At 39.2% G+C, this 57,671-nt stretch carries 54 protein-coding genes (2 of these 54 cut by a window edge); 33 read left to right on the top strand and 21 right to left on the bottom strand.

Features of this window, described 5'->3' with window-relative positions:
• Positions 1 to 168, bottom strand: partial view of a molybdenum cofactor guanylyltransferase MobA gene (gene mobA / locus LG402_RS19185; protein ID WP_227336137.1) — the beginning only. Its footprint begins 417 nt before the window's first position; the window shows 168 of its 585 coding nt (coding positions 1-168); the start codon lies at positions 166 to 168; the stop codon falls past the left edge of the window.
• A 220-nt stretch (positions 169 to 388) separates the two neighbouring features.
• Between mobA and LG402_RS19180 the strand changes: the two genes are divergently transcribed.
• From LG402_RS19180 to polA, 4 genes are all read left to right on the top strand, one after another.
• Positions 389 to 658 (top strand): YihD family protein, encoded by a 270-nt coding sequence (locus LG402_RS19180; protein WP_109408934.1) that lies wholly within the window; start codon positions 389 to 391, stop codon positions 656 to 658.
• Positions 659 to 672: 14 nt separating this feature from the next.
• Positions 673 to 1,668: a serine/threonine protein kinase gene (locus LG402_RS19175; RefSeq protein WP_109408933.1), complete on the top strand. Its 996-nt coding sequence runs from the start codon at positions 673 to 675 to the stop codon at positions 1,666 to 1,668.
• A gap of 20 nt (positions 1,669 to 1,688) precedes the next feature.
• Positions 1,689 to 2,312, top strand: a complete 624-nt coding sequence (gene dsbA / locus LG402_RS19170) for a thiol:disulfide interchange protein DsbA (RefSeq protein WP_109408932.1) — start codon at positions 1,689 to 1,691, stop codon at positions 2,310 to 2,312.
• A gap of 640 nt (positions 2,313 to 2,952) precedes the next feature.
• Positions 2,953 to 5,751 (top strand): DNA polymerase I, encoded by a 2,799-nt coding sequence (gene polA, locus LG402_RS19165; RefSeq protein ID WP_227336136.1) that lies wholly within the window; start codon positions 2,953 to 2,955, stop codon positions 5,749 to 5,751.
• A gap of 53 nt (positions 5,752 to 5,804) precedes the next feature.
• Here polA and LG402_RS19160 read toward each other — a convergent pair whose 3' ends face one another.
• From LG402_RS19160 to yihA, 3 genes are all read right to left on the bottom strand, one after another.
• Complete coding sequence (locus tag LG402_RS19160) at positions 5,805 to 6,263, bottom strand: hypothetical protein (RefSeq protein WP_166539091.1); 459 nt, start codon at positions 6,261 to 6,263, stop codon at positions 5,805 to 5,807.
• A gap of 167 nt (positions 6,264 to 6,430) precedes the next feature.
• Positions 6,431 to 6,949, bottom strand: coding sequence for a peptide deformylase (def, locus tag LG402_RS19155; protein WP_109408930.1), 519 nt, complete (start codon positions 6,947 to 6,949; stop codon positions 6,431 to 6,433).
• A gap of 484 nt (positions 6,950 to 7,433) precedes the next feature.
• Positions 7,434 to 8,066, bottom strand: a complete 633-nt coding sequence (yihA, locus tag LG402_RS19150; RefSeq protein ID WP_109408929.1) for a ribosome biogenesis GTP-binding protein YihA/YsxC — start codon at positions 8,064 to 8,066, stop codon at positions 7,434 to 7,436.
• 270 nt (positions 8,067 to 8,336) lie between these two features.
• On the opposite strand from yihA, the gene ppiA reads away from it, so the two are divergent.
• The 3 genes from ppiA to argD all read left to right on the top strand — a co-directional run bounded on the left by ppiA (position 8,337) and on the right by argD (position 11,188).
• Positions 8,337 to 8,906 carry a peptidylprolyl isomerase A gene (gene ppiA, locus LG402_RS19145; RefSeq protein ID WP_072068777.1) on the top strand — a complete coding sequence of 190 codons (570 nt, stop codon included), beginning with the start codon at positions 8,337 to 8,339 and terminating at the stop codon, positions 8,904 to 8,906.
• A gap of 374 nt (positions 8,907 to 9,280) precedes the next feature.
• Positions 9,281 to 9,856 (top strand): aminodeoxychorismate synthase component II, encoded by a 576-nt coding sequence (locus LG402_RS19140; protein WP_036933913.1) that lies wholly within the window; start codon positions 9,281 to 9,283, stop codon positions 9,854 to 9,856.
• A 117-nt stretch (positions 9,857 to 9,973) separates the two neighbouring features.
• Complete coding sequence (argD, locus tag LG402_RS19135) at positions 9,974 to 11,188, top strand: bifunctional acetylornithine/succinyldiaminopimelate transaminase (RefSeq protein ID WP_227336135.1); 1,215 nt, start codon at positions 9,974 to 9,976, stop codon at positions 11,186 to 11,188.
• Positions 11,189 to 11,283: 95 nt separating this feature from the next.
• Here argD and crp read toward each other — a convergent pair whose 3' ends face one another.
• Positions 11,284 to 11,916, bottom strand: coding sequence for a cAMP-activated global transcriptional regulator CRP (gene crp, locus LG402_RS19130; RefSeq protein ID WP_004246872.1), 633 nt, complete (start codon positions 11,914 to 11,916; stop codon positions 11,284 to 11,286).
• A 313-nt stretch (positions 11,917 to 12,229) separates the two neighbouring features.
• Between crp and LG402_RS19125 the strand changes: the two genes are divergently transcribed.
• On the top strand, positions 12,230 to 12,637 hold the full coding sequence (locus LG402_RS19125) for an OsmC family protein (protein WP_036933917.1): 408 nt from the start codon (positions 12,230 to 12,232) through the stop codon (positions 12,635 to 12,637).
• An 88-nt stretch (positions 12,638 to 12,725) separates the two neighbouring features.
• Here the strand turns inward: LG402_RS19125 and LG402_RS19120 are convergent, their stop codons facing one another.
• From LG402_RS19120 to LG402_RS19110, 3 genes are all read right to left on the bottom strand, one after another.
• Positions 12,726 to 13,595, bottom strand: coding sequence for a phosphoribulokinase (locus LG402_RS19120; RefSeq protein ID WP_072068774.1), 870 nt, complete (start codon positions 13,593 to 13,595; stop codon positions 12,726 to 12,728).
• A gap of 62 nt (positions 13,596 to 13,657) precedes the next feature.
• Entirely contained in the window at positions 13,658 to 13,879 is a 222-nt protein-coding gene (locus LG402_RS19115) for a YheU family protein (protein ID WP_109408926.1), read from the bottom strand.
• Positions 13,876 to 14,856 (bottom strand): hydrolase, encoded by a 981-nt coding sequence (locus LG402_RS19110; RefSeq protein ID WP_072068773.1) that lies wholly within the window; start codon positions 14,854 to 14,856, stop codon positions 13,876 to 13,878. Before LG402_RS19110 ends, LG402_RS19115 begins: the two co-directional genes overlap by 4 nt.
• Positions 14,857 to 14,955: 99 nt before the next feature.
• Between LG402_RS19110 and LG402_RS19105 the strand changes: the two genes are divergently transcribed.
• From LG402_RS19105 to LG402_RS19095, 3 genes are all read left to right on the top strand, one after another.
• Positions 14,956 to 15,561, top strand: a complete 606-nt coding sequence (locus tag LG402_RS19105) for a LysE family translocator (RefSeq protein WP_072068772.1) — start codon at positions 14,956 to 14,958, stop codon at positions 15,559 to 15,561.
• Positions 15,562 to 16,261: 700 nt separating this feature from the next.
• On the top strand, positions 16,262 to 17,122 hold the full coding sequence (locus LG402_RS19100; protein ID WP_109408924.1) for an SIS domain-containing protein: 861 nt from the start codon (positions 16,262 to 16,264) through the stop codon (positions 17,120 to 17,122).
• Between the two features lie 149 nt (positions 17,123 to 17,271).
• Positions 17,272 to 18,816, top strand: a complete 1,545-nt coding sequence (locus LG402_RS19095; protein ID WP_166539088.1) for a methyl-accepting chemotaxis protein — start codon at positions 17,272 to 17,274, stop codon at positions 18,814 to 18,816.
• Positions 18,817 to 18,913: 97 nt separating this feature from the next.
• Here the strand turns inward: LG402_RS19095 and LG402_RS19090 are convergent, their stop codons facing one another.
• From LG402_RS19090 to LG402_RS19080, 3 genes are all read right to left on the bottom strand, one after another.
• Positions 18,914 to 20,656: a methyl-accepting chemotaxis protein gene (locus LG402_RS19090; RefSeq protein ID WP_166539087.1), complete on the bottom strand. Its 1,743-nt coding sequence runs from the start codon at positions 20,654 to 20,656 to the stop codon at positions 18,914 to 18,916.
• 538 nt (positions 20,657 to 21,194) lie between these two features.
• Entirely contained in the window at positions 21,195 to 22,877 is a 1,683-nt protein-coding gene (locus LG402_RS19085; RefSeq protein ID WP_166539086.1) for a methyl-accepting chemotaxis protein, read from the bottom strand.
• Positions 22,878 to 23,208: 331 nt separating this feature from the next.
• A complete protein-coding gene (locus LG402_RS19080; RefSeq protein ID WP_166539085.1) occupies positions 23,209 to 25,140 on the bottom strand; it encodes an ABC transporter ATP-binding protein in 1,932 nt (643 codons plus the stop codon).
• 121 nt (positions 25,141 to 25,261) lie between these two features.
• Between LG402_RS19080 and kefG the strand changes: the two genes are divergently transcribed.
• The 4 genes from kefG to slyD all read left to right on the top strand — a co-directional run bounded on the left by kefG (position 25,262) and on the right by slyD (position 28,611).
• A complete protein-coding gene (gene kefG, locus LG402_RS19075) occupies positions 25,262 to 25,813 on the top strand; it encodes a glutathione-regulated potassium-efflux system ancillary protein KefG (RefSeq protein WP_210813579.1) in 552 nt (183 codons plus the stop codon).
• Positions 25,813 to 27,675, top strand: a complete 1,863-nt coding sequence (gene kefB / locus LG402_RS19070; protein ID WP_227336134.1) for a glutathione-regulated potassium-efflux system protein KefB — start codon at positions 25,813 to 25,815, stop codon at positions 27,673 to 27,675. Before kefG ends, kefB begins: the two co-directional genes overlap by 1 nt.
• Positions 27,676 to 27,679: 4 nt before the next feature.
• Positions 27,680 to 27,883, top strand: coding sequence for a YheV family putative zinc ribbon protein (locus tag LG402_RS19065; protein ID WP_109408917.1), 204 nt, complete (start codon positions 27,680 to 27,682; stop codon positions 27,881 to 27,883).
• 89 nt (positions 27,884 to 27,972) lie between these two features.
• Positions 27,973 to 28,611: a peptidylprolyl isomerase gene (gene slyD / locus LG402_RS19060; RefSeq protein ID WP_072068764.1), complete on the top strand. Its 639-nt coding sequence runs from the start codon at positions 27,973 to 27,975 to the stop codon at positions 28,609 to 28,611.
• 82 nt (positions 28,612 to 28,693) lie between these two features.
• On the opposite strand, the gene LG402_RS19055 is transcribed toward slyD, so the two are convergent.
• Entirely contained in the window at positions 28,694 to 28,912 is a 219-nt protein-coding gene (locus LG402_RS19055; RefSeq protein WP_166539082.1) for a SlyX family protein, read from the bottom strand.
• Positions 28,913 to 29,327: 415 nt separating this feature from the next.
• Between LG402_RS19055 and fkpA the strand changes: the two genes are divergently transcribed.
• On the top strand, positions 29,328 to 30,077 hold the full coding sequence (gene fkpA, locus LG402_RS19050) for an FKBP-type peptidyl-prolyl cis-trans isomerase (protein WP_109408915.1): 750 nt from the start codon (positions 29,328 to 29,330) through the stop codon (positions 30,075 to 30,077).
• A 97-nt stretch (positions 30,078 to 30,174) separates the two neighbouring features.
• On the opposite strand, the gene LG402_RS19045 is transcribed toward fkpA, so the two are convergent.
• Together LG402_RS19045 and LG402_RS19040 are read right to left on the bottom strand one after the other, a co-directional pair.
• Complete coding sequence (locus tag LG402_RS19045; RefSeq protein ID WP_166539081.1) at positions 30,175 to 31,056, bottom strand: DMT family transporter; 882 nt, start codon at positions 31,054 to 31,056, stop codon at positions 30,175 to 30,177.
• A gap of 144 nt (positions 31,057 to 31,200) precedes the next feature.
• Positions 31,201 to 31,359, bottom strand: a complete 159-nt coding sequence (locus LG402_RS19040; RefSeq protein WP_166539080.1) for a hypothetical protein — start codon at positions 31,357 to 31,359, stop codon at positions 31,201 to 31,203.
• Between the two features lie 347 nt (positions 31,360 to 31,706).
• Between LG402_RS19040 and LG402_RS19035 the strand changes: the two genes are divergently transcribed.
• The 17 genes from LG402_RS19035 to LG402_RS18955 all read left to right on the top strand — a co-directional run bounded on the left by LG402_RS19035 (position 31,707) and on the right by LG402_RS18955 (position 51,933).
• Positions 31,707 to 32,411 (top strand): transcriptional regulator, encoded by a 705-nt coding sequence (locus tag LG402_RS19035; protein ID WP_023583301.1) that lies wholly within the window; start codon positions 31,707 to 31,709, stop codon positions 32,409 to 32,411.
• A 9-nt stretch (positions 32,412 to 32,420) separates the two neighbouring features.
• The gene (tusD, locus tag LG402_RS19030) at positions 32,421 to 32,816 is read left to right on the top strand and encodes a sulfurtransferase complex subunit TusD (RefSeq protein ID WP_227336133.1); all 396 of its coding nucleotides are present in this window, start codon (positions 32,421 to 32,423) and stop codon (positions 32,814 to 32,816) included.
• On the top strand, positions 32,816 to 33,184 hold the full coding sequence (gene tusC, locus LG402_RS19025; RefSeq protein WP_109408912.1) for a sulfurtransferase complex subunit TusC: 369 nt from the start codon (positions 32,816 to 32,818) through the stop codon (positions 33,182 to 33,184). The genes tusD and tusC overlap by 1 nt, the downstream gene beginning before the upstream one ends.
• Before the next feature lie 31 nt (positions 33,185 to 33,215).
• Positions 33,216 to 33,509: a sulfurtransferase complex subunit TusB gene (tusB, locus tag LG402_RS19020; protein WP_100159732.1), complete on the top strand. Its 294-nt coding sequence runs from the start codon at positions 33,216 to 33,218 to the stop codon at positions 33,507 to 33,509.
• 127 nt (positions 33,510 to 33,636) lie between these two features.
• Positions 33,637 to 34,011: a 30S ribosomal protein S12 gene (gene rpsL, locus LG402_RS19015; RefSeq protein ID WP_004236497.1), complete on the top strand. Its 375-nt coding sequence runs from the start codon at positions 33,637 to 33,639 to the stop codon at positions 34,009 to 34,011.
• A 98-nt stretch (positions 34,012 to 34,109) separates the two neighbouring features.
• A complete protein-coding gene (gene rpsG, locus LG402_RS19010) occupies positions 34,110 to 34,580 on the top strand; it encodes a 30S ribosomal protein S7 (protein WP_004246897.1) in 471 nt (156 codons plus the stop codon).
• An 82-nt stretch (positions 34,581 to 34,662) separates the two neighbouring features.
• The gene (gene fusA / locus LG402_RS19005) at positions 34,663 to 36,777 is read left to right on the top strand and encodes an elongation factor G (protein WP_166539078.1); all 2,115 of its coding nucleotides are present in this window, start codon (positions 34,663 to 34,665) and stop codon (positions 36,775 to 36,777) included.
• A 68-nt stretch (positions 36,778 to 36,845) separates the two neighbouring features.
• Positions 36,846 to 38,030: an elongation factor Tu gene (gene tuf, locus LG402_RS19000; RefSeq protein WP_088494064.1), complete on the top strand. Its 1,185-nt coding sequence runs from the start codon at positions 36,846 to 36,848 to the stop codon at positions 38,028 to 38,030.
• Positions 38,031 to 38,303: 273 nt separating this feature from the next.
• On the top strand, positions 38,304 to 38,681 hold the full coding sequence (secE, locus tag LG402_RS18995; protein WP_023583091.1) for a preprotein translocase subunit SecE: 378 nt from the start codon (positions 38,304 to 38,306) through the stop codon (positions 38,679 to 38,681).
• 7 nt (positions 38,682 to 38,688) lie between these two features.
• Positions 38,689 to 39,234: a transcription termination/antitermination protein NusG gene (gene nusG, locus LG402_RS18990; protein WP_004246900.1), complete on the top strand. Its 546-nt coding sequence runs from the start codon at positions 38,689 to 38,691 to the stop codon at positions 39,232 to 39,234.
• Between the two features lie 146 nt (positions 39,235 to 39,380).
• Entirely contained in the window at positions 39,381 to 39,809 is a 429-nt protein-coding gene (gene rplK, locus LG402_RS18985) for a 50S ribosomal protein L11 (RefSeq protein WP_088494387.1), read from the top strand.
• Between the two features lie 4 nt (positions 39,810 to 39,813).
• Entirely contained in the window at positions 39,814 to 40,515 is a 702-nt protein-coding gene (gene rplA / locus LG402_RS18980) for a 50S ribosomal protein L1 (RefSeq protein WP_072064767.1), read from the top strand.
• A 326-nt stretch (positions 40,516 to 40,841) separates the two neighbouring features.
• A complete protein-coding gene (gene rplJ, locus LG402_RS18975; protein ID WP_088494388.1) occupies positions 40,842 to 41,339 on the top strand; it encodes a 50S ribosomal protein L10 in 498 nt (165 codons plus the stop codon).
• 63 nt (positions 41,340 to 41,402) lie between these two features.
• A complete protein-coding gene (rplL, locus tag LG402_RS18970; RefSeq protein ID WP_023583093.1) occupies positions 41,403 to 41,768 on the top strand; it encodes a 50S ribosomal protein L7/L12 in 366 nt (121 codons plus the stop codon).
• A gap of 351 nt (positions 41,769 to 42,119) precedes the next feature.
• Complete coding sequence (rpoB, locus tag LG402_RS18965; protein WP_072071066.1) at positions 42,120 to 46,148, top strand: DNA-directed RNA polymerase subunit beta; 4,029 nt, start codon at positions 42,120 to 42,122, stop codon at positions 46,146 to 46,148.
• A 122-nt stretch (positions 46,149 to 46,270) separates the two neighbouring features.
• Entirely contained in the window at positions 46,271 to 50,497 is a 4,227-nt protein-coding gene (gene rpoC, locus LG402_RS18960; RefSeq protein WP_166539415.1) for a DNA-directed RNA polymerase subunit beta', read from the top strand.
• Positions 50,498 to 50,577: 80 nt separating this feature from the next.
• Complete coding sequence (locus LG402_RS18955) at positions 50,578 to 51,933, top strand: polysaccharide deacetylase family protein (RefSeq protein WP_227336132.1); 1,356 nt, start codon at positions 50,578 to 50,580, stop codon at positions 51,931 to 51,933.
• Between the two features lie 446 nt (positions 51,934 to 52,379).
• On the opposite strand, the gene LG402_RS18950 is transcribed toward LG402_RS18955, so the two are convergent.
• The 7 genes from LG402_RS18950 to thiE form a co-directional block, all read right to left on the bottom strand.
• Positions 52,380 to 52,634, bottom strand: a complete 255-nt coding sequence (locus LG402_RS18950) for a colicin E3-like toxin immunity protein (protein ID WP_227336131.1) — start codon at positions 52,632 to 52,634, stop codon at positions 52,380 to 52,382.
• A 20-nt stretch (positions 52,635 to 52,654) separates the two neighbouring features.
• A complete protein-coding gene (locus tag LG402_RS18945) occupies positions 52,655 to 53,986 on the bottom strand; it encodes a colicin E3/pyocin S6 family cytotoxin (protein ID WP_227336130.1) in 1,332 nt (443 codons plus the stop codon).
• A gap of 217 nt (positions 53,987 to 54,203) precedes the next feature.
• The gene (thiH, locus tag LG402_RS18940) at positions 54,204 to 55,322 is read right to left on the bottom strand and encodes a 2-iminoacetate synthase ThiH (RefSeq protein ID WP_109410153.1); all 1,119 of its coding nucleotides are present in this window, start codon (positions 55,320 to 55,322) and stop codon (positions 54,204 to 54,206) included.
• A complete protein-coding gene (locus tag LG402_RS18935) occupies positions 55,322 to 56,101 on the bottom strand; it encodes a thiazole synthase (protein ID WP_227336129.1) in 780 nt (259 codons plus the stop codon). Before LG402_RS18935 ends, thiH begins: the two co-directional genes overlap by 1 nt.
• A 1-nt stretch (position 56,102) precedes the next feature.
• Positions 56,103 to 56,303: a sulfur carrier protein ThiS gene (gene thiS / locus LG402_RS18930; RefSeq protein ID WP_098941733.1), complete on the bottom strand. Its 201-nt coding sequence runs from the start codon at positions 56,301 to 56,303 to the stop codon at positions 56,103 to 56,105.
• Positions 56,300 to 57,049 carry a HesA/MoeB/ThiF family protein gene (locus LG402_RS18925; protein WP_227336128.1) on the bottom strand — a complete coding sequence of 250 codons (750 nt, stop codon included), beginning with the start codon at positions 57,047 to 57,049 and terminating at the stop codon, positions 56,300 to 56,302. Before LG402_RS18925 ends, thiS begins: the two co-directional genes overlap by 4 nt.
• Positions 57,043 to 57,671 carry the 3' portion of a thiamine phosphate synthase gene (gene thiE, locus LG402_RS18920; RefSeq protein WP_227336127.1) on the bottom strand. 19 nt of this gene lie beyond the right edge of the window, so the window shows 629 of its 648 coding nt (coding positions 20-648); its start codon lies beyond the right edge, outside the window; the stop codon is at positions 57,043 to 57,045. Before thiE ends, LG402_RS18925 begins: the two co-directional genes overlap by 7 nt.

Genomic DNA, 57,671 nt, shown 5'->3' with positions numbered 1-57,671 from the left:
ATTTCGATTAGCACTAATCAATATGCTATCAACTTGAGGTGCTAGTTTTTGGGCAATATGGAGGTATAAAGGTTCTCCATGTAGAATTTGTAGCCCTTTATCCGCACCACCCATTCTAGTTGCTTGGCCTCCAGCGAGTATACCACCTGTAATATTCTTCTTTTTCATATTCAATATTTGTGAATAAATTGGCTAAAATTTACGAACGATTTTTATCAAGCAAAGACGATATACTAATAAAAAGTCTCGGCTTAGTGAGATTTCATGTAAAGCAACAGCAATTTTTATCAAAAAAGCGTAATCTTTACGCATATTGACAGAGGTTTCCTTTTTCTATCAGATAATAATTGGTACTTTGTTGTTGTCATTAATAATAAGGATTTTTTGTATGAAATGTCACCGTCTTAATGAAGTTATGGAATTACTGCATCCAGTTTGGGAAGAGAATTCTGATTTAAACTTAATTCAATTATTGCAGAAACTGGCTAATGAAGCGGGTTTTAAAGGTCAATTATCTGATCTGACTGATGATATTTTGATTTACCATCTGAAAATGCGAGGTTCAGCACCGACAGATGTTATACCTGGGCTAAAAAAAGATTACGAAGAAGATTTTAAAACCGCTATTTTACGCGCCCGTGGTGTAATTAAAGATTAAGTTCAGGATAGAAAATGGAAATATCTGCCTCATTTAATTTTCAGGGACTTTCACCTGATAACATTTGGGATGCACTAGTTAAAATTGGTTTTTATCCTGAATCAGGGTTAACTGAATTAAATAGTTATGAAAATCGTGTTTTTCAATTTATGGATGAACATAGACAGCGTTATGTGGTGAAATTTTATCGCCCTCAGCGTTGGTCATATGAGCAAATAAAAGAAGAACATGAATTTGTTTTAGCATTAAAGGAAGCTCAAGTATCAGTTGCAGCCCCTTTAATCATACATAATGAGACAGTCCATCTTTCTGATGACGGGTTTTATTTTGCATTATTTCCTAGTATTGGTGGAAGGGCATATGAAACGGATAACTTATTTCAACTAGAAGAAGTAGGACGCACATTAGGGCGCATTCATCAAATAGGTAGAAAAAAGAGTTATCAGTATCGCCCGACCCTTTCTATTGCAGAATATCTGATGGCACCAAAATTAGAATTTGAAAATAGTGCATTAATTCCTAATAGCCTCAGGCCTCAGTTTATTGAGGTGATTGATAAACTTATTCATGAAGTGAGTCCTCGAATAGAAGACTCCACATGGCAAATATTACGACTACATGGGGATTGCCATCCCGGTAATATATTGTGGCGTGATGAAGTTGTAATGGTTGATTTTGATGACTCTCGAATGGGAGCCGCAATACAAGACTTCTGGATGTTATTAAATGGTTCAAAGCAAGAGCAAATTATACAATTAGATACAATCCTTGAGTCTTATTATGAATACCAAGATTTTGATTTACGAGAATTGTCATTAATTGAACCACTAAGAGCGATGAGAATGGTGCATTATCTCGCATGGGTATTAAAGCGCTGGAATGATCCGGCCTTTCCAAGAGCTTTTATTTGGTTTCAAGAACAAGATTTTTGGTTTAAACAATTAGCCTTATTCAAGGGACAAGTGGAGCAGTTAAATGAGCCTCCTTTACAACTTAGCCCAATGTATTAATTCTTAGGAGACGATGAAACATGAAAAAGATTTGGTTGGCGTTAGCAAGTATGGTGTTAGCATTCAGCGTGTCTGCTGCAGATATTTCTGAAGGCAAACAATATACTAATCTTTCCAAAACTGTCAATGCAGCGCCGGATGTTGTTGAGTTTTTCTCTTTTTATTGCCCACATTGTTACCAGTTTTCTGAAGTCTATAAAGTCAATAGCACTGTTGAAAAGAACGCACCAGAAAATACCAATATTGTTCGTTATCATGTTGATTTTTTAGGGCCTTTAGGTAAAGATTTGACCCGTTCTTGGGCTGTAGCAATGGCATTAGGTGTTGAAGATCAAGTTTCTCCTGCTTTATTTAAAGGTATTCAAGAAACTCAATCTATTCGTTCTGTTGATGATATCCGCAATACTTTTATTAATGCAGGCGTTAAAGGTGAAGACTACGATGCGGCAATGAATAGCTTCGTCGTCAATTCCTTAGTGAGCCAACAACAAAATGCTGTCGCTGATTTCCAAATTAATGGTGTGCCAGCCATGATCGTTGGTGGTAAATACAAGATGAAAAATGATGGCATTAGCGCTAAATCACCAGAAGAATATGCGAAAACATATTCTGATATTGTGAATCAGTTATTGTTAAAAAAATAATATAGGCTTAATTCTTTCTTATATGGATTAAGTAAAAATATATAGTTTTTATATGAAAAATAGCACTCAGTAAATAAGAGTGCTATTTTTTTTGCTTTCATAAAATTGTCATAATATAACTATCCACATTAATGAAAAATGTTTTTATTAATTTATAATATCTTAATGAATTCGCTAAGTGATTGATTTTTTAATTGTGTTAATAAAGTGAAAAGAAAGGTAACTTATTAATATAGAGAGAATTAAAAAACGACTCACAGAGTTATCCACAGGTTATTGTGAGGTTCGTTGGATAGTTGAAATCTTAATGGGAAAAAAGTGACACTAATATGAACGTTAATATTAATGATGAATCAATGACACTATCCTAAATCGTTTTTAAACAAAGTTGTAAATGTGATTTTTAGCCTTTATTTTTAATTAAGAATAGATTAACAGAAAAGGCTTTTGCTTAAAGTTTGTTTTAATTAATATTAAGTTATCATTATCACTTATTCTTTTCGGTTAAGTTCTGCTAACAATAAATAATTGACTCTTTACGCCGAATTTCCACATTAAAGAACAGGTAATATTCGTCTATTGGGCTGTGATGTGGCATTCTAGTCATATCAACGAACCTCAGAACAATGATGAACAGATTATGGTCCAGATAGCAGAAAACCCCTTTATCCTTGTAGATGGCTCCTCATATCTTTATCGTGCCTATCATGCTTTTCCACCGCTAACTAATAGCCAAGGTGAACCAACTGGTGCAATGTATGGTGTGTTGAACATGTTACGTAGTCTGATAATACAGTATAAGCCAAGCCATGTTGCGGTTGTGTTTGACGCTAAAGGTAAAACATTCCGTGATGAATTGTATGAGGAATATAAATCTAACCGTCCTCCAATGCCGGATGATTTACGTGAGCAAATAGCACCTTTACATGAAATGGTACAGGCAATGGGTTTACCCTTGCTATCTATTTCAGGTGTGGAAGCAGACGATGTCATTGGAACACTGGCACTAAAAGCAGCTGCTGGCGGACGTGATGTCCTAATAAGTACAGGTGATAAAGATATGGCGCAGTTAGTGACGCCAAAGATCACGCTTATTAACACTATGACTAACGTTATTTTAGGCCCTGATGAAGTCAAAGAAAAATATGGCGTTCCTCCTGAACTGATTATTGATTTCCTCGCATTAATGGGAGATTCATCAGATAACATTCCAGGTGTTCCTGGTGTCGGTGAGAAAACAGCATTAGGGCTTTTACAAGGAATTGGGAGTTTAGACGATATTTATCAACAGCTTGATAATATTGCAACGTTAAGTTTCCGTGGTGCTAAAACACTTGGCGCTAAAATGGCAGAGCATGAGAAAGTGGCAAAACTTTCTTATAAACTGGCAACGATTAAAACGGATGTTGAACTCGATAAAACGTTTGATGATTTAGTGGTTAATGAGCCAAATTTAGATCAATTATTAGAGATGTTCACGCGTTATGAATTTAAACGCTGGATAAGTGATCTTCAAAATGGTGGCTGGTTAGCACAGCGTAGCACTCATAAAGTTGCGGTGCCTTATACCTCTGAAGTCGCAAAACCCAAAGAAGCATCTATATCGGCTAATTTCCCTGTGATCACACAAGAAAATTATGAGGCGATATTAACGCATGAAAGCTTAGCACACTGGGTTGAGCTTCTTAAAAAAGCCCCCGCATTTGCATTCGATACAGAAACTGACAGCTTAAATAATATTGATGCACGTTTAATTGGCATGTCGTTTGCGATTGAGCCAGGCAAAGCAGCTTATATTCCGTTACGTCATGAGTATTTAGATGCGCCAGACCAACTTCCTCTGGATGATGTTCTGACAGCATTAAAGCCTATTTTAGAAGATAAAAATATCTTAAAGATTGGGCAAAACTTGAAATTTGACCGTGGCATTATGGAAAATGAAGGTATCGAATTAAATGGTATCCATTTTGATACGATGTTGGAATCTTATGTATTAAATAGTGTCAGTAATCGACATGATATGGATACGTTGGCTGAAAAACATTTAAACCATAAAACTACCACATTTGAAGAAATTGCGGGTAAAGGTAAAGGGCAACTGACTTTCAATCAAATTGAAGTTGAACAAGCAACGCTATATGCAGCTGAAGATGCCGATATCACTTTATTACTTCATCAAGCTCTGTATCCTCAAATAGAAGCTATTGAACCACTTAAACATGTTTACCGCGATATTGAAATGCCATTAGTCCCTGTACTTTCTAGAATGGAACGCAAAGGAGTATTAATTGATGCTCAAGTTTTAGCAGTTCAATCTCAAGAAATTACACAACGTTTAGCTGAAATTGAAAAAGAGACGTTTGCGTTAGCTGGGCAAGAATTTAATCTCTCTTCACCTAAACAGTTACAAGAAATCTTATTTGATAAACTGCAATTACCTGTTATCAAGAAAACCCCGAAAGGGGCGCCATCGACTAATGAAGAAGTATTAGAAGAGTTAGCGCATAGTCATGAATTACCACGTTTAATTTTAGAACATCGCGGACTTGCGAAACTAAAATCTACCTATACTGATAAATTACCATTAATGGTGAATAGTAAGACAAAGCGTGTACATACTTCTTATCATCAAGCAGTGACCGCAACAGGTCGTTTATCATCACGGGATCCTAATCTTCAAAATATTCCAGTGAGAAATGAAGAAGGACGCCGTATTCGCCAAGCCTTTATTGCGCGTGAAGGATTTAAAATTGTTGCAGCCGACTATTCACAGATTGAATTGCGGATTATGGCACATTTATCGCAAGACAAAGGTTTGTTAGATGCTTTTGCTCAAGGTAAAGATATTCACCGTGCAACCGCATCTGAAGTGTTTGGCATACCTTTAGAGGAAGTAACCTCTGAACAGCGCCGTAGTGCGAAAGCGATCAACTTTGGTCTTATTTATGGCATGAGCGCATTTGGCTTATCTCAACAAATTGGTGTTGAGAGAAGAGAAGCTCAACGCTATATGGATCTCTATTTTGAGCGTTATCCAGGCGTATTGGATTATATGGAGCGCACACGTAAACAAGCTTCTGAGCAAGGCTATGTTGAAACGTTAGATGGTCGTCGCCTCTATTTACCAGAAATTAATTCGAAGAATGCAATTCGTCGTAAAGCTTCAGAACGTGAGGCTATTAATGCACCAATGCAAGGTACTGCTGCTGATATCATCAAAAAAGCGATGATTGCAGTAGATCATTGGATTTGTAATGAATGCTCTGATGATGTGCATATGATCATGCAAGTACACGATGAATTAGTGTTTGAAGTGCGAGAGTCTTATTTAGAGAAAGCAAACACCATGATCCACAAATTGATGGAAGGTAGTATGGAATTAGCTATCCCATTAAAAGTCGAAGTGGGTGTGGGTAATAACTGGGATGAAGCACATTAATTTTTAAATATTATTCTTTAATAGAAAGGGCACAGGATTGTGCCCTTTCTTGTTTAAGCTTTAGTGTCAGAAGTTAGCTCTGACTCTTCAAATTCAATAAAATCTTCGTGCAAACCTTGGATCAGCCTGTCTGTTGTTGTGCCTTTGTCATCAAGTTCCATCAAAGACCAACCTACGTTGTCATTAACATCATAAAGATAGCCTTCATCAAGCATATCAATTACCTTGCCAATAATTGATTTACCATAGGAATGGAGTAATTCCTTAAGTTCTTGTTTATCAAGTTGGGGGGCTAGTTTTTGATATACATCGTTGGCTTTATCAGAGTAAATATCCATTTCATTGATATTTCCCTCAACATCACGATAGATATCGGTGAGTCCTTTTAACACAAGGAAGCGTGCAAACTGTGGAATATTTTCTTGTAATTCACTATTTGCCCATGATTTGGGATTTGTTGCACCAGCTGCTTTGAGTTGTTCACATAAATCCATAAATTGACTATTTTCCATTTTTACCTCAATTGATGTGCTAATAAGCTTTATATTTATTGTATAAGTGATGGTGAGAAAACAGCGATAATTTATCTGTATTAGGTAGAAAAAAGAAAAGCTCGGTTAATTACCGAGCTTTTTTATGTCAAAACTTATCAAAATGTGAAAAAGAGATAAGTGAATAATTAAGCAACTTGTGAATCGATCAGTTTGCTTAATTTCTTCTGTTTTTTCTCAATACGTTGACGTTTTAACGGAGACAAATGGTCAATAAAGAGTTTGCCATCAAGATGGTCTAACTCATGTTGAATACAGCCTGCAAATAAATCAGAGGCTTCAAGTTCAATTTCATCACCATTTCTATCTAATGCTTTCACCTTTAAGAAGCGGTAACGCTCTGTTGGGGCAAAAGAATCTGGAATAGATAGACACCCATCCATCATATCCATCACTTCATCTTCAGTGCTGATAATTTCAGGATTGATTAGGGCAATCGGTTGATCTCGGTTTTCAGAAACATCAATAACAACAATGCGTTTAGATACATTAACCTGAGGTGCCGCTAAGCCAATACCTCGTTCTGCGTACATGGTTTCAATCATGTCGTCGATTAATGTGCGTATTTCGTTATCTACTTTTTCCACTGGTGCTGCAACTCTGCGCAGACGCTCATCAGGAAAACGCAGCAGCGTTAATACAGCCATGGATACCTCATTTTATCGCTAATTACATATTTACTACGGTCTCGCGGTAAGCGTATCACAAAATCATTAAGGATAAACCGCACCTTTTGTGTGATTTGTTCTATTTTTAATCATATTCATGTAAGTGATTAAAGTCTCATAATTATGTAATTAAACTACATTTATTTATGATTTGAATACATAAACACATAGCTGAATCGTGTCTGCATGTGAAAAAAAATTACAAAAGGGCTTTTATTAACCAATAAAATAGAGTACATTATCTCTCGTAGGGTACAGAGGTAAGATGTTCTATCTTTCAGACCTTTTACTTCACGTAATCGGATTTAGCTGAATATTAGCTGCCCCAGTCGACTTTATTTCGACTGGGGCATTTTTTTGTCTAAAATTTGCTGAAGTGGTTTGTGCTAGAAGTGAAAGGGGAAAGGTGATTTTCCCCTAATCAATAAAAGATCAGTCAGTTTTGGGTGGGAAAAAGAAGAGATTAAACGTTATTGTCGTTTACAGGCGCTTCTTCTTTGCCTGAATACCATTCATTAAGTGTGTTACGTAGCTTATCAATACCAATTTTTTTCAATGATGAAAAATATTCGATACGAATATCACCAACTTTACTTGCTAGTGCATCACGTACACTCATCAATTGTTGTTTACGGGCACCAGATGCCAGCTTATCGGCTTTAGTCAGTAAGACGAGTGTAGGGAGTTCAGACTCAACTGCCCAGTCAATCATTTGCATATCGAGATCTTTTAATGGATGACGAATATCCATTAAAATAACTACGCCTTTTAAGCACTCTCTTTTTTGTAAGTACTCACCTAAAGAACGTTGCCATTTGCGCTTCATTTCTTCAGGAACTTGAGCATAACCGTAGCCAGGTAAATCGACTAAGCGTAAACCCTCTTCAATTTGAAAGAGGTTGATTAATTGAGTACGGCCTGGGGTTTTACTGGTTCTTGCTAACCCATTTTGTTGGGTTAAGGCATTTAAAGCACTGGATTTACCGGCATTAGAGCGACCCGCAAAGGCAATTTCAATCCCTGTATCTGGTGGTAAATGGCGGATATCAGGCGCACTGATGATGAAATGTGCTTTTTGGTAATTAAATTGGGCCATTATGGTATAAACCTCTCTGAAATAATGCGGCTTCTCATGCATACTCATTTCAATTCTGCATGAGAAAGAATATCTAAAATATCTATTTGCTCTATTTTGGCGCAATTTAATGACTTATAACAGAGCTTAAAAATTAAAATTTACTCTGTTATGACGTAATTAGACTTATTGAGCGTAAATAAAGGTAAATGATTGGCACTATTTACCTCAGCGAATTAGAATCGCTGCATATTAAGTAAGTTGTAGACTATTAAAGTAAAGGATCCCTGCATGTTAAAACGTTTTCTTGTCACCTTCGTTACCGCTTGCACTTTAACAACAGCGACTTTTGCAATGGCAACGGGAGAAACCTTCGTTAAATTAGTCACCTCTGAAGGCAATATTGAAATATCACTGGATAATAAAAAAGCCCCAATAACAACGAAAAATTTTATTCAGTATGTCGAAGATGGATACTATAACGGCACAACTTTTCATCGTGTTATCCCCGGTTTTATGGTTCAAGGCGGTGGTTTCACTGCTGATTTGCAACAAAAGCAGACCAGAGCGCCAATTAAAAATGAAGCAGATAATGGGTTACGTAATGTAAAAGGCTCTATTGCTATGGCACGTACGTCGGATAAAGACAGTGCAACCAGTCAATTCTTTATTAATGTGGCTGATAATGCCTTTTTAGATCACGGTCAACGTGATTTTGGTTATGCCGTATTTGGTAAAGTGGTAAAGGGTATGGATGTGGTTGATAAAATTTCACAAGCTCAAACCCGCAATATTGGTCCTTACCAAAATGTGCCGGTAAAAACGGTTACTATTTTATCTGCTGAAGTCGTAAAAGAATAAACGCATTATTGGGATAGGGTATTTACGTATTCTGATAAGATAAAATACATATAAACCGGAGTGAAAGTATTCATTCCGGGGTTTTTAGTACGAAAAAAATATTTTTTATCGTCTGTTTTTTCGTGTGATCTCCTGCAATAAGTATTCATTACACTATTAATCACTGTATTCATCATCAATTACCGTCATTATTGTTATTGCGCAATAAATCAGCAGATTTTCTTGCTTACTATTCATATTTTATACCTGTGCTATGATAATCGGCTTTGTTGTACCCAAGTCGGTTAAACAACGAGCTATTTTGGCAAATATACACTCGCTTTAAAATAGTAATAAAATAGATAATGATAAGAAAATCAGTCGGATAGGCTAATATGCTGTTACTTATTGATAATTACGACTCGTTTACCTACAACCTCTATCAGTATTTCTGTGAATTGGGTGCTGAGGTTGTTGTTAAGCGTAACGATGAGATTGGACTTAAAGAGATAGAAAAGATGATGCCAGCACATCTTGTTATCTCGCCAGGACCTTGTACTCCTGATGAAGCCGGGATCTCTCTTGAGGCTATACAGCGGTTTGCAGGTGAAATTCCTATTCTTGGCGTTTGTCTTGGACATCAAGCAATAGGGCAAGCTTTTGGTGCATCTGTTATTAGAGCACGAGAAGTTATGCATGGTAAAAATTCATTGATACATCATAACCAACAAGGCGTTTTTAAAGGACTTAATCGTCCTTTAAGTGTAACGCGCTATCACTCTTTAGTGATAGATGCTACGACGTTACCTGTGCCTTTTGAAGTAACGGCATGGAGCCAACATGATGGAAATGTTGATGAAATTATGGGAATTCGCCATCGTACACTTCCAATTGAAGGGGTTCAATTTCACCCAGAAAGTATTTTAAGTGAACAAGGGCATGAGTTATTAAATAATTTTCTTAAATATTAATAAGATAGTATTTAAATAGCGAAATAACGCCTTTTTATACAAAACCACATTTGATTTTTTATTCATATTTAGTGATTATATTTTCACATTGAAGATGAATAACGATCAGGTGGGGTAATGACAAAGCAAAGCATCAACCGGGCAACTTACGATCAAGTAATGTTGCCAATTTATTCACCCGCAGAATTTATTCCTGTTAAAGGGGTGGGAAGTCGAGTTTGGGATCAGCAAGGAAAATCTTATATTGATTTTGCTGGTGGTATTGCTGTATTGGCATTAGGACATGCTCATCCTGCACTGAATCAAGCATTGAAAGAACAAAGTGAGCAACTCTGGCATGTGAGTAATATTTTTACAAATGAGCCTGCACTGCGTTTAGCACAAAAATTAATTGATAATACATTTGCAGAGCGTGTCTTTTTTGCTAATTCAGGCGCTGAAGCGAATGAAGCTGCATTTAAATTAGCTCGCCATTATGCGATCACTCGTCATAGTCCTTATAAAACCAAAATTATTGCTTTTCACCATGCCTTCCATGGTCGAACTCTGTTCACTGTATCTGTAGGAGGACAGCCTAAATATGCAGATGGGTTTGGCCCAAAACCTGCCGATATCGTACACGTTCCTTTTAATGATTTAGATGCCGTGAAAGCGGTTATTGATGATCATACATGTGCCGTTGTACTAGAACCAGTACAAGGTGAAGGCGGTGTAACAGCTGCTACTCCTGAATTTATGAGGGGGCTACGTGAGTTGTGCGATAAACATCAAGCATTACTTGTTCTTGATGAGGTACAAACGGGTATGGGGCGTACAGGTAAGCTTTTTGCTTATATGAATTACGATGTAACTCCCGATATTATTACTACGGCAAAGGCGCTAGGAAGTGGTTTTCCACTCAGTGCGATGTTAACGACACAAGAGATAGCGTCGGTAATGGGAGTAGGAACTCATGGTACAACTTATGGTGGTAATCCATTAGCGTGTGCAGTGGGTAATGTTGCATTTGATTTAATCAATACACCAGAGGTACTTGAGGGTGTAGAAAAGCGCTATCAGTGGATTGTAGACGAGCTCACGGCAATAAACCAAACCTACAACGTCTTTTCGCAAATCCGTGGGCAAGGATTATTGATTGGTGCACAACTTGCATCACAATATGAAGGCAAAGCGAAAATACTATTAGGGTTAGCTGCAAAACATGGGTTAATGATGTTAAATGCAGGGGCTGATGTTATGCGTTTTACGCCATCATTAATTATTACCCAAGAAGAATTACAAGAAGGAATGGCGGCATTAAAAGCAGCTATTGCGGAGTTTGTAAAAGAGTAGTCCTTATTATAAACCCCATCACAAGAATGGGGTTTATACAGATTTTTTATCAATAGCCCTTTGTATCGGGCTATTGTTTGTTCGGGCAGGGAAACTTAGCGAGTCCCGTAAACGACGATTGTTTTACCGTGTGCAGAGATCAGGTTTTGATCTTCTAGCATTTTAAGAATACGGCCTACAGTTTCGCGTGAACAACCAACAATTTGACCGATTTCCTGACGTGTAATTTTAATTTGCATGCCATCAGGATGCGTCATAGCATCGGGTTGTTTTGCTAAGTTTAGTAAGGTTTGTGCAATACGACCTGTTACATCAAGGAAAGCAAGGTTACCTACTTTTTCTGATGTGGTTTGTAATCTGTTCGCCATTTGAGCTGACAGGCGCATCAGAATATCAGGGTTGACCTGAATTAATTGGCGGAATTTTTTATAGGAAATTTCTGCTACTTCACAGGCTGTTTTTGCTCTAACCCATGCACTACGTTCTTGATCTTCTTCAAATAATCCAAGTTCACCGATGAAATCCCCCTGATTCAGGTAGGAGAGGATCATTTCTTTCCCTTCTTCATCTTTAATAAGAACAGCCACGGAACCTTTAACAATATAATAAAGTGTTTCCGCTTTCTCACCTTGGTGGATCAGCGTGCTCTTGGATGGATATTTGTGAATATGGCAGTGTGACAAAAACCATTCAAGAGTCGGGTCTGTTTGCGGCTTGCCGAGAACCATTCGCGTTATCCTCTGTACGTTAAATGCAGCCATTCAAAACGGATAGACTCCCTTTTGAGACAGCGTGCTTAAAAATCCTATCTTGACCTATTAACTTCCTGAGAACACGGTAAGTTAATATGGAGTAGATTATAATAAATGAGAAAATAATGCATTGATCTTAACCACTATCATCAAGCAGATATTGTTTTTAACACAATTAGTGCATTAAGTCTCGTTTTACGCAGTCAGCATAATAAACCTATTTGCTAATTGCTAGTTGAATTATGAGAATGTACTCTTTTAGTTTCTGTCATGTTTAGGGGGAAAATAAATGGAAGCACGAGTTAAGTGGGTTGAAGATTTATCTTTTGTTGGTGAGTCTTCATCAGGTCATCAAATAATGATGGATGGGAACTCTGGCGATAAAGCACCAAGCCCAATGGAAATGGTCTTAATTGCTGCGGGTGGATGCAGTGCGATTGATGTCGTTAGTATTTTACGCAAAGGGCGACATCAAGTCACTGATTGTGAAGTGAAATTAACATCAGAGCGTCGTGAAGAAGCTCCACGTTTATTTACTGATATCAATTTACATTTTATTGTTTCAGGTAAAGAACTCACAGATAAAATTGTTGAACGAGCAGTTCAATTATCTGCAGAAAAATATTGTTCCGTCTCTTTAATGTTAGGAAAAGCAGCTAATATTACACATTCATTCGAAATAAAAGACGCTGAATAAATTTGATATTTTAAAATAAAGTTTAATTTAGAAATAATATCCCTTAATAAAGGGGATATTATTTTTATAAAAATAGATTTTATTTTTGTTAACTGATCTTTTCGCCATTTAATAATTTTTTGACTAATGGCGCCATAATTAACTCCATCGCTAATCCTAATTTTCCACCAGGCACCACAATTGTATTTATTGTTGACATAAATGAGCCATGCAACATTGCCAGTAAATAAGGAAAATCAATATCCGTTAAGCCTCTAAAGCGAATAACAATAAAACTTTCATCAAGAGTTGGGATAGCTTTAGCTGAGAATGGGTTTGATGTATCGACAGTAGGGACTCGTTGAAAGTTGATGTGAGTACGCGAAAATTGCGGAATGATATAGTTAATATAATCATCCATAGAACGCACCACTGAATCTCTTACGGCTTCTTGTGAGTGGCCCCGTTCGGTTGTGTCTCGGATAAGTTTTTGTATCCACTCAAGGTTAACGATAGGAACTACACCCACTAGTAAATCAACATGCTGTGCGACATCGTGTTCATCAGTGACAACACCTCCGTGTAATCCTTCATAAAAGAGTACATCGGTATTATTGGGTAATGATTCCCATGGTGTAAAAGTCCCTGGTAATTGGTTGTAGGGCGTTGCTTCATCATAAGAGTGCAAATATTTACGTGATTGGCCTTGTCCTGTTTCACTATAATGGCTGAATGTGGAACTCAGTAGGCTAAAATCATTTGCTTCAGGGCCAAAATAGCTAATATGTCGCCCTTGTTCTTTGGCTTTTCTTATCGCCATGTCCATTTCAGGGCGAGTATAACGATGAAAACTATCCCCATCAATTAAAGCAGAATGTGCATTAAGTTGCTGGAATATCTTACGAAAAGCTTGGCTCGTGGTAGTCGTTCCTGCTCCACTTGAGCCAGTAACCGCGATGATAGGATGTTTGACTGACATAGGTTATCCTTTTGCAAAATAAGGTTAGCCCTTATTGGTGGCGATATTTCGCTCTGGAGTGATTAATCAGAGCGAAATTGCGATGCAGGCATAATATTGACGCTTTCATGAAGTTCTGACCAAACTAATACGGCTTCACCGGATTTAAGTTGTTTTTTTACGTCGGCGACTTTTTGTTCAAGCGTTTTCTCTTGGATACCATAATCGGTGCCTTCTCGTAAAACGAAACTTTCAATAAGATTGTCTAGAGTCTCTGAGGAAAGTTCGTTCCAAGGTATTATCATTTGGTTTTCTCCAAATAAGCGGATAACCAGTCAGGTATCCGATTTTCAAGCCACATCACGGGTTTAGAAAGCTTGCCACTGACAAAACCTACATGCCCGCCAAATTCAGTAAGTTGATACTCAATATTATTGGGTAGTGTTGTGATATCAGGAATAACATCCGCAGACATAAAAGGATCATCTTTAGCGTGAATGATCAGTGTCGTTTTCTTTATTTTATTTAATAAAGGCAAAGCACTACATTGACGATAGTAATCTAGGGCATCTTTGAATCCATGAATTTTAGAGGTAATTAGATCGTCAAATTGGCGTAGCTTTTTGATGGACTTTATCGTCAACAAACTAATTGGCAATGATTCAGGATAGCGGATCAACTTGCGTGTCGCGTTATTTTTTAGTCCTTTTAATAGATACCATTGATAAAAACGGGAAAAGCCATGCTCAATTTTAGCTGAACAAGGCTCTAACATTAATGGTGCTGATACAATAACAGCGGCATCTACAACGGCATTTTCACCACTTTCAGCAAGGTAATAAGCGAGCATGTTACCTCCAAGAGAGTAGCCGACGGCAGCTGTTGGCTGTTCACCAAATTCCTTTTTTAGCCAATTTAAAAAGTAGCGAGCATCTTCGGTTTCACCTGAGTGATAGATGCGTTTTTGTCTATTGGGCTCACCACTGCATCCTCTAAAATGCATTACAACACTTAACCAGCCTCTCTCTTTTGCTGCTGATAACATGCCATGAACATAAGGACTGCTAAAGCTTCCTTCTAAACCATGAAAGATCACTAATCTTGGCTTATCGAGCGCCATTTTGGGATCTTCACTCCATGCCAAATCGACAAAATCATTATCAGGAAGGTTTAGTCGTTGCCAGTAAGGCGTTAATAGTGGTGTTCTACGCACTATTCTTGGTAAAAGCGTTTGTAAATGTGGATTTTTAGCCCAACGCATTGGATTAAAGTATTGAGACATATTTTCCGTCTATCAAAATGAATTAACACTTGTTTGCTAAATAACATACTGCTATTTTCGGTGAAAATAAAACATCTGTCACATCTTTGAGCACTCGCCATGACAATTAGCCTTATTTTTTCTTTAACTATTTTCCTGTTTATTGCCGCTATCACACCAGGACCCAACAACTTATTACTTACTTCATCAGGTGCTAATGTCGGTTTTAAAGGCTCATTAAAGCTTATGGCGGGTATTATGCTGGGAATGCAATGTGTTTTACTTAGCTCGGCATTTGGTGTGGCTGCATTACTGATTATTTATCCTGCATTGCATATAGGATTAAAGATAATCGGAAGTGCATACTTACTTTGGCTTGCTTGGAAAACAGCGACATCATCTTATCAGCGTTTAGATATCCCAGCAAAAACGCCACAAGCAGTAAGTTGGTTTCAAGGTGGATTATTACAATTTCTCAATCCTAAAGCGTGGATGATGGGATTAGGGGCAGTTGGAAGTTTTAGTTTATCTGGTGATGCCTATTTTAGTTCAATTATTGCGATGAGCATTGTGATGGTGATAGTGAATTTTGTCGCAGGGATTGTTTGGATTTTAGGGGGAACCTTAATCAGCTTATTTTTACAAAGCAGAAGATCCTGGTTTATTTTTAATATTTCAATGGGATTATTAACAGCGCTCTGTGTTCCTTTGATTTGGATTGAATAAATAACTATAAATCAATAAGTAACTTAATTATTTTGATTTAAATAATGCTTTTTTAAGTTTGGTTGATATGATTGTTCTAAATTTTCATCCAAAAAAGAGTATTAATCTAGTGAAAGAGAGATCTATGATCGCCTGTTATCATAGGTATTTATGTTAAAGTGCTCTTTTATATAAGGTGAGAATAAGAATTCCTCATTTCATATAAACGTGATTATTTAACGTTTTCATTTATCTGAATTTATACTTTAAAATGAAAAATAATTCTCGCGGCTAGGAATTATTTATTCCTGTTTACTGTTTGTAATTAAAGAGAATTTTATTGTACATATGTTTTTAGTGTGTTCTTTAATTGTTATAACTTAATTAGAGCGTTTAAAAACGCAATATTATTGAATATATATAGATTGAATTTATATTCTCTTATTGACCAAAAAGAATAAATTATTATTAAAGATTGGAAAAAAATAAATTAATTATTATAGAATATCGTGGTTAATGAACAAATGCAGATAGAAAAGATAATTATAAAACTATTATAAGAGTAAGTATTTTAATAATAACATTATTTTTTATAATTTATTGTTTATGTTCTTTTTTTATTGATTTTAATCTGAAAACCTAAATAATTTTAGGTATCAAACTCTTTATCAAGAATGATCCCAAATATAACGATATAGTACTCGAAGTGGATATTGTCATTATGCCAACATTAACAAAAATTGCTTGGATCAAGCCAGGTATGGCTACAAATCAGCGTAAAATAGCAGATTATATTTTAGATAACCCTGAAAAAACGGTGACACTTTCATCACAGCAATTAGCTGTAATTACGGGCGTCAGTCAGTCTGCGATTGTTAAGTTTAGTCAAAAAATAGGATTCAAAGGTTTTCCATCTTTGAAACTTGCAATAAGTGAAGAGCTAGGCCGAAAAAATGCAGGTACAGGGCAAAACGCTAGTATATTACATAATCAAATAGGTTCTGATGATAGTTTAGTTGTTATTGCACAAAAACTGGCGCAAGAAAAAAATAATTCTATAAGTGATACAACTCGCCAAATTAATTATTTTCATTTTGAAAAGGTGATCCAGCTTATTGATGAAGCTCAACGCGTTCAAATTATAGGTATTGGCGGTTCTGGGTTGGTGGCTAGAGATTTAAGTTATAAATTACAAAAAATCGGTATCACTACACTTATTGAAACGGATCATCATGTCCAAATATCTGTTGCCCAAATGTTAAGTCCAAAAGACTTACAAATAGTTATTTCTTATAGTGGAAAAAGAAAAGACATGTTAGTGGCAGCCTCTGTTGCTAAAAAACAGGGGGCAAAAATTATTGCTATTACAGGAGAAAAACACTCTCCATTAGGAAAGATCTCTGATTATATATTAGAAACAATTGCGGATGAGGGGGAGTGGAGGAGTGCTTCAATCTCATCTCGTACTGCACAAAATACAATAACAGATCTTATTTTCATGGCGTTATTAAAGAAACGTGATGAATGTGCGAAGACATTAGTGTTAAGTTCTCAGGCATTAATTAACAGTCTAGATAATTAAAAATTTTGAACTGATTCAAAAAATTAATATTTAAAGGTAGGTATTTACACTTATTACTAAAGTTATTCTCCCAACGGCCGAAACGATAGTTATTTAGGCAGTGTTTTTTTGTTGAGATGTTTTAATTTCAATATCGAGGAGAGTAACTAATGCGTAACAATCAACCGGTGACACAGCGAGAATACCCGGTATCTGAAAACGCAACACTGATGTCGACGACAGATCTTGATGGCAATATTATTTATGCCAACGAGGACTTCGTCGAGGCCAGTGGGTTTTCAGTAGAGGAACTAGTGGGAAAACCCCATAACATTGTCAGGCATCCCGATATCCCTTCAGACGTTTTTAAGGATATGTGGAAAACCTTAAAACAAGGCGAAGTTTGGACAGGGATTGTTAAAAATAGACGTAAAAATGGCGATCACTATTGGGTAAGGGCCAATATCACGCCTATTATTCGTCAAGGCAAAATTCAAAGTTTTATGTCGGTCAGAACCTGTGCACAAAAAGAGGAAATAGCACAAGCCTCAACACTTTATGATGCATTTAATCAAGGTAAATATCCTTCTCACACCTTTTTAAAAGGTGCTTTTGTTTATAAAGGATGGCAACGTTGGCGCTCATGGAATCAAACTATTTCGTTAAAAAAACGCCTTCGCCTTTTTATTCTATTCCCTCTACCGTTTATGTTGTTAAGTGCATGGTTTTCTGGCTTATCCGGCTATGCTCTTTTGATGCATGTTGTCGTTTTACTATTATTACTCATGGCAAATGAACGTATTTTGTATTTTCAAATTGTTAAACCCATCATTCAATTAAATAAACATGCTAATCGAGTTGCAACAGGAGATGAACATAACGTTGCTTACCTTAATCGTATTGATGAAATTGGGATGACTCAGCGTTCAGTTAATCAGTTAGGCCGAATGTTCCGTTGGTTAGTGAATGATGTAAGTCATCAAATTCATCAAGTCGATATTTCTTGTGATCAACTAGCTGCGGGTAATCGTGATTTATATGTAAGAACGGAACAGACAGCCAGTAATGTTGAAGCAACAGCATCTACGATGAATGAGCTGACTACGGCGGTAAGTAGTAATAGTGAAACTGCGGGGCAGGCAAATAACCTTTCTAATATCACCTGTGATGCAGCGATAAAGGGAGGCAATGCAATGGATAATATTGCCAATACTATGAATGATATTGCGAAAAGTTCAGAGCGGATCAGCAATATCATTGGTGTAATTGATAGTATTGCTTTTCAAACCAATATCCTTGCATTGAATGCATCAGTAGAAGCTGCTAGAGCTGGTGAGCAAGGGCGTGGTTTTTCTGTGGTGGCGACTGAAGTGAGAGAATTGGCACAACGCAGTGCGGAAGCGGCAAAAGAGATCAAAAAATTGATTAGTGCTTCAAGTAGTAATATCAAAGTCGGTTCAAAACAAGTCAATGAGACGGTCAGTACGATGGAGGATATTGTCGTACATGTCAAAAATGTGACCGATTTAATTGGTGAAATTAGCCTTGCCTCATCAGAACAAAGTGCGGGATTAAAGGAGCTAGGTCGTGCAGTTGAAAAACTGGAATCAATTACGCATGAAAATGCTAATTATGTTTCTAAGGCTTCAATGATTTCAGGTGAAATGAAAGTACAAACTAATTACTTAGTCAGTGCAATTAATGTATTTCATTAAGTTGTAATTATTAGAAAATAAAAGAAAAAGACACCTACTAAAAATAGGTGTCTTTGCGTTTATCTAAGTTCTATTTTAATCATGATAAAACGATGATTTAAAAGCTTGTCCAATCATCGTCTTCATCATTTTTGACAGATGTTCCTTTCACGAAACTCTTCTCTTTTATGTCATCCTTGGTGGTGTTTTTTATTTTTTCTTCTTTGGGGGGCAGTGACTTTTCAGAAGAGAATGATTTTTCGATTATGTTATGTTGTGATTTTTTATTGTATTGCTCACTTTCAGCGGTTTTAAATTGCTCAACGATCTGTTCAAGATTGCCTGCTTCTTCGGTTAGTAAACTGGCAACAGAGGAGGATTGTTCAACCATAGCAGCATTTTGTTGGGTGGCTTTATCCATTTCAGTAACCGCAAGAGAGACTTGGGTTATACCGCGAGTTTGTTCTTCAGATGCCGATAAAATTTCTGTCATTGAGTCTTCAACATGTTTTACAGATGTCAGTATTTCACCCATAGAAATGCTAACTTGTTCAACAAGATCATTACCATGACGAACTCGACTTATTGAGGCATCAATTAATTCTTTAATTTCCTTCGCTGCTTCAGCACTACGCTGTGCCAATTCTCTCACTTCAGTTGCCACCACAGAAAAACCACGCCCTTGCTCACCGGCTCTAGCAGCCTCAACGGCCGCATTTAAGGAGAGAATATTGGTTTGAAAGGCAATACTGTTGATAACGGCGGTGATCTCGCCAATCTTTTGTGAGCTGTCGGCAATATCCGTCATGGTTTTCACCATTCGATTAGTGACATCGCCCCCTTTACTGGCAATATTTGATGTTTGATTGATGAGATGTGAAACTTCACGAGCGCTTTCTGTATTGTTTCTCACTGTTGCTGTGAGTTGTTCCATACTAGATGCAGTTTCTTCTAATGCGCTAGCTTGTTCTTCAGTACGGCAAGAAAGATCGGTATTTCCTGCCGATAATTCTTGAACACCTGTATAAATATGATGACTTGTTCCTCGAATAGCATTCACAATTAATGAGAGTTCAGTGCGCATATACTGAATACCCGTAATTAATTGGTCAATTTCATTATTTCCTTTTGCTGTGATGTCTTTATTTTCTAATAAATTTCCTTGTGAAATTTCTGACATATAATCCACGATTTGATTGATACGTAAAACAATATTTCGACGTATCCAAAGTACAACAAGAACCGTAAAAAGAATAAAAATAAACATAAAAACAAACGCTAAAATTAACGTACGTTCGTAATTACCTTGCGCAGCTTGTGTTGCATGAGTCACCACGTTATCACTGAGGTAATCTGTTGCTTCATAGAGGGATTGAGTAAAACGCTCATTGGTATTATGAGCATAAAGAGATTGAAAGCCGTAGTAATCTCGAATTTCTAAGCATGAGACAAGCTGATCAAGATCGTAAATAACACGATTAAAAAGCTTTTTCATACTTTCTATTTTTTCAGGATCAAAGTTGGCATTGGTTGCAGAAGTAAAATACGAGGTAATAATACGTGTAATTTCTTGTTTTCGTTGTGGGTAAGTGGAAAGAAAGTGGGTAATTTTATCTTCTGCAATGTCAGGAGTGAGATGAGCTTCAAACATAACATTAAGCATATCTTCACGTAATTTATTTAACTCCGCATAACCATAATCCATCGTTTTTATCTGTTCAAAGCCATTTGCTAATTGTGAGATCCGCTTATTTGTTAAACTCGCATCACGGATACTCATTGCACCAGAGAAAAGTTGAATAGTGCAAAACAGTATTAAAATAAACATTAAGCCATTAGATATTTTTATTCGTTTCAGCATAGCCTTACCTATTTAATTGATTTGTAGGACACACAGCAAGGAGCGATAACTATTTATCAATTAAACTTATTCGGCTTAATATTTAAAAACTTTATTGTTTCTACTCTATTTAATAGTAAAGACGACTTATATTTCTTTTTTTAGCTTTGTTTATCAGCTAATAGCTAAAATATTCTAATGATATATATAAAATACTGTAAGTATATTATCTTACTTATTTTTTATGTTAATTAGTAGAATAATAAGACTTTATAATGATTTTGCTGAATAAGAGAGCAATAATGAGCAATGTTTTTCTTTATTTATCGATTTGTCTTATGATAAGTGAAATAAACGTATTGATTTCGAAAATGCTCTTATTATTTCTTAAAAATCGCTCTTTTTTCGTATGAAAAATGATCGTTTTTTATGTTTATGTGTGGGGGGAATTGAAATACTCCCAGAAATTAACTGGGAGTATGGTAGGTAGAGGTTTTGTTATATGTAATTGACTACTTATTATACCGAGCGATTACTTTCTTTTGTATAAGAGGCCAACTTAAAAACTTTCCCAATTATCATCGGTGCCATGGTGGTTTGCCTTTATTGTCGGTGTTTTAATCGCTTCTTTTTCTGGCGATTTTGCTGAGAATGTAGGCAGTTTCGTTGGGGATGGTTTTTCATGTTCAACTTTAAATGTATTGACGATGATATCTAACATGCTGGCTTGTTCACTTAATGTGGCAGAAGCCGCAGTTGATTGTTCAACCATAGCCGCATTTTGTTGAGTTGCTTTATCCATCTCATTAACAGCAAGGCTAATTTGTGCAATACCACGAGTTTGTTCTTCTGATGCAGATAGAATTTCTTTCATTGAACCTGAAACGTGATTAACGGATGTTACAATTTCACCCATTGATAAACTGACTTGTTCAACAAGATCATTACCTTGTCTTACTCGTAAAATTGTGGATTCAATAAGCTCTTTGATTTCTTTAGCAGCTTCTGCACTTCGTTGTGCCAAGTTGCGCACTTCACTTGCTACCACAGAAAATCCTCGACCTTGCTCGCCAGCTCTTGCTGCTTCAACGGCTGCGTTAAGGGCTAAGATATTTGTTTGGAATGCAATATCATCAATAACAGCCGTAATTTCACCAATCTTTTGTGAGCGATCGGCAATATCTGTCATTGTCATAACCATCTTATTACTGTGTTCGCCACCTTGAACGGCAATATCTGCAGTACTCATCACCAACTCTGTGACTTCACGAGCGCTCTCTGTGTTATTGCGAATGGTTGCGGTCATTTGCTCCATACTGGATGCTGTTTCTTCTAGTGCGCTAGCTTGTTCTTCAGTTCGGCTTGATAAGTCATTATTGCCTGCAGCAATCTCTTGTACACCTGTATAAATAGCTGCACTACTATTTCGGATAGAGCTTACCATCTCTTTTAATTGTGCGCGCATTTGCTGTAATCCCAGCATTAGCTGGTCTATTTCAGTATTACCTGAAATGTCACTGTCTACACGACTGACTAAATCACCTTTAGCAATTGTTTCTTGATAGGTGATCATTTGATTAATACGAGCAATGATGTATTTACGTATCCAAATAAGCACTAGCGTGGTGAAAATAAGGAAAATACCCATAAAGGTAGACGCTATCCACAGCATACTGTAGTAGTTCTTTTCCGCTTCGGTCACTGAGGGATTAACCACTTCATCTGTAATAAAGTCTGTGGCTTCATACAGTGAGTTAGTAAAGTTAGTATTCGCTGGGCTTTTTAAGATCAATCGAACAGCATTAGTATTTCGCTCACTTAAATATTGTGCCAATAAATCAAGATCAGCTCGGCTTTTTTGATAAAGCTGTTTGATCTGAGCCATACGTTGCTGATCGAAACCTGTTTGAGCAGATAGCTCAACATACTCATTCATCAAAGCATCAACTTGTGCTTTACGTGCTGGCATAGTTTGCATAAATGCGGTGATGTTTGCATCTTCTGCTTGAGGGTTTGATATATAGCTAAATGCTTGCGCAATAATATCTGTACGTAATGTATTCAACTCCGCATAAGTATTATCCATTGTACGTAGTTGGTCGAAACTGTATGAGATTTGCTTGAGTTTATTTTGAGTCTGGTAGGCATCGTGAATGCTTTGTACTCCAGAAATGATCTGAATAATACAAAACAGAGTCAGGACACACATTAAACCTTGAGAGATTTTAATTCGTTTTAACATAACCCTACCTATTAGCTTTGCCTTTTCGTCGATAAGTGGGAGGTCCACTTAGCAGAATGATTAATTCGGCTGGAATGTTAGAAACTTTAGTGCGAAAGGATTTATTTCTCTTACTTTATATGAATAGTCAGAAAATAAACGTTAGACTGTTATTTTTACTGGGATATTGTCAGATAGGGAGAGATTATATTTTGTGTAAATAGTGCTACTGTAAAATGATATAAATCCTCTAAGTAAAATGAATTGTATAAATTTTAAGAATGAATGATGGGATAAAAATAAAGGAACTATTTCACTTAAAACAGTTCCTTTTTTAATGAATGATAGGTTATTACTGAGAGTCAAATGTATTTGTCATCTCTTCCAATGTTTCTTGTAATTCCATCCATTCCATTTCAACTTCTTCAAGTGCTGACTTTGCGATACCTTGTCGGCTTAAACAATCTGAAAGCTCATTTTTACGGCTGATATCGTAAATGCCACTGTCAGAGAGTGCTGTTTCAATGAGAGTAAGCTCTTGGCTGAGTTTATCCATTTTACTTTCTAAGGTAGTCAGTTTTTTACGTAGCGGTTGAGTTTGCTGTCTAAACTCTGCTTCTTTACGTTTTTGTTCTTTTTTGTCTTGCGCACTTAAATTTGTTGTCGTGGTATTATCTTTGTCTTGCTGATTTTTATTGGCCTGTGTTTCTTGGCGGTTTTGATCAACTAACCATTGTTGATAATCATCCAGATCGCCATCAAAAGGCTCAACTTGACCATCGTGAACAAGATAGAGGTCGTCAGTGGTTGAACGCAGTAAATGCCTATCATGCGATACCACAACAATTGCACCTTCAAAACTAATTAACGCTTGAGTCAACGCTTGACGCATATCTAAATCGAGGTGGTTAGTTGGTTCATCCATTAACAGCAAATTAGGGCGTTGCCAGACTAAAAGAGATAACACTAAACGAGCTTTTTCACCGCCAGAAAATTGACCACACGCATCAGTCACCTTATCGCCATGAAAGCCAAAACCTCCAAGATAGTCACGTAATTTTTGTTCAGTCTCTTTAGGAGCCAAGCGCGTTAGATGTTGTAGTGCAGACTCATCGGAGCGTAGAAACTCTAATTGATGCTGTGCAAAGTAACCCAATTTAATGCCTTTTGAGAGAGACATTTTTCCTTGTAATGGCTCAAGCTCTCCTGCAAGTAATTTGATTAGAGTTGATTTACCTGCACCATTTCGTCCTAATAACCCAATACGTGATCCAGGGATTAAATTTAGCTTAATATCATTAAGAATAATTTTTTCGCCATAACCAGCACTGACTTTTTCCATCGATAGCAGTGGATTAGGCAAACTCTCTGGTTGGCGGAAACTAAATTGGAATGGGTTATCAGAATGAGCTGGAGCAACGCGCTCCATTCGCTCAAGCATTTTCACGCGGCTTTGTGCTTGTTTTGCTTTAGTGGCTTTCGCTTTAAATCTATCGATAAAACTTTGTAAGTGTGCAATTTTTGATTGTTGGTTTTCAAACAAGGCTTGTTGCTGAGCGAGTTTTGTTGCTCGTTGCATTTCAAACGAAGAGTAGTTACCTGAATATTCGAAGATTTTTTCTTGTTCGATATGCAAGATTTTATCCACGATCGGATCAAGGAAATCACGGTCATGGGAAATCAAAATTAAGGTGCCAGTATAGCTTTTTAGCCATTTTTCAAGCCAAATAACAGCATCTAAATCTAAGTGGTTGGTAGGCTCATCGAGTAATAGTAAATCAGAGCGACAAATTAGCGCTTGTGCCAAGTTTAAACGCATTCTCCAACCACCTGAGAATGATTTTACAGGCTCGTTTAGTTGTTGTTGGCTAAAACCAAGGCCATTTAGTAAGGTTGCCGCACGAGATTGAATTGTCCATGCATTAATTGCATCTAATTGCCCGTGAATAAGTGCAATTGCGTGACCATCATTTATCTCGTTGGCTTTTTGTAATCGTTGTTCTAACTGGCGATATTCTCTATCACCATCAATAACATAATCAATTGCTGGTACATCAAGTGCAGGTGTTTCTTGGTTAACCCACGCCATAGCCCAAGTACTGGGAAAGGTGACATTCCCCGCTTCCGCTTGAAGCTCACCTTTTAATAAAGAAAGCAATGTGGTTTTACCACAACCATTTTTGCCGACTAGACCAATTTTTTGCCCTGGATTAATGGTTGCACTGGCATTATCCAGTAACACTCTGACGCCACGGCGAATTTGCAAAGAAGAAAAAACAATCATAAATATCGTCTATTAAGAGTATGTAAATTAATATATAGAGTAAGTTGTTCGTAACAGTTGGTCACAATGCGTGCATGGTAACGGAAAAAATGGTTTCTGACACGTTTTGTAAGGAGGAATGATGTCAAACGCATCAAATGTATTACTGGTGTATGTTCATCCCGAGCCGCGCCAATCCATTGCTAATAAAGCATTAATCAAGGCGGTGAGGGATCTAGAGAATATAACTATTCATGATTTATATGCTACTTATCCTGATTTTTTTATTGATATACACCATGAGCAATCTTTGTTGTGCAAACATCAAGTGATCATTTTTCAATTTCCATTACAAACATATAGTTGCCCAGCGTTATTAAAAGAGTGGCAAGACAGGGTACTAACACGTCCTTTTGCAAATGAAAGTGGACGGTCACATTTAAAAGGGAAAGCATTCCGCTGTGTTGTGACCACAGGTGAACCTGAATATGCTTACCAACATAATGGAAAAAATCACTACACACTCACAGAATTATTACGTCCTTTTGAATTAATGGCAGAAATGTGTGGTATGCGTTGGTTATCACCCATGATTGTGTATTCAGCAAGGCAACAGTCTAAAACGACATTGACACATATTGGAGAAGCTTATCGACATTGGTTAAGTGCACCACTTGAAGGGGAGCATGTCTAATGGAAGATAACTGGATGATTAAAGCGGTTCTCTTTTTCCTTTGTGCTGCGGTGATCATGGTGCCGATTGCACAACGCCTTAAAATTGGTGCCGTACTGGGTTACTTAATTGCGGGTATTGCCATTGGGCCTTGGGGGTTAGGGCTGTTTAAAGATGTCGATAACATCTTACATTTTGCTGAACTTGGTGTGGTCTTTTTGATGTTTATTATTGGATTGGAGCTAAATCCAGCCAAGTTGTGGGAATTAAGACGCGCTATTTTTGGTGTCGGTTCAATGCAGGTGGTTTTTACTGCTTCTATTTTCTCAGGACTTATTCTCGTTTTAACCTCTTTTTCATGGCAGGCCGCCGTTATTGGCGGATTAGGTATTGCGATGTCTTCAACGGCTATGGCATTACAGCTTATGAGTGAAAAAGGGATGAATCATAATGAAGGCGGGCAGTTAGGTTTTGCAGTTCTGTTATTCCAAGATATGGCAGTGATCCCTATTCTCGCCGTTATTCCGCTACTTGCAGGGGAAACGGCTAGCAGTGATTGGTATCGTATTGGATTAAAAGTTGCCTCTTTTGCTGCGTTATTGGTTTGTGGGCGTTATTTATTACGTCCTCTGTTTCGTTTAGTTGTCAAATCAGGTGTAAGAGAAGTCTTTACTGCTGCCGCGTTATTAGTGGTGCTAGGTGCGGCTATTTTTATGGAAACACTCGGTTTTTCAATGGCAATGGGAACCTTTATTGCGGGCGTATTATTAGCTGATACAGAATATCGGCATGAATTAGAAATTTCCATTGAGCCTTTTAAGGGCTTGTTACTGGGCCTCTTTTTTATTTCTGTCGGCATGTCTTTAGATATAGGCATCTTATGGCGCTATTTACCTGAGGTTTTACTGGGTGTGCTTATTCTAGTCATTGTTAAAGCACTGATACTTTATGGTATTGCATGGTTAGCTGGATTACGCTTTTCTACACGTTTACAGTTTTCATCAGTATTAAGTCAAGGTGGTGAGTTTGCGTTTGTTGTTTTTTCAACATCAATGGCAATGGGCGTATTAGATAGTCAGCAAATGGCATTATTGCTGGTGGTTGTCACGCTTTCTATGATGACAACGCCACTTGTGATGCAAATGACAGACGCTGTATTATCTCGCCGTTATAATGAGCCTAAAACAGATGAACAGCCTTTTGTTGAAAACAATCATCCAGAAGTCATTCTTGTTGGTTTTGGTCGAATGGGACAGGTTGTAGGGCGCTTATTGATGGCTAACAAGATTAACGTCACTGTCTTAGAGCATGATGTGGGAAGTTTAAACACCATGCGTAAATATGGTTATAAAGTTTATTATGGTGATGCTACTGATCTCAATTTATTACGAGCGGCGGGTGCGGAACACGCAAAAACGATTGTAATCACTAGTAATGAACCTGAAGCGACGATGGAAATTGTTCACCTCTGTCAGCGACACTTCCCTAATTTGCATATTATTTCCAGAGCAAGAGGGCGTGTTGAGGCTCATGAATTACTTAAAGCAGGTGTAACAGATTTTAGCAGAGAAACATTTTCTAGTGCTTTAGAACTAGGGCGTAAGACATTAATTGAATTAGGTATGCATCCTCATCAAGCTTATCGAGCACAACAGCATTTTCGTCGTTTGGATATGCAATTGCTTAGAAAGCTGATGGATGAATCACCTGAAGAAGTTTCCAATGTTTCTCGTGTAAAAGAAGCAAGGCGAGAGCTTGAAGAACTTTTTAGTGAAGAAATTCGTCAAGAACATCACCAACCGGATATTTGGGATGAATCTTTAACAGAGGATATTCCTCAAATAAGTAAAGAAAAAAGATCTATTGATAAACAGGAGAACTGACCCCATGTCTGCAACCCGTAAACGCTTTATCGCTGGTGCTGTGTGTCCACACTGTCAAGCTCAAGACACACTCAAAATGTGGCGCGAAGATAAAGTTGATATTGTGGAATGTGCTCAATGTGGCCATCAGCAACGGCAAACAGAGGATGAAGTTAATTCACTTGTTCGTGAAAATGAACAGGTCATCGGGATCTTTACACCACAATAATTGTAGGTTTTTTTGATATAACCCGATACAGAAGATTTATTTTTCGTTACAATCGGGAAAATTTTGCCCACGGGTATGTAGGAGATGTCATGAAAGTAGCAAACGACTTGGTAGTTAGTCTGGCTTATCAAGTAAGATCAGAAGACGGTGTTTTAGTTGATGAGTCCACGGTGAGCGCGCCGTTAGACTATCTGCATGGCCGTGGTTCTTTAATCAGTGGTTTAGAAAATGCATTAACAGGTCGCGAAGTCGGTGAGAAATTCGACGTAGAAGTGGCTTCTGATGATGCTTATGGCCAATACGATGAAAACTTAGTTCAACGCGTACCAAAAGATGTTTTTGTTGGTGTTGATGAGTTAGAAGTTGGCATGCGTTTTCTTGCTGATACCGATCAAGGTCCAGTACCAGTAGAAATTACAGGTATTGAAGGTGACGAAGTTATCGTTGATGGTAACCACATGTTAGCAGGCCAAAACCTGAAATTTCATGTTGAAATCGTTGCAATTCGTGAAGCGACTGAAGAAGAATTAGCTCACGGTCACGTACACGGTGAAGAAGAAGAGCACGAATGTTGTGGTGGCCACGGTCACGGTGAAGAAGGCGGATGCTGTGGCGGTGGTCATGGTCATGGCCATTCTCACGGTGAAGAAGGTGGATGCTGTGGTGGCGAAGGTCATGGTCACGGTGGTCACGGCCACGGTCATGGCGGTTGCGGTTGCCAACACTAATCTTTCTTTAGAAAGATCAAAAGGAGCGTTTAAGCGCTCCTTTTTTTGTTTTTTCTGATTACGCTAAAAAGAAAATTATCACTTAATAGTGTGGGGGCGGTGTTTCATCTTCAGGTCTTGCAAGTATTGAGGATTGAGATGTTTTTAAGCGTTCAGTGACAATTTTTAATGCTTCTTTAAAACGACTAATTTCAATTTGTTGCTGTGTGACCACCTGATTTAACTCTTCAATAGTCGCATCTTGGAAAGCAACTTTGCTTTCTAATTGTATGAGCAATTGCTCTACTTCCTTAATATCCATTGTGTTTTTCCTCCTTTAAAATGTCGAATTACGACGAATGAGACTAACGAAATCGTGAAATTTAATCTTATTTACTGATATATACACAGGAAGACATAAATCTGGTTTGAGATAAAAGACTATTTTGTTAATGTGATAACACTCTGTGCTGACAAAAATCCTAACATTAACTGTTAAGAGTGTCGGCAAATTTTTTAAATTCATATAAAATTGCTACCTGCGGATAGATCTTACTCTAAATATTTCGAGGTGCAGCTAAGCGACAAGTGAATGGGTCATTAGACGCATATATAACTTGAAGTATGGCGAGTTCATACCGCAATGACAGCAAGATGTGATGCAAAACGTTTCAGTGAAGATCTATGATCTTCGTTTGTAAAACGTAGCGACTCACTAACATATACTGGAGAATGGGATGAAATCTTTATTAAAAACGACGTTGCTGGCAACAAGTTTAGCTTTCGCATTCAGCGCACCTCAAGCATTCGCTGAAGAAACTGCTAAAGTGCCAACATTAAATAGCGCATTTAAAACTCAAAATGAGCAAAATGCCTATGCGTTAGGCGCGTCGATGGGTCGCTACATGGAAGCTGCATTACAAGAGCAAAAAAATATTGGTATTACTTTAGATTCTAAACAACTGCTGGCAGGTGTTCAGGATGCATTTAACAGTAAATCAAAATTATCAGATGCTGAGATTGAATTAACCTTAGCGGCTTTTGAAGATCAAGTTCGTACAGCTGCTACAGCGAAAATGGAAAAAGAAGCAACAGAAAATAAAACAGCAGGTGATAAATTCCGTACAGAATTTGCTGCTGAAAAAGGTGTAGTTAAAACAAAATCAGGTTTACTGTATTTAGTTGAAAACCCTGGTAAAGGTAAAACACCAACAGATGCTGATCGCGTTACTGTACACTACAAAGGTATGTTAATTGATGGCAAACAATTTGATAGCTCTTATGATCGTAATGAGCCTCTGACAATTAGCCTAAAAAGTGTTATTCCAGGCTGGACTGAAGGCATGAAATACATCAAAGAAGGCGGTAAAATCAAGTTAGTTATTCCACCAGAATTAGGCTATGGCCAACGCGCAACAAGTGGTATTCCAGCGAACTCAACATTAGTATTTGAAGTTGAATTACTGAGTGTTGAAAGCGATAAGTAATTCACTTATCACGAAAGAAAAAATGCTGACATTGATGTCAGCATTTTTATTTCTATTAAGAAGTTCATTAATATACATAGCTTACGAATGGATAATATTAATCTACCTGTTCTTCAACAAGAATAGCTTTTGGTTTTTTAAAGACAAATAGCAAGCCCACAATGATTGCGCCCATCCCAGCTAAGCTGAGTAAAGACATTTTATTACCCAAGAAGATGTAATCCATTAATGCTGTCACTCCCGGTACTAAATAAAATAAGCTAGTCACGTTAACTAAATTACCCGTTGTGAGTAAGCGATATAACAGTAACTGAGCGACAACAGAAATGATAATAGCCAACCAAAGAACAGGAATGATAAAGCCAATATCGAATGAAGCATCAAAAGGTTGAAATGGCACAAATAACAAACACAGTACCAGACTAACAACATATTGCAGAGGCAAAGCATCCATTGGTGCTAATTGTAATTTTTTTTGTGAAATCGCACCAAAGCTCATACAAAGCAGTGCAACTAACGCATAAATCATCCCTGTCAATGAGAGGGCTGTATTAAATAAACTTTGGGCAACCACTAACACTAATCCAGCCAAAGCGATTAAAAGCCCTAATAGTCGTGTTGCTGTAAAATTACGTTCTATTATCCATAATGTGATAATCGGCTGAACACCCATAATTGTGGCCAACATTCCTGGTGTAATGCTATTAGCGAGTGCTAAAAGATAACAAATAGAATAACCACCAATAATTAATAAACCCACCCACGCTGTTTTTAAGCGACTTCCTTTCGGTGGCAAAAAGCGATGGCGCTGAATACACAAAAAAGAAAGAAATGCCAAAGCGATAATAAAACGCCAAGTCAAAATAGCAAATGAGCTACCATTATCTAATCCCCAGCGAGAAAAGATAGCACCGCTACTCCATAATAAAACAAATAATGTCGTTGGGCCGAATTTCGCCCAATATTGACGTAAATACATGATGATACACCTGTAAAATGAGCAGTAAGATAGCTTGATTATTTTTAGTCATGGTTGGCGATTGATAAAACATCAATAAATAAACGTAAATAACACATCAGGCTAGTCTGTTGGTTAAATACGCGATTAAGCCGATTAAATAGATCAAGCGATGTAAGTTGCAACAATAACCGTTGTATTGACTACAACCACTTTCACAGGTGGAGGTGGTGGAGAGAGAGTTTCAATAGGCATAGAAGCAACAGAAATTAGCCCCATTATTGATGAAGTTTGCTGACATTGGCATATCATCAGTGTATTCATGGGATTAATCACTCGTTAAAATAACAATAACTTGGAATATAGGTAATCTATCCAATAGTGTCAATCTTTATCCAGACCCCTGTTTAAAAATGGAATTTTCAAAAATATAGAGGGCGTTGATACAAAAAGATAAAGAAAAACGAAAAAAGCTGTGACCTATGACAAAGCTCTTATTCTAAGGCACTTGACGTAGATCTTTTGACGATCTAACGTCAGAATTGTGCCCTAATTCAGTTTTTATATTTAAAATTTTTTAATATTAAATTGATTCGCAGTGACGAATCGTTATAAAAAATAGAACCTCAAGTCATTATCATAATTAAAGCCTTTAAGGATTATATAATCAAATGTCTAGCCCGTTATTTAATGGTGACAGCAGCGAGTTTGAAAAACTAGATAGCCGACCTTTTACTCAAACTGATCACGAAATATTGAAGTCCTATGAAGCAGCCGTGGATGGTTTGGCTATGCTCATCGGCAACCATTGCGAAATCGTATTGCACTCTCTGGAAGATTTGAAATGTTCAGCGGTTAAAATCGCGAATGGAGAACATACTGGTCGTAAGATTGGTTCTCCAATTACCGATTTGGCATTACAAATGTTACATGATATCACAGATGAAGATTCAAGTTTTTCAAAGGCTTATTTTACTAGAGCGAAAAGTGGTGCATTGATGAAATCGATTACGATTGCGATTCGTAATCGTGAACGTCGAGTCATCGGTTTATTGTGTATTAATATGAACCTTGATGTTCCATTCTCTGAAATAATCAAAACCTTTATTCCTGAAGAAACGCATGAAGTTGCATCCGATGTTAACTTTGCCTCATCTGTTGATGATTTAGTGGCTCAAACATTAGAGTTCACCATTGAAGAAGTGAATAATGATCGTGAAGTAGCCAACAACGCAAAAAATAAACAAGTGGTGTTAAGTCTTTATGAAAAAGGTATTTTTGATATCAAAGACGCTATTAACCAAGTTGCTGATCGACTGAATATCTCAAAACATACTGTTTATCTCTATATTCGCCAGTTTAAAAATGGCGAGTAAGGCAACATTATGAGCTCTTTGACATATTGTTTAGTGGTAACAGGGCCTCATTATGGCACTGAACAATCTTCAAGTGCCTATTTATTCGCCAATGCCCTTCTTGAAAAAGGGCATCAAATCACGCAAATTTTCTTTTATCGGGAAGGGGTGGTAAATGCTAATAAATTGGTGTCACCCGCAAATGATGAATTCGATCTTCCCAAAGCGTGGATAGCATTGGCGAAAAAACACCAAATTCCTTTACATGTTTGTGTTGCAGCTGCGCTACGTCGAGGAATTATTGATGAGGATCAGGCAAAAGAGCAGGGAATTGATAATCATAATATGGCAACGGAATTTGAACTCAGTGGGTTGGGTTCGCTTGCTCAAGCGATGTTGACTTGTTCGCGTGTGGTGCAATTTTAATGAAAAAAATGAATTCAATCGCATTTCTTTTTACACAGGCACCGCACGGTAATAGTGCTGGACGAGAAGGTTTGGACGCTTTACTCGCAACCTCTGCGTTAACAGAAGATATTGGTGTTTTTTTTATCTCAGATGGTGTGTTTCAATTAGTTGAAAATCAACAGCCTGAGGGGGTGTTATCACGCCATCATGCGGCAACTTTTAAAGTGCTCCCCTTGTATGATGTGACAAATGTCTATATATCACACCAAGACGTGGCTCATCGTGGATTATCCTCTCAAACTTCTTTTGTGTTGGATGCACAAGTGATATCACATCAAGATATTGCTCAAAAATTGAGTGAATATGATGTGGTATTACGCTTTTAATACAGAAGTTAGGCAGGAAGGTTGAACGGTTATGTTGTATACTTATTCCGTCTCTATTTATCAAAGTGATTTAGAGGCTTTTTTATCTTTATTGACAAAAGAAGATGATGTTTTGTTAATACAAGATGGTGTGCTGGCAGTTCTTGAGGACAATCCTTTATTAAAATATTGTCTTCAACAGCAAATTTCAGTTTACGCATTAATTGATGATGTTTTAGCTAGAGGCTTAAAAGATCAAGTATCTCATCATATTAAACTCATCAGTTATGGTGATTTTGTCGATTTAACGGTAAAACACCCCCAACAAATTCATTGGGGAGCGTAGAATTGCTGTATAATTCTTGACACATGAGCCCGTCAGCAATAAAATTCTGCGTCCTCATGTTTTGTCTTGTTGACAAGACAGAGTTCAAATCCGTGTTTACGAAGCAAAAACCAGGAGCTTTTTTTAAATGGCAACTATTAACCAGCTGGTGCGCAAATCTCGTAGCTCGAAAGTTGTTAAAAGCAACGTTCCAGCTCTGGAAGCTTGCCCGCAAAAACGTGGCGTATGTACTCGTGTATATACTACCACTCCAAAAAAACCAAACTCAGCACTGCGTAAAGTATGTCGTGTGCGTTTGACTAACGGTTTCGAAGTTTCTTCCTACATCGGTGGTGAAGGCCACAACTTGCAGGAGCACTCCGTAATCTTAATCCGTGGTGGTCGTGTTAAAGACTTACCAGGTGTGCGTTACCACACTGTTCGCGGCGCGCTGGACTGTTCCGGTGTTAAAGACCGTAAACAAGCTCGTTCTAAGTACGGTGTGAAGAAGCCAAAGGCTTAATGGTTCTCCGTTAAGTAAGGCCAAACATTTTTTCACTATTAATGTCAAAATAAACTCATTGAGTTTTGGACAACCCTGAATTTAAACGGAGTATTTCCATGCCACGTCGTCGTGTAATTGGTCAACGTAAAATTCTGCCAGATCCTAAGTTCGGATCAGAACTGCTGGCCAAATTTGTAAACATTCTGATGGTAGACGGTAAAAAATCTACTGCAGAATCTATCGTATATAATGCGCTTGAGACCCTGGCTCAGCGTTCAGGCAAAACTGAACTGGAAGCGTTCGAAATCGCATTAGATAACGTACGTCCTACTGTGGAAGTTAAATCCCGCCGTGTTGGTGGTTCAACTTACCAAGTTCCAGTTGAAGTACGTCCAGTTCGTCGTAATGCATTAGCAATGCGTTGGATTGTTGAAGCTGCTCGTAAACGCGGTGATAAATCCATGGCTCTTCGCCTGGCAAATGAATTATCTGATGCGGCTGAAAACAAAGGCGCTGCTGTTAAGAAACGTGAAGACGTTCACCGTATGGCAGATGCAAACAAGGCGTTCGCACACTACCGTTGGTAATCCACGAAGTAGTTGTCGCAACTCTTTTCAGGACAGCTCTGCTGTCCTTTACCTGAATTGAACGCCCACGAGAGAGGAAAAAATGGCTCGTCAAACCCCCATAGCACGTTACCGTAATATCGGTATCAGTGCGCACATCGATGCCGGTAAAACCACTACAAGTGAACGTATTCTGTTTTATACCGGTGTAAACCATAAAATTGGTGAAACTCACGAAGGTTCAGCAACAATGGACTGGATGGAGCAGGAGCAGGAACGTGGTATTACTATCACATCCGCAGCAACTACTGCATTCTGGTCTGGTATGGCTAAACAGTTTGAGCCTCACCGTGTAAACATCATCGACACCCCAGGACACGTTGACTTCACAATCGAAGTAGAACGTTCTATGCGTGTTCTTGATGGCGCGGTTATGGTTTACTGTGCAGTTGGTGGTGTTCAGCCTCAGTCAGAAACAGTATGGCGCCAGGCTAACAAATATCATGTACCACGTATCGCGTTCGTTAACAAAATGGACCGTATGGGTGCAAACTTCCTGCGTGTTGTTGAACAAATCAAAACACGTCTGGCAGCAAACCCAGTTCCACTGCAAATTCCAGTAGGCGCTGAAGAACATTTCACCGGTGTTGTTGATTTAATTAAAATGAAATCAATCCGTTGGAATGAAGAAGACCAAGGTGTTACTTTCGAATACGAAGACATTCCTGCAAATCTGCAAGATTTAGCTGAAGAATGGCACAACAACCTAGTCGAATCAGCTGCTGAAGCATCAGAAGAACTGATGGACAAATATCTGGGCGGTGAAGAGCTGACAGAAGCAGAAATCAAAGCTGCTCTGCGTAAACGCGTTCTAGATAACGAAATTATCCTGGTTACCTGTGGTTCTGCATTTAAGAACAAAGGTGTTCAGGCAATGCTGGATGCGGTAATTGAATACCTGCCAGCGCCAACAGATGTCCCTGCTATCAACGGTATGTTACCAGATGGTAAAGATACTCCAGCAGAACGTCATTCAAGCGACGAAGAGCCATTCTCTGCACTGGCATTCAAAATCGCAACTGACCCATTTGTTGGTAACTTAACATTCTTCCGTGTGTACTCTGGTGTTGTAAACTCAGGTGACACAGTTCTGAACCCGGTTAAAGACAGAAAAGAACGTTTTGGCCGTATTGTTCAGATGCATGCTAACAAGCGTGAAGAAATTAAAGAAGTTCGTGCAGGCGACATCGCTGCTGCTATCGGTCTGAAAGACGTAACTACAGGTGATACTTTATGTGCAATTGATGCACCAATCATCTTAGAACGTATGGAATTCCCAGAGCCAGTAATTTCTGTTGCTATCGAACCTAAGACTAAAGTTGACCAAGAAAAAATGGGTATCGCTCTGAACCGTCTGGCTCAGGAAGATCCATCTTTCCGCGTATCAAGCGACGAAGAAACTGGTCAAACTATCATTGCTGGTATGGGTGAGCTGCACTTAGACGTGTTAGTTGACCGTATGCGTCGTGAATTTAAAGTTGAAGCGAACGTAGGTAAACCACAGGTTGCTTACCGTGAAACTATTCGTGATACAGTAACTGATATCGAAGGTAAGCACGCGAAACAATCTGGTGGTCGTGGTCAGTACGGTCATGTTGTTATCGACCTGTCTCCATTACCAGCAGGTGGTGAAGAGAACTACGTATTTATCAACGATATCGTTGGTGGTGTAATTCCTAAAGAATTCATCCCAGCTGTTGATAAAGGTATTCAAGAACAGCTGAAATCTGGTCCATTAGCAGGTTACCCTGTTGTGGATATTCAGGCTCGTTTACATTACGGTTCTTACCATGATGTTGACTCCTCAGAAATCGCGTTTAAAATTGCCGCATCAATGGCATTTAAAGACGGCTTCATGAAAGCTAAGCCAATTCTGCTTGAGCCAGTCATGAAAGTTGAGATTGAAACGCCAGAAGATTACATGGGCGACGTTATCGGTGACTTAAACCGTCGTCGTGGTATGGTTGAAGGTATGGACGATCTGCCTACCGGTAAGATCATCCGTGCTCAAGTACCACTGGCTGAAATGTTCGGTTATGCAACTGACCTGCGTTCACAAACTCAGGGTCGTGCTTCATACTCTATGGAGTTCTTGAAGTACAACGAAGCGCCTAGCAACGTCGCTCAGGCTATTATCGAAGCTCGTAAAGCGAAATAAGATCCTTTCGAGTTCAATTTAGTTTACGCTCCCTCTAATAAGAGGGAGCGATATTAAGGAATATAGTCGTGTCTAAAGAAAAATTTGAACGTTCCAAACCGCACGTTAACGTTGGTACTATCGGCCACGTTGACCACGGTAAAACAACTCTGACTGCTGCAATCACTACAGTTTTAGCTAAAACTTACGGTGGTGCTGCTCGTGCATTCGATCAAATCGATAACGCACCAGAAGAAAAAGCTCGTGGTATCACCATCTCTACTTCACACGTAGAATACGATACTCCAACTCGTCACTACGCACACGTAGACTGCCCAGGTCACGCCGACTATGTTAAAAACATGATCACTGGTGCTGCGCAAATGGACGGAGCTATCCTGGTAGTTGCTGCGACTGATGGCCCAATGCCACAAACTCGTGAGCACATCCTGTTAGGTCGTCAGGTTGGTGTTCCTTACATCATCGTATTCCTGAACAAATGTGACATGGTAGATGATGAAGAGTTACTGGAATTAGTAGAAATGGAAGTTCGTGAACTTCTGTCTCAATACGATTTCCCAGGTGACGACACTCCAGTAATCCGTGGTTCAGCGCTGAAAGCACTGGAAGGCGAAGCTGAGTGGGAAGCAAAAATTGTTGAATTAGCAGAAGCACTGGATTCATACATCCCAGAACCAGAGCGTGCAATTGACAAACCATTCCTGTTACCAATCGAAGACGTATTCTCAATCTCAGGCCGTGGTACAGTAGTAACTGGTCGTGTTGAGCGTGGTGTTGTTAAAGTTGGTGAAGAAGTTGAAATCGTTGGTATCAAACCAACAGTTAAAACAACTTGTACTGGCGTTGAAATGTTCCGTAAATTACTTGACGAAGGTCGTGCAGGTGAGAACGTAGGTGTTCTGCTGCGTGGTACTAAACGTGAAGAAATCGAACGTGGACAAGTACTGGCTAAACCAGGTTCAATCAAGCCACACACTAAATTCGAATCAGAAGTTTATATTCTGAGCAAAGATGAAGGTGGTCGTCATACTCCATTCTTCAAAGGCTACCGTCCACAGTTCTACTTCCGTACAACTGACGTAACTGGTACTATCGAATTACCAGAAGGCGTAGAAATGGTAATGCCAGGTGACAACATCAACATGATCGTTGAACTGATTCACCCAATCGCGATGGACGACGGTTTACGTTTCGCTATCCGTGAAGGTGGCCGTACAGTAGGTGCGGGCGTTGTTGCTAAAGTATTAGGTTAATTACTCGCGTAATTCTCCTAGAGAAGGGCATCAATTGATGCCCTTTTTATGCGTTGTTTGAAAAAGAACCTATCTCATCACTAGTTTGATGGAAATTATTGGTGAGATAGGCTCTGATACAACGAATCGAGTCCAGTATCTTGCAGATACGAATGTCATAGAGATATGACACTGTGTCAGATGCAATCATAGTTGATTTTATGGTTAGTCTGATTTGTTTTGCTCTTGCGAGGCAAGCTGGCTATTTATTTACATCATATGACAGGTTAATTTATGAGTGCGAATAGCGGAGCTCAAGATAGCAAACGCGGTGGTGATATCGCTAAGTGGATCATTACCGTTTTATTGCTGGCAGTAGCAGTGGGTGGCAACTATCTTTACCGTGAATTTAACCTAGCGTTACGAGCTTTAGCTGTTGTTGCTTTGTTCGTAGCAGCGGGTGGGATCGCGTTGTGGACAACACAAGGTAAAGCAACATTAGCATTTGCTCGCGAAGCGCGCATTGAAATGCGTAAAGTAGTATGGCCAACACGTCAAGAAACATTGCAAACAACCCTGATTGTTGCTGCAGTGACGGCTATTGTGTCATTAGTTCTTTGGGGACTGGATGGCATTCTGGTTCGTTTTGTTTCATTTATTACTGGCCTGTGAGGTGTTCATGACTGATTCTCCAAAAAAACGCTGGTATGTCATTCAGGCATTTTCGGGCTTTGAAGGCCGTGTTGCACAGTCTCTGCGTGAACATATCAAATTAAACGAAATGGAAGACTCATTCGGCGAAGTTATGGTTCCAACCGAAGAAGTGGTTGAGATCCGTAGCGGTCAACGTCGCAAAAGTGAGCGTAAATTTTTCCCAGGCTATGTTCTTGTCCAAATGGTCATGAATGATGCAACTTGGCACTTAGTACGTAATGTACCTCGTGTTATGGGATTCATTGGCGGAACGTCTGACAGACCTGCACCAATTAGCGATAAAGAAGTTGATGCGATTATGAATCGCTTACAACAAGTTGGTGATAAACCACGTCCTAAAACACTGTTTGAACCAGGTGAAATGGTTCGTGTTAGCGATGGTCCATTCGCTGACTTTAACGGTGTTGTTGAAGAAGTTGATTACGAAAAAAGCCGCTTAAAAGTCTCTGTATCAATCTTCGGTCGTGCAACACCAGTTGAGTTAGACTTTAGTCAGGTTGAAAAAGGTTAAACCTTTTTACGTTGCTTTCTTGCAAAAGGTGGAAAAGTTATCTACAATTTTCCACCTTTCGTTTTGAGTTGTTTTGCTATAAGGCAAAACAAAGTAAAATCGGGGAGCCCTAGCCGGGCGATATACCCAAATTGAGGAATTAATTAATGGCTAAGAAAGTCCAAGCCTATATCAAACTGCAAGTTTCTGCAGGTATGGCTAATCCAAGTCCACCAGTTGGTCCAGCTCTGGGTCAACAAGGTGTTAACATCATGGAATTCTGTAAAGCATTCAACGCTAAAACTGAAAGCGTAGAAAAAGGTTTACCAATTCCTGTTGTTATTACAGTTTATGCTGACCGTTCTTTCACTTTCGTTACCAAAACTCCTCCAGCAGCAGTTCTGCTGAAGAAAGCTGCGGGCGTGAAATCAGGTTCTGGCAAACCGAACAAAGAGAAAGTAGGTAAAATTACTTCTGCTCAAGTTCGTGAAATCGCAGAAACTAAAGCTGCGGACCTGACTGGTGCTGACGTTGAAGCTATGATGCGTTCAATCGAAGGTACTGCTCGTTCCATGGGCCTGGTAGTGGAGGATTAATCTGATGGCTAAACTAACCAAGCGCATGCGCAATATCCGTGAGAAAGTTGAAGTAACTAAACAGTACGAAATTACTGAAGCTGTTGCTTTACTGAAAGAACTGGCTACTGCTAAATTCGTTGAAAGCGTTGACGTTGCTGTTAACCTTGGCATCGATGCACGTAAATCAGATCAAAACGTTCGTGGTGCAACTGTACTTCCACACGGTACTGGCCGTTCAGTTCGCGTTGCTGTATTCGCACAAGGTGCAAATGCAGAAGCTGCTAAAGAAGCAGGCGCTGAATTAGTCGGTATGGACGACTTAGCTGCTAAAGTTAAAGCTGGCGAAATGGACTTCGACGTTGTTATCGCATCTCCAGATGCAATGCGCGTTGTAGGTCAATTAGGTCAAATCCTTGGCCCACGTGGCTTAATGCCAAACCCGAAAGTGGGTACTGTAACTCCTAACGTTGCTGAAGCAGTTAAAAATGCTAAAGCTGGTCAGGTTCGTTACCGTAACGACAAAAATGGTATTATCCATACCACTATCGGTAAAGTTGATTTCAACGAAGCTCAGTTGAAAGAAAACTTAGAAGCTCTGCTGGTTGCTCTGAAAAAAGCAAAACCATCAGCAGCGAAAGGCGTTTATATCAAGAAAGTAAGCCTGTCTACCACTATGGGTGCAGGTGTTGCTATTGATCAAGCTAGCTTGAGCGCGACAGTTTAATCTTAGATTAGACTAAAGTCATAAAAGACTTTACCTTGGCGTCAAATTTGTATAGAATTTGACGCCTTGAGTTTAGCTATGTGGTATTTTATTTAAGTCTGCATAACTAAATTCTCTGAATTTCGGTTGGAGTCTGGCCTATCCAGACCCCGTCCAAGACCGCAGGTGTAAGTAATTACTTAATTTTCCTGCGTAGACGGTGAGAGAGCCAATAAAGAATTATATATTCTGGATTCTACTCACCGTGTTTTAGCGCTTATACCATTGTGGTCATAAGTGATGTGAGTCCCGAGTTTTTACTCGGTTAATCCAGGAGCAAGAAGCTAATGGCACTAAATCTTCAAGACAAACAAGCGATTGTTGCTGAAGTCAGCGAAGTTGCCAAAGGTGCGCTTTCTGCAGTTGTTGCGGATTCCCGTGGCGTTACTGTAGCTAAAATGACCGAACTGCGTAAAGCATGTCGTGAAGCTGGCGTTACTGTACGTGTAGTACGTAACACACTTCTGCGTCGTGCTGTTGAAGGTACTTCTTATGAAGTACTGAAAGATGCATTTGTTGGTCCAACCTTGATTGCATTTTCTGCTGAACATCCGGGCGCTGCAGCTCGTCTGTTCAAAGAATTCGCGAAAGCGAACCCAGCATTCGAGATTAAAGCGGCTGCCTTTGAAGGTGAGTTTATCCCAGGTTCGAACATCGATCGTCTGGCTACACTCCCAACTTACGATGAAGCAATCGCACGCCTGATGGCAACCATGAAAGAAGCCTCTGCAGGCAAATTGGTTCGCACTCTGGCTGCTCTGCGCGATCAGAAAGAAGCTGCTTAATAGCCAATTTCTTCGTTGCTTTATTTACGTATAAACTTTTTCTGAATTTTAGGAACACTTGTTATGTCTATTTCTAAAGACGATATCTTAAACGCAGTTGCTGAAATGTCTGTAATGGACGTTGTTGAACTGATCTCTATGATGGAAGAAAAATTCGGTGTATCTGCTGCTGCAGCTGTTGCTGTTGCTGCGGGTCCAGCAGAAGCTGCTGAAGAGAAAACTGAATTTGACGTTATCCTGAAAGCTATCGGCGGTAACAAAGTAGCAGTAATCAAAGCAGTACGTGGCGCTACCGGTCTTGGCCTGAAAGAAGCTAAAGACTTAGTAGAATCTGCACCAGCAGCTCTGAAAGAAGGCGTAAGCAAAGATGATGCTGAAGCTCTGAAGAAAGCTCTGGAAGAAGCAGGCGCTGAGGTTGAAGTTAAATAATTTAACTTCCCAGAGTGCAGCCTAACGGCTGATGGCTGGTGATTTTTTGGTCACCAGCCTTTTTGCGCTGTAAGGTAAGAGTCACTTTTTCACACTTTTTTGGTGTCTCATTACTTCAATATTTTTTGCTATTGACGACTTAATATACTGTGTTAATCACTACGATCCACGTTCTCGAAAGCTCGGTAGTGAGCTCGACACAATGAAATGATTTAAGAGTAATAGCAATGAATATTCGGAAAATAGTTGTTTTCCTACCTACAAAAAAATAGTGTTAGCAGAATGTCGAGCCATCCTTAAAAAGTTAAGGACAGGCAGAGTGGGTCACTTTTCAGCGAGCTGAGGAACCCTATGGTTTACTCCTATACCGAGAAAAAACGTATTCGTAAGGATTTTGGTAAACGTCCACAAGTTCTGGATGTTCCCTATCTCCTTTCTATCCAACTTGACTCGTTCCAGAAGTTCATCGAGCAAGATCCTGATGGTCAAAACGGTCTGGAAGCAGCTTTCCGTTCCGTATTTCCTATCCAAAGCTACAGTGGTAATGCTGAATTACAATATGTCAGCTACCGCTTAGGCGAGCCTGTTTTTGATGTTAAAGAATGTCAGATCCGCGGTGTAACTTACTCAGCACCTCTGCGTGTAAAACTGCGTCTAGTCATTTATGAACGTGAAGCCCCAGAAGGCACCGTTAAAGACATCAAAGAACAAGAAGTCTATATGGGTGAAATCCCATTAATGACCGATAATGGTACTTTTGTTATCAATGGTACTGAGCGTGTTATCGTTTCCCAGTTACACCGTAGCCCTGGTGTGTTCTTTGATAGTGACAAAGGTAAAACACACTCTTCAGGTAAGGTACTGTATAACGCACGTATTATCCCTTATCGTGGCTCATGGTTAGACTTCGAATTCGACCCTAAAGATAACCTTTTTGTCCGTATTGACCGTCGCCGTAAATTACCTGCGACTATCATTTTACGCGCAATGAACTACAGCACTGAAGAAATCTTAGGATTATTCTTCGAAAAAACACTGTTTGAAATCAGCAACAACAAGCTGATGATGACATTAGTGCCTGAACGTCTGCGTGGTGAAACTGCTTCATTTGATATTGAAGCAAACGGCAAAGTGTATGTCGAAAAAGGCCGTCGTATTACCGCTCGCCATATTCGTCAATTAGAAAAAGAGCAAGTTGACCGCATTGAAGTACCTGTTGAATACATTGCAGGTAAAGTGGTTGCTCGTGACTATATTGATGAAGCGACAGGTGAACTGATTTGTGCTGCTAACATGGAAATCTCTTTAGATGTGTTAGCTCGCTTAAGTCAAGCTGGTCATAAAACAATTGAAACTCTGTTTACCAATGACTTAGATCATGGTGCTTATATTTCAGAAACTGTTCGCGTCGATCCTACAAACGATCGTTTAAGCGCGTTAGTCGAAATCTATCGCATGATGCGTCCTGGTGAACCACCTACACGCGAAGCTGCAGAAAACTTATTTGAGAACTTATTCTTCTCTGAAGATCGTTATGATCTTTCTGCTGTAGGTCGTATGAAGTTCAACCGTTCGTTAAGCCGTGACGAAGTTGAAGGTTCTGGCATCCTGAGCCAAGAAGATATCATTGAAGTAATGAAAAAACTGATTGATATCCGTAATGGTAAAGGTGAAGTGGATGATATCGACCACTTAGGTAACCGTCGTATTCGTTCTGTTGGCGAAATGGCTGAAAACCAATTCCGTGTTGGTCTGGTGCGTGTTGAACGTGCAGTTAAAGAGCGTCTGTCTTTAGGCGATCTTGATGCATTAATGCCACAAGATATGATCAACGCAAAACCGATTTCTGCTGCTGTCAAAGAATTCTTTGGCTCTAGCCAGTTATCACAGTTTATGGATCAGAATAACCCGCTATCAGAAATTACGCACAAACGTCGTATTTCTGCATTAGGCCCAGGTGGTTTGACCCGTGAACGTGCAGGCTTTGAAGTTCGAGACGTACACCCAACTCACTACGGTCGTGTGTGCCCAATCGAAACGCCTGAAGGTCCAAACATCGGTCTTATCAACTCATTATCTGTTTATGCACAGACTAACGAGTACGGTTTCCTTGAAACGCCTTACCGTGTTGTTGAAAACAACGCTGTAACAGATGAAATTCACTATCTGTCTGCAATCGAAGAAGGTAACTTCATCATTGCTCAGGCTAACTCCGTATTAGACGATGACAATCACTTCGTTGAAGAATTAGTTACTTGCCGTCATAAAGGTGAGTCAAGCTTATTTAGTCGTGACCAAGTTCAGTACATGGACGTTTCAACCCAACAGGTTGTTTCTGTCGGTGCTTCACTGATCCCATTCCTTGAACACGATGACGCCAACCGTGCATTGATGGGTGCGAACATGCAACGTCAGGCTGTTCCTACACTTCGTGGTGATAAACCACTAGTAGGTACAGGTATGGAACGTGCTGTAGCGGTTGACTCCGGTGTTACTGCGGTTGCTAAACGTGGCGGTGTTGTTCAGTATGTTGATGCTTCTCGTATCGTTATCAAAGTTAACGAAGAAGAAACTTACGCTGGTGAAGCGGGCATCGATATCTACAGCTTGACTAAATACACCCGTTCTAACCAGAACACATGTATTAACCAAACTCCTTGCGTATCTTTAGGTGAACCTGTTGATCGCGGTGACGTGTTAGCTGATGGTCCTTCAACAGACCTTGGTGAGTTAGCATTAGGTCAAAACATGCGCGTGGCATTTATGCCATGGAATGGTTATAACTACGAGGACTCCATCCTTGTATCTGAGCGTGTTGTTCAAGAAGACCGTTTCACTACTATCCACATTCAAGAACTCGCTTGTGTCTCTCGTGATACTAAGTTAGGGCCTGAAGAGATCACTGCTGATATCCCGAACGTCGGTGAAGCAGCGTTATCTAAACTGGATGAATCAGGTATCGTTTATATCGGTGCTGAAGTGAAAGGTGGTGACATTCTGGTTGGTAAAGTAACACCTAAAGGTGAAACTCAACTGACTCCAGAAGAGAAACTGCTACGTGCTATCTTCGGTGAAAAAGCGTCTGATGTTAAAGATTCTTCTCTACGTGTTCCTAATGGTGTGTCTGGTACAGTTATCGACGTACAAGTCTTCACCCGTGATGGCGTAGAAAAAGATAAACGTGCATTAGAAATCGAAGAATCACAGTTACGTGAAGTTAAGAAAGACTTAACTGAAGAACTGCGTATCTTTGAAGCTGGTCTATTCGCTCGTATCCGTGGTGTTCTGATTGCTGGCGGTATTGAAGCTGAGAAATTAGATAAATTACCTCGTGAACGTTGGTTAGAGCTGGGTATTGCGGATGAAGAGAAGCAAAACCAGTTAGAACAATTAGCTGAACAGTATGATGAACTGAAAGCTGAGTTCGCGAAAAAACTGGAAGCCAAACGTCGTAAAATCACTCAAGGCGATGATTTAGCACCAGGCGTGCTGAAAATCGTTAAGGTTTACCTGGCAGTTAAACGTCAGATCCAACCTGGTGATAAGATGGCGGGTCGTCATGGTAACAAGGGTGTTATCTCTAAGATTAACCCAATTGAAGACATGCCATACGATGAAAACGGTAATCCAGTAGACCTCGTACTGAACCCACTAGGTGTACCATCACGTATGAACATCGGTCAGATCCTTGAAACTCACTTGGGTATGGCTGCTAAAGGTATCGGTGATAAGATCAACGCGATGCTGAAACAGCAACAAGAAGTTGCTAAGTTACGTGAATTTATCCAGAAAGCTTACGATCTGGGTATGGCACCTCGTCAGAAAGTTGATCTGGACACCTTCAGCGATGAAGAAGTGTTACGTCTGGCTGAAAACCTGAAAAAAGGTATGCCAACCGCAACACCAGTGTTCGATGGTGCAGAAGAAATGGAAATTAAAGAGATGCTGAAATTAGCTGATCTTCCAACTTCTGGTCAGATTACACTTTTCGATGGTCGTACAGGTGAACAATTTGAGCGTCCAGTAACTGTTGGTTACATGTACATGCTGAAACTGAACCACTTAGTTGATGATAAGATGCACGCCCGTTCTACCGGTTCGTACAGCTTAGTTACTCAGCAACCTCTTGGTGGTAAAGCGCAGTTTGGTGGACAGCGTTTCGGGGAGATGGAAGTGTGGGCACTGGAAGCATACGGTGCAGCTTATACTCTTCAAGAAATGCTTACTGTTAAGTCGGATGACGTTAACGGTCGTACCAAAATGTACAAAAACATCGTTGATGGTAACCATCAGATGGAACCAGGTATGCCAGAGTCGTTCAACGTATTGTTGAAAGAGATCCGTTCACTGGGTATCAACATCGAATTGGAAGACGAATAACGTATTCCATATAGACAGACTGCTAGAAATGGCAGTCTGTCAAACAGTGACTACACTGGTTTAAAGGGGTGAATGACAGGGGTCATTTGCCTGGCAGGTCTAACTCCGACAGGAGCCATTTCGTGAAAGACTTATTAAAGTTTCTGAAAGCGCAAACCAAGACCGAAGAGTTTGATGCGATCAAAATTGCTCTGGCATCACCTGATATGATCCGTTCATGGTCATTTGGTGAAGTTAAAAAGCCAGAAACAATTAACTACCGTACGTTCAAACCAGAACGTGACGGTCTTTTCTGTGCCCGTATTTTCGGACCAGTAAAAGATTACGAATGTTTGTGTGGTAAATACAAACGTTTAAAACACCGTGGTGTTATCTGTGAGAAGTGTGGCGTTGAAGTTACACAAACTAAAGTTCGTCGTGAACGTATGGGTCACATCGAATTAGCTTCTCCAGTTGCTCACATTTGGTTCTTGAAATCACTGCCGTCCCGTATCGGTCTGCTGCTGGATATGCCACTGCGCGATATTGAACGTGTACTGTATTTTGAATCTTACGTTGTTGTTGAAGGCGGGATGACCAGCCTTGAGCGCGGACAAATCTTAACAGAAGAGCAATATCTTGATGCATTAGAAGAGTTCGGTGACGAATTTGATGCGAAGATGGGTGCAGAAGCTGTTCAGAACCTGTTACAGAGCATGGATCTGGAACAAGAGTGTGAAACGCTGCGCGAAGAGTTAAATGAAACTAACTCTGAAACCAAACGTAAGAAACTGACTAAACGTATCAAGTTACTTGAAGCATTCATGCAATCAGGCAATAAACCTGAGTGGATGATCTTAACTGTACTGCCTGTGTTACCACCAGACTTACGTCCACTGGTTCCACTTGATGGCGGTCGTTTTGCGACATCTGACCTGAACGATTTATATCGTCGTGTGATCAACCGTAACAACCGTTTAAAACGCCTGCTCGATTTAGCAGCTCCAGACATTATCGTACGTAACGAAAAACGTATGTTACAAGAGTCTGTGGATGCGTTATTAGATAACGGTCGTCGTGGTCGTGCGATTACAGGTTCTAACAAACGTCCTCTGAAATCTTTGGCTGATATGATCAAAGGTAAACAAGGTCGTTTCCGTCAAAACCTGTTAGGTAAACGTGTTGACTATTCTGGTCGTTCTGTAATCACCGTTGGTCCATACTTGCGTCTGCATCAGTGTGGTCTACCGAAGAAAATGGCTCTTGAGTTATTCAAACCATTTATTTACGGAAAACTGGAAACCCGTGGTTTAGCGACAACAATCAAAGCCGCTAAAAAAATGGTTGAGCGCGAAGAAGCGGTTGTTTGGGATATCTTAGATGAAGTTATCCGCGAACACCCAGTAATGCTAAACCGTGCACCAACACTTCACCGTTTAGGTATTCAGGCATTTGAACCAATCCTTATCGAAGGTAAAGCTATTCAGTTACACCCACTCGTTTGTGCGGCATACAACGCCGACTTCGATGGTGACCAAATGGCGGTTCACGTACCATTGACATTAGAAGCACAGTTAGAAGCTCGTGCGCTGATGATGTCAACAAATAACATCCTGTCTCCAGCAAGTGGTGACCCAATCATCGTTCCTTCACAGGACGTTGTATTAGGTCTTTACTACATGACTCGTGACTGCATCAATGCCAAAGGTGAAGGCATGGTGCTAAGTGGTCCTAAAGAAGCTGAACGCGTTTATCGCGCTGGTTTAGCCTCTTTACACGCACGCGTTAAAGTACGTATCACTGAAGAGATCAAAGATGGCGAAGGTAATATCACTACTGAAACTAGCTTAAAAGACACAACTGTCGGCCGAGCTATTTTATGGATGATCGTACCAAGAGGCCTACCTTACGCGCTGGTTAACCAACCATTAGGTAAAAAAGCAATTTCTAAAATGCTCAATACCTGTTATCGCGTATTAGGTTTGAAACCGACCGTTATTTTTGCTGACCAAATCATGTATACCGGTTTTGCTTACGCAGCACGTTCAGGTGCTTCAGTAGGTATCGATGACATGGTTATCCCTGCTAAAAAAGCAGAGATCATTGCAGAAGCAGAAGCAGAAGTTGCAGAAATTCAGGAACAGTTCCAATCCGGTCTGGTAACAGCGGGCGAACGTTATAACAAAGTTATCGATATTTGGGCTGCGGCGAATGAGCGCGTAGCAAAAGCGATGATGGAAAACCTGTCTACTGAAACCGTTATTAACCGTAATGGTGAAGAAGAACAACAAGTATCTTTCAACAGCATCTTTATGATGGCTGACTCCGGTGCTCGTGGTTCTGCAGCTCAGATCCGTCAGTTAGCAGGTATGCGTGGTCTGATGGCTAAGCCAGATGGCTCAATCATCGAGACACCAATCACAGCGAACTTCCGTGAAGGTCTGAACGTACTCCAGTACTTCATCTCAACCCACGGTGCTCGTAAAGGTCTTGCGGATACCGCACTGAAAACAGCAAACTCCGGTTACTTGACTCGTCGTTTAGTTGACGTTGCACAAGACTTAGTCGTAACAGAAGACGACTGTGGTACAACCGAAGGTGTTATGATGACTCCGGTTATCGAAGGTGGTGATGTTAAAGAGCCACTGCGTGAACGTGTATTAGGTCGTGTGGCTGCGGAAGATATTCTGAAACCAGGTACTGCCGATATTCTTGTTCCACGTAACACCCTGTTAAACGAAAAACTGTGTGACCTGTTAGAAGAAAACTCAGTTGACAGCGTGAAAGTACGTTCAGTTGTAACCTGTAACACAGACTTCGGTGTATGTGCTAAATGTTATGGTCGTGACCTTGCTCGTGGTCATATCATCAACAAAGGTGAAGCTATCGGTGTTATCGCGGCACAGTCAATCGGTGAACCAGGTACACAGTTAACGATGCGTACGTTCCACATCGGTGGTGCGGCATCTCGTGCGGCAGCAGAATCTAGCATTCAAGTACGTAATAAAGGTACTCTGAAGCTGTTCAATGCGAAATTCATTACCAATACTGCAGGTAAATTAGTTATCACTTCTCGTAACACTGAATTACGTTTAATTGACGAATTCGGTCGTACGAAAGAAAGCTACAAAGTGCCTTACGGTGCTCAATTAGCGAAAGGTGATGGCGAAGCGGTTAACGGTGGCGAAACTGTTGCTAACTGGGATCCACATACAATGCCAGTTGTGAGTGAAGTATCTGGTATCATTCGTTTTGCTGACATGGTTGATGGTCAAACTATCACACGTCAAACAGATGAATTAACAGGTCTTTCTTCACTGGTTGTTCTGGATTCAGCAGAGCGTACAGGTAGCGGTAAAGATTTACGTCCAGCATTGCGCATCACTGATGCACAAGGCAAAGATGTATTGATCCCGAATACTGATATGCCAGCACAGTACTTCCTGCCAGGTAAAGCAATTGTTCAGTTAGACGATGGCATTACAATTAACGCAGGTGACACTTTAGCGCGTATTCCACAAGAATCTGGCGGTACTAAAGATATCACCGGTGGTCTGCCACGTGTTGCTGACCTGTTTGAAGCTCGTCGTCCGAAAGAGCCTGCAATCCTTGCTGAAATCAGCGGTATTGTATCGTTCGGTAAAGAGACTAAAGGTAAACGTCGTCTAGTTATTTCTCCATTAGACGGTAGCGATGCATACGAAGAGATGATCCCTAAATGGCGTCAGCTTAACGTATTCGAGGGTGAGGTTGTGGAACGCGGTGATGTTATCTCCGATGGTCCAGAGTCACCACACGACATTCTGCGCTTACGTGGTGTTCACGCGGTTACTCGCTATATCACTAACGAAGTACAGGAAGTTTACCGTTTACAAGGCGTTAAGATTAACGATAAACACATCGAAGTTATCGTTCGTCAGATGCTACGTAAAGTCACCATTGCGAACGCAGGAAGCTCTGAGTTCCTCGAAGGTGAACAGGTTGAATACGCTCGCGTTAAAGTATCAAACCGTGTTCTGGAAGATGATGGTAAAGTACCAGCAACGTATGCTCGTGACCTGTTAGGTATCACGAAAGCATCTCTGGCAACTGAATCCTTCATCTCTGCTGCATCGTTCCAAGAAACAACTCGTGTTCTGACGGAAGCTGCGGTAGCGGGTAAACGTGATGAATTACGTGGCTTGAAAGAAAACGTTATTGTTGGTCGCTTGATCCCAGCTGGTACTGGATATGCGTATCACCAAGATCGTATGAAGCGTCGTCAATCACAACTGCCGACAGATGAAACTGAAACAACAATCAGTGCTGATGAAGCATCTGCTAACTTAGCAGAATTACTGAATGCTGGTTTTGGTGGATTAAAAGACTAAAATCTAATTTAGATTAGATTGAAATGCCCTCCATTGTGAGGGCATTTTTTGTTTCTGTTCTACAATAAGTAGGCGAAATGATGAGAATAATAACTAACGGATTGATTATCCTATTTTTTATTTTTACTGGTCTTGCTTTTGCAACCCCTTTAGAAAGGGAAATACCAACAGAAACACAATGGGATTTAGAAACTCCGACCACAACATTGATGCAGGTTCGTCAGCAAAAAACCTTATATGCTTTTATTGGTAATAAATTAAGACCTGTTGCTGAGCTATATCCTAATCAGGGATTTTATGTTTCAGATGCGATAAATAATTACCATAAAATACAATTTGGAAATGCCCAAGGTTATTTGGAAGCTGGTTATTTAGAAGATGGTTATTTTGAAGATATTGCTTCTATTTCGGCTGATAAGAAAATACGTTTCTTATCAGATAGCACGAAGAAAACCGATTACCCTATCTATGAATATCTGATCACAACAAAAAATACCCCCATCTATAGTGATAAAGATATTGCTAGCCCACAAATAGCGACACTCTTATCCAATTTACGTTATCCCGTGCTATCACGCACAATTAAAGAAGATACTAATGGAAGTGAAATCAATTGGTTTGAGGTCTCTTTAGGTGACCGTTTAGGTTATATTTCATCAAAGGATGTAAAACCTGATTTAGGGATACCGATACTTACTTATCACCATATTCTCAAAGTAACGGAAAATCATAATTTTCGTCATACATCAACAACAACATCATTAACTGCCTTTACAGAGCAGATGAATTATTTAAAAGAAGCCGGATATGAAACGCTTTCACTAAATCAAGTTGCAGGCTATCTAAATAAAAGTATTAATTTGCCGGGACGAGCTGTCGCGTTAACATTTGATGATGGTTTACAATCTGTTTATCGCTATGCCTATCCACTTTTAAAAGAAAATGGCCAGAGAGCAACATTATTTGTTATTTCATCACGTATAAAATCTAAAACGCCCAAATGGGCACCTAATTCATTACAGTTTATGAGTTGGCAGGCACTGAAATCAAGTCGAGATGTTTTTGATATTCAGTCACATTCTCATTTTTTACATCGTTTAGATAATAATAAAAAACCCATTATATTTAGTCGCCAATCTCATACTATCGTATTAGATTTACAGCGCTCCCAGCGTGTTTTACGATTATTAAACCCACATCAATACGCTTTTGCATATCCTTTTGGTGGTTATAACCAAAGAGCAATTAATGCAACTAAAGCATCAGGAATGACATTGGCAGTGACGACACGACAAGGAAAAGTACGTTTAGGTGATCCCCCTTATGCTTTAAAGCGGCTATATGCGTTGAGTACAGATCCTATTGAGAAATTTGCGAGGATGGTGGGTAATGATGAATATGAAGTGGTGAATGAGAATATTGTTGTTGATAAATAATTAAAAAGAAAATTTATAATATTAAAAAATACCTTTGATATTTATTGAAGGTATTTTTTATTTCTCTATTACGTATTCAGTTAAGATCAATAAATAACTTATATTTTTCAGATAATTATGATTATTTGTTAGTGATAAAAATTCATTTTTTTCTGTAAGCTGGCAATCCAAATTCAGCATGGAAGTGCAATTAGAATTGGCACAAAAATTATTAAAAAAGAACTTTGATCTTCCTTTTATCGAACGAATGACTGGTTTAAGTGTACACGAAATTAAATTATTAGTGATAGTATAGTAAATATAATCAATAACTTTTATTAATTAATAAAATACCAATAATTTATTAGAATAATTTTTTATTTTATCTCTTTATGTGTTTATTATAAATAGAATACTCCTTTCTATCATTTAAGAGGAGTATTCATATTTTATAACAGAGTGATTAATTACCATTTATCTCGATATTCAAATGCAACTTGATAATCATATTTATCTAATTCTATTTTATGATTTATGTGTTTTTGAAGAGAAGGAGCCCAATCTGAAATAACATCAAATCCACCATTATTTATAATGTTTATATCAGGATTAATAGTTTCTTCAATAATAGTATCGTCATCACCTAAATCAACTGAATATTCATTTCCAATAAAATCTTCATTTTTTTTATCAAACCATTGTAAATATACTTTTAATCCCATAATTTTATTTCCCTTATAGGTTACAGATATTTTTTTATATTACGCTTAGGATCTGCAGGCTTAATCTGATTACCTGTTTTAGGATCAAATACTCCAATATGTTGCCCATCGCTGGCGCGATAGCCTTCGATTTCACCATGTTGGGAATCCCATTCATAGATTTTGCGACCTTTATCTCCAAACCAACGTTTACGTTTGCCACCACCTCCTTGTTTAGGTGTTTTCCATTTTCCTTCTTTTAACTCTCCAAATCCTTTAATTTCTTCGGTTTTTGGTGCGGGATGATAATCGTGACCTTTTTCTTTAACACCTTGGCGGATTTTATCTTTTTTTCCCGCAGAAATATAAATGGGGCTTATTCCCGTTGCTTGTGGAAAAACAAGAATTAAAGGCTCTTTATTAGTATATATGCCTTTCTCTTCTTGCGTAAAAAATTTAGTGCTTTCTAATGGCAAATCGTCAAAACGGGGAATATCATATATTTTTTCAGGAATATATTTATGCCGTTCTGGTTCTGATAATGGTGTCCCTTTTAAAATGGCAGATGTGCCTATTAATACTTTATGTTCTTGTTTATCTTTATCCGGCTTAAATGAAAAGACACCAGCTTCTACTGTTTTACGTGCTTCTATAACACGTGTTTGTACTGGTTTTTCTGTTTTAATAAGATCAATTTGTTTTGCACCATTTATGCTTGTCTCGACAAAAATAGCCGTTGTTTTAATCGTCCCTGCTCGTTTAGCAATATCATTTAATATATTTCGTTCAGGAATATTCAGTATTAGTGCTTCGGGGGTTAGTCTGGCGTTAATATCTACAGGGCGATAAATAGTATTAGGGTAAAAATCACTTCCTTTACCTGCTGGTTTCGAATAGAGCATTAAGCCTAAGCCAAGGCCAAGTGATCTCCCCAATATTGTACCTAAACTTTCAACAGCACCTGCGCTTGAAGAGGTTGTAATAGGTAAGGATGGTGCCACTATGGCTATAGGTGCTGCAGTTGATGCTTGAATTGTTGTACCGAGTTTAAGATTATTCCAAGCGGCTTGAGTTGCAGTCGTTAATTTATTTGGTAATGGCGTGGTTGCCGGAGAGGTGAATACACTTACAATATCGTCATACGTTTTTATCGCCTTATCTAAATGAAACTTCATCATGCCATGGAATTGAGCACATCGTTGAACATATATCTTTTTTGCTCTTCCAAAATCGCCAGAGCGATAAGCCTCCATCATCTCTTTTCCATGTTTACTTTCAGTCAAGAAAGGGCAATCCATTTTTGCACATATAGGACAAATATTTCTTTTTAAAAGATCTGAATATTCATAGTTTGGTAGTTTTTTTTCACTCATAAAATTATCCTTATTTAATCATAAAGATGTTTAAATACAGTTTGAATCACTGTAATTAACTATCGAATTTGAGTGAAACCTAATAATAAATAGATATGTTTTATTTTTTGTTTGAGTGGAATGAAATTATGATTTTTTATCTAAAATATAATAAAAACCGCCTTTATTATTTTTAATTAAATAAACTAAAGGCGGTTTTATATTATTTAAACTTTAATTAACGACCCAAGTAATTATCCCAGTCTTTCCATACGGGTTGTAATCCTCGCTCTTTTAATGCGTTAATCACATCATTAACATGGCGATTATCATTTGGAGAGAATTGTTCTAATTCTTCATGACTATCAGAATACCCGCCAGGTTGAGTTTTAGAACCTGCACTAATGTTATTTATCGCTAATGGTACTGTATTATCACGAAAATACGGAGATTCACGGGTTGATAGTGAAAGCTCAACATCAGGTGCCAAAATACGAAAAGCACAGATCAATTGAACTAACTCTGCTTCACTCATTACTGATGCGGGGCTTAGTCCACCAGCACAAGGGCGTAAACGGGGAAAAGAGATTGAATAACGACTTTTCCAATAGCGTTTTTGTAAAAATAAGAGATGTTCTGCCACCATATAACAATCGCTACGCCATTGGCTTGAAAGACCAATTAATGCACCTAAACCGATTTTATCAATCCCTGCTTGCCCTAATCTATCTGGCGTTTGTAATCGCCAATGGAAGTCCTGTTTTTTACCTTTTAGATGATGAAGCTGATAAGTGGGTTCATGATAGGTTTCTTGATAAACCATGACACCATCAATACCGAGTGTTTTTAACTCGGCATATTCTTCTGTTGCAAGGGGTTGAACTTCCATCATTAATGAACTGAAATTCTCTCGAATAAGGGGGATATATTGGCGAAAATAATCCATACCCACTTTTCTTTGATGCTCACCGGTTACTAATAGCAGGCTATCAAACCCTAATTGGCGGATGCTATTACATTCGGCAATGATCTCACTTTCATTTAATGTTTTACGTTTAATGGCATTGCTCATTGAGAAACCACAATAAGTACAGTCATTTGCACATAAATTAGAAAGGTAAAGTGGAACATACAACCCCACAACGTTGCCGAAACGTTGTCGCGTGAGTTGTTGAGCACGTTGAGCCATAGGCTCTAAGTAATGCCGACCCGCAGGCGAAATTAGCGCCATAAAATCATCAAGTGTAAGAATGTGGCGATTTAATGCGGCTTCAACATCCGCATTGGTTTTACTATTGAGTTTTAATGTAATGTCATCCCAGTCAAGTTGTTGCCAATAATCCGAAAATGTTTCCATTAGAATGCCCCCAAGTATTGGGTTAATGGACTGGAGGCTTGTGCTTGCATATTGACGACAGAAGCAGGTGTCGCAAGACCAGATTGTCGAGCAAGTTCACCAGCATCGAGCGCTGCTTTAAATGCTTGTGCCATTAAGATAGGATTTTTAGCAACAGCAATCGCGGTATTCACTAATACGGCATCTGCACCTAATTCTAAAGCTTCAAGAGCATGGCTTGGTGCGCCAATGCCCGCGTCAACAACAACAGGAATAGAGGCTTGTTCGATGATAATTCGTAGGAAATCACGAGTCTGTAATCCTTGATTAGAGCCAATAGGAGAGCCTAAAGGCATCACAGCGGCACAGCCAATTTCTTCTAAACGACGACATAAAACAGGATCAGCACTGCAGTAGGGCAAAACAACAAAACCTTCTTTAACGAGGATTTCAGCGGCTTTAAGTGTTTCAATAGGATCGGGTAATAAATATTTGGTATCAGGATGAATTTCTAATTTTACCCAATGAGTGCCAAAAGCTTCTTTGGCTAAACGAGCCGCAAAAACAGCTTCTTGTGCTGTTTTCGCCCCGGATGTATTGGGTAATAATTTTACACCTAATGACTTGAGTGGCGCGATTAAGTCATCATTTCCCTTTTTTAAATCGACTCGTTTCATTGCCATTGTTACAAGTTGACTGCCGGAAGTCTTAATGGCTTCCGTCATTAGTGTTGGTGTTGCAAATTTCCCTGTACCTGTAAAAAGTCTAGATGTGAATGTTGTATCAGCAATTTTTAACATATCAGCCCCCTGCAATTGCTTGGAAGAGAAGAATGGTATCGCCATCATTAATAAAATGTGTTTCCCAGTTGTCACGGGGAACAATGGTTTCATTGATGGCAAGTGCCACACCAATTGGTGGTTGCTCTAGCTGAATAAGGAGCTGACAAATAGTGACAGGCATATCCAGAGAATATTGTTCGTCATTTACGGTAATGTTCATGCTACCCCCCGACAAACAGGACATGTTGTTGATGGTGTTAAACGTAAAGTACTCCAATTTTGTTTTCTACCATCGAAAAGGCGTAGCTTTCCACTTAGAGAGCTAGGTAAATCAGAGAGTAGCTTAATGGCTTCAAGTGCCTGAAGTGTGCCAATAACGCCCACAACAGGACCTAGAATTCCGGCTGTTCTACAATTGCGTTGTGGTTCTGTTTCATCGGGATAGAGGCAGTGATAGCAGCCATGCGTAAAAGGAGGTTCAAACACCATAAGCTGGCCACTAAACCCTACGGCACTACCACTAATAAGTGGAATTTGTTGTGCAACACAAGCACGATTAATAGCTTGGCGTGTGAGCATGTTATCAGTGCAATCTAAAACTAAATCGACTTCTTTAACTAATTTAAGTAATGAATCATCATCAATACGTTGTTTATAAGAAGTGACTTTTATATCTGGATTTAAAGCAAGCAAAGCTTGCTTTGCAATATCCGATTTCGCTTCAGGAATATCCTGAGTGCGATAAAGAATTTGACGCTGGAGATTAGAAATATGTAATTCATCATCATCAACTAAAATAAGCTCACCAATACCAGCCCCAGCGAGATACATTGATGCGGGAGAGCCTAATCCACCAAGCCCGACAATTAGTACCTTTGCTTGTTGAAGTTTATTTTGGCCCTCTATACCAATATCTTCTAACATCACTTGTCGGCTATAACGCATAAAATCATTATCATTTAGCATGACGATTTTCCTTCAACTAATTCTAATAATTTACGCGTTACTTTTTGCCAATCAGATGCTTTTGTTATTGCACTGACTAAAGCAACACTCCCGACGCCTGTTGCAATCACATCAGATACTCTCTCTAGCGAGATCCCACCAATAGCAACAGTGGGAAAATCAGGTGTCTGTTCTACTTGATGTTTGAGTGCCTCCAAACCTTGTGGTTTAGATGGCATATCTTTCGTTGTAGTTGGAAATATATGCCCTAATGCGATGTAAGATGGACGCAATGTTTTTGCTCTTTGTAATTCTGTTTCGTCGTGAGTGGAAATACCCAGTCGTAATCCTGCTTGTTTTATGGCATCAAGATCCGCAATATCGAGATCTTCTTGACCAAGATGAACACCGTAGGCGTGATGTTTAATGGCAAGTTGCCAATAATCATTGATAAACAGTCTTGCGTGGTACTGTTTTCCTAGCCTTATTGCTTCGATGATCTCTTGTTCAACGTCTTCTGGCTGTTTATCTTTTATGCGTAATTGTAGGGTAGTAACGCCTGTTTTTAACAGGCGTTCGATCCATTCAACAGAATCAACAACAGGGTAAAGCCCAAGCTTTTTGTCTGTTGATGCAAAAGGTG

It is taken from the genome of Proteus sp. NMG38-2 (genome assembly GCF_020640995.1).
Classification (GTDB): Bacteria; Pseudomonadota; Gammaproteobacteria; order Enterobacterales; family Enterobacteriaceae; genus Proteus.
Note: the sequence above shows the minus strand (reverse complement) of the source record. Positions and strands in the feature narration are given on the sequence as shown.

Excerpts from the sequence above, each read along its gene's own strand:
- LG402_RS19180 (WP_109408934.1), top strand. The coding sequence starts at position 389 with ATGAAATGTCACCGTCTTAATGAAGTTATGGAATTACTGCATCCAGTT.
- LG402_RS19175 (WP_109408933.1), top strand. The coding sequence starts at position 673 with ATGGAAATATCTGCCTCATTTAATTTTCAGGGACTTTCACCTGATAAC.
- dsbA (WP_109408932.1), top strand. The coding sequence starts at position 1,689 with ATGAAAAAGATTTGGTTGGCGTTAGCAAGTATGGTGTTAGCATTCAGC.
- polA (WP_227336136.1), top strand. The coding sequence starts at position 2,953 with ATGGTCCAGATAGCAGAAAACCCCTTTATCCTTGTAGATGGCTCCTCA.
- LG402_RS19160 (WP_166539091.1), bottom strand. The coding sequence starts at position 6,263 with ATGGAAAATAGTCAATTTATGGATTTATGTGAACAACTCAAAGCAGCT.
- def (WP_109408930.1), bottom strand. The coding sequence starts at position 6,949 with ATGGCTGTATTAACGCTGCTGCGTTTTCCTGATGAGCGTCTGCGCAGA.
- yihA (WP_109408929.1), bottom strand. The coding sequence starts at position 8,066 with ATGGCCCAATTTAATTACCAAAAAGCACATTTCATCATCAGTGCGCCT.
- ppiA (WP_072068777.1), top strand. The coding sequence starts at position 8,337 with ATGTTAAAACGTTTTCTTGTCACCTTCGTTACCGCTTGCACTTTAACA.
- LG402_RS19140 (WP_036933913.1), top strand. The coding sequence starts at position 9,281 with ATGCTGTTACTTATTGATAATTACGACTCGTTTACCTACAACCTCTAT.
- argD (WP_227336135.1), top strand. The coding sequence starts at position 9,974 with ATGACAAAGCAAAGCATCAACCGGGCAACTTACGATCAAGTAATGTTG.
- crp (WP_004246872.1), bottom strand. The coding sequence starts at position 11,916 with ATGGTTCTCGGCAAGCCGCAAACAGACCCGACTCTTGAATGGTTTTTG.
- LG402_RS19125 (WP_036933917.1), top strand. The coding sequence starts at position 12,230 with ATGGAAGCACGAGTTAAGTGGGTTGAAGATTTATCTTTTGTTGGTGAG.
- LG402_RS19120 (WP_072068774.1), bottom strand. The coding sequence starts at position 13,595 with ATGTCAGTCAAACATCCTATCATCGCGGTTACTGGCTCAAGTGGAGCA.
- LG402_RS19115 (WP_109408926.1), bottom strand. The coding sequence starts at position 13,879 with ATGATAATACCTTGGAACGAACTTTCCTCAGAGACTCTAGACAATCTT.
- LG402_RS19110 (WP_072068773.1), bottom strand. The coding sequence starts at position 14,856 with ATGTCTCAATACTTTAATCCAATGCGTTGGGCTAAAAATCCACATTTA.
- LG402_RS19105 (WP_072068772.1), top strand. The coding sequence starts at position 14,956 with ATGACAATTAGCCTTATTTTTTCTTTAACTATTTTCCTGTTTATTGCC.
- LG402_RS19100 (WP_109408924.1), top strand. The coding sequence starts at position 16,262 with ATGCCAACATTAACAAAAATTGCTTGGATCAAGCCAGGTATGGCTACA.
- LG402_RS19095 (WP_166539088.1), top strand. The coding sequence starts at position 17,272 with ATGCGTAACAATCAACCGGTGACACAGCGAGAATACCCGGTATCTGAA.
- LG402_RS19090 (WP_166539087.1), bottom strand. The coding sequence starts at position 20,656 with ATGCTGAAACGAATAAAAATATCTAATGGCTTAATGTTTATTTTAATA.
- LG402_RS19085 (WP_166539086.1), bottom strand. The coding sequence starts at position 22,877 with ATGTTAAAACGAATTAAAATCTCTCAAGGTTTAATGTGTGTCCTGACT.
- LG402_RS19080 (WP_166539085.1), bottom strand. The coding sequence starts at position 25,140 with ATGATTGTTTTTTCTTCTTTGCAAATTCGCCGTGGCGTCAGAGTGTTA.
- kefG (WP_210813579.1), top strand. The coding sequence starts at position 25,262 with ATGTCAAACGCATCAAATGTATTACTGGTGTATGTTCATCCCGAGCCG.
- kefB (WP_227336134.1), top strand. The coding sequence starts at position 25,813 with ATGGAAGATAACTGGATGATTAAAGCGGTTCTCTTTTTCCTTTGTGCT.
- LG402_RS19065 (WP_109408917.1), top strand. The coding sequence starts at position 27,680 with ATGTCTGCAACCCGTAAACGCTTTATCGCTGGTGCTGTGTGTCCACAC.
- slyD (WP_072068764.1), top strand. The coding sequence starts at position 27,973 with ATGAAAGTAGCAAACGACTTGGTAGTTAGTCTGGCTTATCAAGTAAGA.
- LG402_RS19055 (WP_166539082.1), bottom strand. The coding sequence starts at position 28,912 with ATGGATATTAAGGAAGTAGAGCAATTGCTCATACAATTAGAAAGCAAA.
- fkpA (WP_109408915.1), top strand. The coding sequence starts at position 29,328 with ATGAAATCTTTATTAAAAACGACGTTGCTGGCAACAAGTTTAGCTTTC.
- LG402_RS19045 (WP_166539081.1), bottom strand. The coding sequence starts at position 31,056 with ATGTATTTACGTCAATATTGGGCGAAATTCGGCCCAACGACATTATTT.
- LG402_RS19040 (WP_166539080.1), bottom strand. The coding sequence starts at position 31,359 with ATGAATACACTGATGATATGCCAATGTCAGCAAACTTCATCAATAATG.
- LG402_RS19035 (WP_023583301.1), top strand. The coding sequence starts at position 31,707 with ATGTCTAGCCCGTTATTTAATGGTGACAGCAGCGAGTTTGAAAAACTA.
- tusD (WP_227336133.1), top strand. The coding sequence starts at position 32,421 with ATGAGCTCTTTGACATATTGTTTAGTGGTAACAGGGCCTCATTATGGC.
- tusC (WP_109408912.1), top strand. The coding sequence starts at position 32,816 with ATGAAAAAAATGAATTCAATCGCATTTCTTTTTACACAGGCACCGCAC.
- tusB (WP_100159732.1), top strand. The coding sequence starts at position 33,216 with ATGTTGTATACTTATTCCGTCTCTATTTATCAAAGTGATTTAGAGGCT.
- rpsL (WP_004236497.1), top strand. The coding sequence starts at position 33,637 with ATGGCAACTATTAACCAGCTGGTGCGCAAATCTCGTAGCTCGAAAGTT.
- rpsG (WP_004246897.1), top strand. The coding sequence starts at position 34,110 with ATGCCACGTCGTCGTGTAATTGGTCAACGTAAAATTCTGCCAGATCCT.
- fusA (WP_166539078.1), top strand. The coding sequence starts at position 34,663 with ATGGCTCGTCAAACCCCCATAGCACGTTACCGTAATATCGGTATCAGT.
- secE (WP_023583091.1), top strand. The coding sequence starts at position 38,304 with ATGAGTGCGAATAGCGGAGCTCAAGATAGCAAACGCGGTGGTGATATC.
- nusG (WP_004246900.1), top strand. The coding sequence starts at position 38,689 with ATGACTGATTCTCCAAAAAAACGCTGGTATGTCATTCAGGCATTTTCG.
- rplK (WP_088494387.1), top strand. The coding sequence starts at position 39,381 with ATGGCTAAGAAAGTCCAAGCCTATATCAAACTGCAAGTTTCTGCAGGT.
- rplA (WP_072064767.1), top strand. The coding sequence starts at position 39,814 with ATGGCTAAACTAACCAAGCGCATGCGCAATATCCGTGAGAAAGTTGAA.
- rplJ (WP_088494388.1), top strand. The coding sequence starts at position 40,842 with ATGGCACTAAATCTTCAAGACAAACAAGCGATTGTTGCTGAAGTCAGC.
- rplL (WP_023583093.1), top strand. The coding sequence starts at position 41,403 with ATGTCTATTTCTAAAGACGATATCTTAAACGCAGTTGCTGAAATGTCT.
- rpoB (WP_072071066.1), top strand. The coding sequence starts at position 42,120 with ATGGTTTACTCCTATACCGAGAAAAAACGTATTCGTAAGGATTTTGGT.
- LG402_RS18955 (WP_227336132.1), top strand. The coding sequence starts at position 50,578 with ATGAGAATAATAACTAACGGATTGATTATCCTATTTTTTATTTTTACT.
- LG402_RS18950 (WP_227336131.1), bottom strand. The coding sequence starts at position 52,634 with ATGGGATTAAAAGTATATTTACAATGGTTTGATAAAAAAAATGAAGAT.
- LG402_RS18945 (WP_227336130.1), bottom strand. The coding sequence starts at position 53,986 with ATGAGTGAAAAAAAACTACCAAACTATGAATATTCAGATCTTTTAAAA.
- thiH (WP_109410153.1), bottom strand. The coding sequence starts at position 55,322 with ATGGAAACATTTTCGGATTATTGGCAACAACTTGACTGGGATGACATT.
- LG402_RS18935 (WP_227336129.1), bottom strand. The coding sequence starts at position 56,101 with ATGTTAAAAATTGCTGATACAACATTCACATCTAGACTTTTTACAGGT.
- thiS (WP_098941733.1), bottom strand. The coding sequence starts at position 56,303 with ATGAACATTACCGTAAATGACGAACAATATTCTCTGGATATGCCTGTC.
- LG402_RS18925 (WP_227336128.1), bottom strand. The coding sequence starts at position 57,049 with ATGCTAAATGATAATGATTTTATGCGTTATAGCCGACAAGTGATGTTA.